Here is a 57,671-nt window from a genome sequence, read left to right as displayed (position 1 = left end):
GCCCGCGCTGGACGCCGCCCTGGCGCTGGTGCCACCCGGCGGTGGTATCCGGGCCGACCCCCGGCTCGGCGGCGACCGGCCGCCCGGCCTGGCGCCGGCCGGCAGCGGGGAACTCGGCGAGATCGGTTTCGGAACCACCGCCGTCGAGATCTTCGCCGGCCTGATGGCGGCGCTGTGCCGGCAGGTTGCCGAGGGGGTTGCCGACATCGAATCCACGCTGGATCATTCGGTGGAGGTCGTGCTCGGCGGCGGCGCGGTCGCGGCCTCCGGGTGGTGGCGGCGGTCCTTCGCGGTCGCGCTCGCGCCGCGTCAGGTCAACTACATGAGTGATCCAGAGATCGGCGCGACCGGCGCGGCGCTGCTGGCAACGGGCCAGCATAGCGACGCAGCCGGCCGCTATCGCATCGTCCGGACGGATGAGGGCGAGTCGGCGACAGCGACAGGATCTGCCCGCCCACAGTATCCTTCGTGAGTCGCGCCGCAGGCAGGGCCGTTGACAGCGACACCATGCCTGATTTGGATGGACTCCGCTCCTCGGCGCGTCCGGCATCGAGGAATCGAGGAGGCATGGTGGATGCTGCCCCGGATCCGTCGCACGGTGCCGTGTCCCGCCATCGTCGCCGCCGCCTCGACGTCCGGGTGGTACCGCACCGCCGTCGCTCGCCTCTGCGACCGCGGGACTGGCGGATCGGCACCAAGCTCGGCGCCGTGCTGGTCGTACCGTCGCTGGCCTTTCTCGTGCTCGCCGGAGCGCAGACCGCCACCCTTTTCGGCCAGGCCGACCTGCTGGGCGACTTCTCCGACCAGGTCGGCGTCGCCGGCCACGTCAGCGTGCTGGTGCACGAACTGCAGAACGAACGGGACCGTACCGCCGGTGAACTGGCGGCGTTGGGGGCCGGGGGCGGCGAGCCGAGCCAGGCGGTCACCGCGCTGCGCCCGGCGCACGACGCGGTGGACCGCGCGTTGGCCGAGTTCCGGCGGGCGGCGCAGCCGCTGGCCGACACCGACGCCTCCTGGCGGATCTCCTACTCCCGCGCCGAGGAGCTGCTGGCCGAGTTGCCCGAGGTGCGGGCGGCGCTGCCCGCGGCGGTGCTCAACGCCAACGCCGTGCTGAGCAACTACAACCGGGCCATCGAGTCGCTGCTGACGCTGCTGGCCGAGCCGTCGCCGGGCGCCGACGAGCCGGAGCTCACCGACGCGGTGCTGCGGCACGTGCAGTTCGCCCGGGTCAAGGAGACCGCCTCCCGGATTCGCGGCCAGCTCTACGCGGCCGCCCGGGCCGGCCAGTACGCCCCCGACGACCTGGTCGAGCTGACCGACCTGCGCGCCCAGCAGCTCACCGCGCTGGCCGACTTCCGGGCCTCGGCGACCGAGATCCAGGTGCGCCGCCTCGACCAGCTCTCCACGACCCCGGACTTCGTGGCCGCCACCCAGCTCGAGCAGGGCACCGTGGCCAGCGGCGAGGCCGCACCGGTGGTGCTCGACGCGGGCCCGTGGTGGGCGGCGAGCGAGCAGCGGCAGGAGCTGTTACGGCAGGTCGAGACGACGGTGCTGGCCGACGCCATCGACCAGGCGGAGAACCGCAGCACCGGCCAGTTGAACCGCACCATCCTGACCGCCGGGGCGGTGCTCGCGGTGCTGCTGATCGCCCTCGTCGGCTCGATCGTGGTGGCCCGGTCGCTGGCCCGGTCGCTGCGGGTGCTGCGGGGCCAGGCACTGCAGGTGGCGCAGATCGAGCTGCCGGAGGCGCTGGAGCGGCTGCGTACCGTCCGGACCGGGGTGGCCGAGATCGAGGTGTCGCCGGCGCTGGTCCGCTCGATGGACGAGATCGGGGAGGTGGCCGAGGCGTTCGTCGCGGTGCACCGCAGCGCGGTGAGCGTCGCCGTCGAGCAGGCCGTCATGCGCCGCAACGTCAACGCGATGTTCGTCAACCTGGCCCGCCGCAGCCAGGTCCTGGTGGAACGGCAGTTGGAGCTGCTCGACGAGCTGGAGCGGGACGAGGGGGACCCGGACCAGCTGGAGAACCTGTTCAAGCTGGACCACCTCGCCGCCCGGATGCGACGCAACGACGACAGCCTGCTGGTGCTGGCCGGCACGGAGGCCAACCGCCGGTGGAGCCGGCCGGTCTCGCTCTCCACGGTGATGCTGGCCGCGGTTGCCGAGATCGAGCAGTATCAGCGGGTCCGGCATCAGGTCGACGACCACCTGCACATCGTCGGGCATGCCGTAGCCGACCTGGTGCACCTACTCGCCGAGCTGCTGGAGAACGCCACCGCCTTCTCCCGGCCGGACACCTCGGTGCTGCTGTCGGGTCGCGCCCACAGCGCCGGTTCGGCGGTGATCGAGATCTGTGACGAAGGGCTCGGCATGAGCACGGCCGCCCTGGACGAGGCGAACGCGCTACTGGCCGAGCCGGCGGTGGCGGACGTTGCGGCCTCGGAGCGGATGGGCCTCTTCGTGGTGAGTCACCTCGCGGCCCGGCAGCAGATCCAGGTCCAGCTGCGGCCGGCCGAACGAGGTCTGGTCGCGGTGATCTGGCTGCCGACCACCGTGCTGGCCCCGCCTCCGGCTCCGGCGGAGGATCCGGCCGACCCGTCCCCGCGTCGGCTGACCGCTGCCACCGGCGCGGTCGCCGACGGCACCGGCCCGGACCTGAGCGCCGCAGCTGCCGGCCCAGGAGTCAGTGGCGGCGCGGCCGCCGGTGGCCTCAGCGGCGCGGCCGCCAGTGGCCTCAGCGGCGGAGTCGCCTGGCGCGTCAGCGGTGCGGCCGCCGGTGACTTCAGCGGTGCGGCCGCCGGGGATGTCGGTCTGGGGGTCGGCGTCGGCAACGGCGCCGTGCCGGTGGGCCTGCCGGCACTGCCGGTCGCCGGCCGGCCACCGGCACCGGCACCGGCCCAGCGCACCCCGCCTCGGCAGGTGCCCACCCGGGCCGAGGACGTGTTGGCCACCGCCACCGGGATGACCCCGACCACCACCGGCAGCACCTGGTGGTCCAGGCCGGGCCAGGGCCGGCCGACCGTGCCGGCGCCGCTGCTGCCGGCCACGCCGGCACCGCCAGCGGTGCCGGTCACCGGCGGGATCAAGCCCAGTGGCCTGCCGGCACGGGTGCCGATGGCCCAGCTTCCCGGGGCACAGGCCGCGCCGCCGAGCGCCACCCCGTTGCCACCCGAGCCGGATCCGGATGCCGTCGGCGGCATGTTGTCCCGGTTCTACGGGGGCGTGCGGCGTGCCGAGGCCGAGGAGACCATCGTTATGCCCATGGCGCCCGCCGGCGCGCGCAGCGAAGAGGAGCAACCGTGACGACACTCAGTCAAGAGGCGAAGGACCTGAACTGGCTGGTGAGCGCGTTCACCGAACGCGTACCCGGCGTGGCGCACGCCATCGTGGTCTCCGCCGACGGGCTGTTGATCGCGGTCTCCGAGCACCTGCCGCGCGACCACGCCGACAAGCTCGCGGCGGTCACCTCGGGGCTGATGAGCATCACCGTCGGCGCCGCCCAGATGTTCGACGGCGACGTGGTCAAGCAGACCGTGGTCGAAATGGGCCGTGGGTTCTTCCTGGTCATGCAGGTCCGGGACGGCTCGATCCTGGCCACCCTGGCCGCCGCCGAGGCGGACATCGGAGTGGTGGGCTACGAGATGGCGCGGCTGGCGAAGCAGGCCGGCGAGATGCTCACCCCGGCGCTGCGAGCGGAACTCCAGCAGGCGCTGCCGCGCTGAGCCGGGCCGGGGGTGCTGCCGCGCTGGGCGACGGTCAGAGCTGGCTCAGCTGGGTCGCCAGCAGGTCCCGGAGCCAGTCCTCGAACTCGGCCCGCTCGGGGCCGACGTAGCCGCGCGGGCTGCCCTCCACGATCATGATCAGGTAGAGATAGCTGGTGTAGAGCGCGAGGCGTCGCCGGACCGATCCGGTCAACTCGATCCGCTCCGGACCGGCCACCTCGGCGTATCCGGCGAGGATCGCCGGCTCGTCGGCGATGTCACGCAGCAACGCCAGTGAGACGAGCTCGGCGACCGGGTCGCCGAAGAAGGCCCGTTCGCCGTCGATCAAGCCCGTCACCCGGGCGCCGCCGGCCCCGTCCGGGGTCACGAAGACGTTGCCGTCCCAGAGGTCGAAGTGCACGAGCGCCGGCCGGGTGACGTCGTCGAGCAGGTCGGCGTGCCGGCGCAGGAGCTCGCCGATCCGGTCGGGACCGGCCGGCAGTACGGTGCCGAGCCGGGTGGCGTCGGCGAGGATGTCGTCGACCATCGCCCCGAACGCGGCCCGCCAGGTCGGCTGCCAGGTCCGGCTGTCGCGCAGCGGATAGCCGTACGCCGGTCCGGTGATCGTGTGCAGACGGGCCGCATGTCCGGCGAGTTCCGCGCGCACGGCGGCGAGGCCGGCCGGTGCCAGGTCGTCGCGGACGCTGTCGAGCCCGACCCCGGACACCCGGCTGAGGAACACGAAGTCACTGCCGACAAGGGAACGGTCGAAGCCGGCGTGCTCGACCTGGGGAACCGGCACCCCGGCCCGGCCGGCCCGCCGGTAGAAGTCGACCTCGGTGCGCATCAGGTCGACCTCGTGGGTGAGCAGCTTGAGGTCCGGCGGCGGGGCGACCTTCAACACCAGCTCGGTGCCGTCGATCAGCCGGACCCAGTAGGCGGCGTTGAAGGTGCCTCCGGTCAGTTCGTGCCAACGGGAGATCCTGGTCCCGCCGAAACCGTGCCGCACCAGGGCGCGCAGCTCGTCCTCGGTGATCCGCCGTCTGGTCAGGCTCTCCACAGATCCTCCAGGGGGAGCGGGAACGCTCAAGGTGCGCGGGTACGTGGCGGGTCGCTGCCCGCCCCGGTGCGGCCGGCGGTGTGGATGTCAGACGCAGTTCGCGGCGATCACGCGACGGTACCAGTGCGCGCTGCGCTTGAAGGTGCGCTGCTGTGTCGGGTAGTCCACGTAGATCAGGCCCCAGCGTTCCTGGTAGCCCTCGTCCCACTCGAAGTTGTCCATCAGCGACCAGACGTGGTAGCTCTCCAGCGGCACGCCGTCGGCGATGGCGCGGTGGGCGGCGGCGAAGTGGTCGCGCAGGAAGCGGATCCGGCCGGCGTCGTCCACCGTGCCGTCGGCGGCCAGCACGTCCGGGGTGGGCAGCCCGTTCTCGGTGATGGTGAGCGGGACGTCGCCGTAGTCACGGGTCACCCGGGTCAGGGTGTCGTACATGCCGGCCGGGTAGAGCTGCTGCCAGAACGCCTCCGACGTCGGCCACTTCTGCTCGGTGGTGCCCTCGCCGGTCACGTAGATCGGGGTGTAGTACTGCAGGGCGAGCACGTCCACCGGCGCCGAGATGAGCTTCATGTCGCCGTCCCGGATGCCGCGCGCGAGCCGGCTGTCCGGGCCGAGGTCGGCAAGCACGTCGGCCGGGTAGCTGCCGTAGAAGATCGAGTCGAGGTAGAGCCGGTTCTCGTAGCCGTCGTAGAGCCGGGTGGCCTCCCGGGCGGCGTCGCTGTCGTCGGCGGGGTAGCAGGGGTGCAGGTTCAGCGCCGGGCCGATCCGGCTGGCGCTGCCGGTGTCCCGCAGCGCCCGTACCGCCAGGCCATGGGCGAGCTGCAGGTGGTGGGCGACCAGGTACGCGGCCTCGGGATCGCGGTGCCCGGGGGCGTGCCGGCCACTGAGGTAGCCGTTCTGCACCACGGTCTTCGGCTCGTTGATCGTCAGCCAGGTGGGGACGTCCTCGCCCAGCGCCTGGAAGACGGCGTCGGCGTAGTCGGCGAACCGGTACGCCACGTCCCGGGACTCCCAGCCGCCGGCGTCCTGCAGCGCCTGCGGCAGGTCCCAGTGGAACAGGGTGGCCATCGGGGTGATGTCGCGTTCGCGCAGTCCGTCCACCAGCCGCCGGTAGAAGTCCAGGCCGCGCTGGTTCGGGGTGCCGGTGCCGTCGGCCTGGATCCGCGGCCAGGCGATCGAGAACCGGTAGGTGTGCAGGCCCAGCTCCTTCATCAGGTCCAGGTCGCCGGCGTACCGGTGGTAGTGGTCGGCCGCGATGTCGCCGGTGTCGCCACCGTGGGTGCGCCCCGGGGTGTGGCTGAAGGTGTCCCAGATCGACTCGCCGCGGCCGTCGTCCTTCGCGGCGCCCTCGATCTGGTACGCCGAGGTGGCCGCGCCCCACGCGAAGCCGTCGGGGAAGCGCAGCCCCAGCGACGCCTCCGGGTCGGCCTCCGGCTCGCGTCCCGGATCACCTACGCCGAGCAGTCCCGCTTCGGGGCCGTCGGCCGGTGCTGCCACGTCGGGCCGGCTGCCGGCTGCCGGCGCGGGCGTGGTGGCGGTCCCGACCGGGCCGCCGGCGGGCGTCCCGGGCGCGGCGGCGGAGGCGGAGTGCGCGGCGCGGCGCAGCAGGTGCCGCCGGGTCAGTACGGACATCTGGTAAGTCTCCTCGTGAGTGGGGCCCCTTCACATCGGTGCCCGGGAGCGCTCCCATCGAGGGTAGCGATCCACCGGGGCGTTGCGAAGGGCTTGTTCGGTGGCGATGTCGGGTCTGGGCCTCGTCCATCGCCCGTCCCCACGTGCACGGTGCTCACGGCTGCCACCCGACAACGTTCGGATGGGGCGGGCCGCCGAAGCCGCGGTGGGACCGGCAGGTCCCGGCGGGTACAGCGGCCGGTGCCGATGACGCGGTAGGTCGGCCGGTCGGGCGCGCAACGCCGGACCGGAAGACCGATTCTCCCGTTGTTGCCGGGGGGTTAGCGTGGGGACGGGGAGGGCAACCCCCGTCCCCACCATCAGTTACAAACACGTACGAGCGGAGTTGGGTCCAATCTCGTGCGTGCCGCGCGGGAGCCGGGCCACGCGAGTGGCTCTGGTTCCACCTCCTCTCGACAGTGGTGAGGTGGCTGGCGGTGGAGTCCGGGCTGGCCCACCGTCAGCCCTGTGGCTGATTCCCCGGAGCTACGCTAGGTTGCGCGTAGCACAGGGTGTTCCATCACTTGGATCACTGTCAATGGAAGCGCTCCCATCGACGTTGGTTGGACTGTAACCCGCGTCACGGGTTTGTGAAAGACCCAAAATAAGATCGAAACATCTCGCCAACCTCGGTGAAACCCCGGCGTGCTCCTCCTCGATCGACAATCTCGCAGCTCAGCGGCCCTGTGGGGTGCTCCCCAGTGGAGCCGGAAGTATCACCACTTGCCGCGGGAGCGCTCCCATGCAACACTGTCGAACTATCGCGGTAGGGAGCCACACCGCGCGACCGTGGGCCGCCGAGGGCATCCGAGCTATCGGTACGGCGCCCCAGCATCGACCTGAGCCGCCACGTCCGGCGCCTCTGCCGTCGCACGCCGACCCCGGTCCGGGACGGGTCAAGACCACCTAAGCGGGCGCCTGCCGTCCCATGCGCACCCACCAGCACATCGCGCAGGAGGCGCCCAGCCAAGGCCCGTGAGGCCGTGGCCCGGTTCCGCGAGGAGAAGTCACCAGATGAAACTGACCGTAAGGAAACGCCGGCTGGCGATGATCGCCGCCGGTGTGTTGGTGGTGGGAGGGGTGACCGTCGTCAACGGCACCGCCCACGCCGCCACCGCCTGCAACGTCACCTATGCCGCGAACAGCTGGAGCACCGGATTCACCGCCAACATCACGATCAACAACGTCGGCGATCCGCTCACCAGCTGGCGGCTGGGCTTCACCTTCCCGGGTAACCAGCGGGTCACCCAGGGCTGGTCGGCGACCTGGTCCCAATCCGGCGCGAACGTCACCGCGACCAACGCGGCCTGGAACGGCAACCTCGCCACCGGCGCCTCGACGAGTATCGGCTTCAACGGCTCCTACTCGGGCACGAACGCCAGCCCCACCAACTTCACGATCAACGGTGTCGCCTGCAACGGCCAGCAGAACACCGCGCCCACCGTGGACATCACCAGCCCGGCCAACGGCGCCACCTTCACCGCGCCGGCCAACGTGACCGTCGCCGCCACCGCCACCGACGCGGAGGGCCCGGTCGAGCGGGTCGAGTTCTACCGCAACGGCATGCTGGTCGGCACCGACACCTCGGCGCCCTACAGCTTCGCCAACACCGGGCTACCGGCCGGCTCCTACACCGCGCAGGCCCGCGCCTACGACGCCGAGGGGCTCACCGGAACCGACGAGGTGGCCTTCACCGTCACCGGCACCGCACAGCGCAGCGTCGTGACCCCCGCCACGGTCACCGTCGCCGAGGGCGCCAGCAGCGCGCTGAACGTCAAGCTGAGCGCCGCGCCCACCGGCAACGTGACCGTCTCGCTGGCCAAGACCGGCGACGCCGACGTCACCCTGGGCGCCAGCACCGCGACGCTGACCACCAGCAACTGGAACACCGGTGTCAACGTGCCGGTGAACGCCGCGCAGGACGACGACAGCACCAACGACACCGCCACCGTCACCGCAAGCGCCACCGGCCACACCGCCTCGGTCACCACCGTCACCGTCCAGGACGACGAGGGCAGCGGACCCAGCGGCGAGTACGGCGAGGAGTTCCTGGAGCTGTATCGCAAGATCAAGGCGCCGGCGAACGGCTACTTCAGCCCCGAGGGCGTGCCCTACCACTCGGTGGAGACGCTGCTGGCCGAGGCGCCCGACCACGGCCACGAGACGACCTCCGAGGCGTTCAGCTACTGGCTCTACCTGGAGGCCATGTACGGCCGCACCACCGGCGAGTGGGGGCCGTTCAACAACGCCTGGCAGGTGATGGACCGCTACATCATCCCGTCCGAGACGCAGTCGGGCTACAACGCCAACGACCCGGCCGACTACGCCCCGGAGGCGAACCGCCCCGACCTCTACCCGCAGCAGGGCGGCAAGCTGGACTCCAACGTTCCGGTCGGCCGGGACCCGCTCGCCGCGGAGCTGCAGTCGACCTACAACAGCGGCCGGGTGTACGGCATGCACTGGCTGCTCGACGTCGACAACGTCTACGGCTTCGGCAAGTGCGGCGACGGCACCACCAAGCCGGCGTACATCAACACCTTCCAGCGCGGTCCGCAGGAGTCGGTCTTCGAGACCGTGCCGCACCCGTCCTGCGACACCTTCGCGCACGGCAGCGCCAACGGCTTCATGCCGATCTTCATCGGTGACTCCTCCTACGCCCAGCAGTGGCGCTACACCAACGCGCCGGACGCCGACGCGCGCGCCGTGCAGGCCGCCTACTGGGCGCTGAAGTGGGCCAAGGAGCAGGGCAACGAGGGTCAGATCTCGGCCACCGTCGCCAACGCCGCGAAGATGGGTGACTACCTGCGCTACGCGATGTACGACAAGTACTTCAAGCGGCCCGGCTGTGCCTCGCCGAGCTGCGCGGTCGGCACCGGCAAGGACAGCGCCGCCTACCTGCTCTCCTGGTACTACGCCTGGGGTGGCTCGCAGGGTGGCAGCAGCAGCTGGGCGTGGCGGATCGGTTCCAGCCACAACCACGGCGGCTACCAGAACCCGTTCGCGGCCTGGGCGCTGTCAAACGTCACCGAGCTGATCCCGCGGTCGGCGTCGGCCCGGGCGGACTGGCAGACCAGCCTCGACCGGCAGCTCGACTTCTACACCTGGCTGCAGACCGCCGACGGCGCCATCGGCGGCGGCGCGACCAACAGCTGGAACGGCGACTACAGCGCCCGGCCGGCCGGCGTGCCGACCTTCTACGGCATGACGTACGACGAGAAGCCGGTCTACCACGACCCGCCGTCCAACCAGTGGTTCGGGTTCCAGGCCTGGAGCCTGGGCCGCGTCGCCGAGCTCTACAACGAGACCGGCAACGCCAAGGCCAAGGCCATCCTGGACAAGTGGGTCCCGTGGGCGATCGCCAACACGACCGTCAGCGGCTCCAGCTACCAGATTCCGTCGACGCTGCGCTGGTCGGGTCAGCCCGGCGGTAGCTGGTCGGCCGGCACCACCTCGGTCAACAACGCCAACTTCCGGGTCAGCGTCGTCGACTACACCCAGGACGTCGGCGTGGCCGGTGCGTTCGCGAAGGTCCTGATCCACTACGCCGCCCGGTCGGGCAACACGCAGGCCGCGGCGACGGCGAAGGCCCTGCTCGACGCCCTGCTCACGCACAAGGACGAGAAGGGCGTGGCCGTGCCGGAGACCCGGGCGGACTACGAGCGGATGGACGACGTCTACAACAGCAGCACCGGCCAGGGCCTCTACATCCCACCGGGCTTCAGCGGCACGATGCCCAACGGTGACCAGATCGCTCCCGGCAAGTCGTTCGTGGACATCCGGTCGTTCCTCCGGGACGACCCGGACTGGCCCAAGGTGGAGGCGTACCTGAACGGTGGCGAGGCGCCGACGTTCACGTACCACCGCTTCTGGGCGCAGGTCGACATCGCCATGGCACTGCACGACTACGACCAGTTGCTCGGCTGACTGGTCCACAGGCGGCCTGATTCCCACGGTCAGGCCTACAGGTGGTGAGCCGGTCGGGTCGGCCGACGCAGCGATGCCGGCCGGCTCACCACACCCCTCGGCGGTGAACTGACCGCCGGTCCGACTTCCGGGCGGGTGGCACCACGGTGTCACTCGCCCGGCTCCATGTCCGACATCGACACCCCGGCGGCGGCCCGCGATCCGGCGGGCCGCCATTGCCCTGCCACGAATATCGGCCCCGGGTACCCAGCCGCTACGGAACAGTAGTATCGTTTGAGTCGGGAGGGGCCGCTTCCCCCGTGGCGGCCTCTCCCACCTTCCTGTCCGGCCCGGCTCGCTGCCCGCGGCCGGCTTTTTCGTCGGACCCCGCGTTGGTGTCGGACCCCGGGTCCTACGTCGGACCGTGGTGCACCTCGGGACCCGGGCTCATCCCGGCGCCCGGATCCGCGGCCGGGCGTTCGGCAGCCAGCGGATGACGCAGTCCCGGATGTCCCGCCGGTAGCGACCGCCGGACCACCCACCAGCTCACCGCCAGGCAGGCGGCGACCAGCGGCCAGGTCAGCGCGGCCCGGGCGGTCACCAGCGCCAGCACCAGGTCGGCCTGGTACAGCGGCAGGAACACCGCCAACCGGAGCACGTACTGCGCCACCCAGACCCAGCTGCCCCGCTGGTAGGCGCGCAGCAGGGCCGGATCCCGGCGCCACCGGCCACGCTGGCCGAGCACGGCGCCCACCACCACCCCCAGCAGCGGCCAGCGGATCACGATGCTGGTCACCCAGGCCAACGCGCTGGCCGCGTTCGAGACCAGTTGCAGCAGGAAGAAGTCGCTGGCCCGGCCGGTACGCAGGGCGAGGAGCGCCGCCACGCAGACGGCGAACAGCCCGATCAGCACCGACCGGGGCCGGTCCCCACGACGCAGCCGCCACCCGGCCACGGCCGCCCCGGCGGCCACCGCGGCGATCACCCCGCCCCAGACCGACGGACCGGTGGCGAGCCACCCCACCCCGAAAGCCACCGGCGGGACGGTCGCGTCCACCGCCCCCCGTCGCCCGCCGAGCAGGTCACCGAGGGTCTCCTGGCCGTCGCCGGACCTCGCCATCCCCACCTCCCACGTTGGCTTAGGCGAGCCTAACCTAGGGGTACGGTGGCGCGGCCCGGGTACGTCGGTGGACAACGCGGACACCGCCCTCGGGTCGCTCAATGTCTGCCGCTACGGTGTGCGCATGCGCGGGCGGAGCAAGGCACTCACAGTCGGCTGGTTGTTGCTGCTGGCGGCCCTGCAATGCCTGGCTTTCGTCGCGCTGTGGCAGTTCGCCGTCGGCACCGAGCGTGGTCAGTTGCTCGACACCGTCGCCCTCACCGGCAACACCATCGGGCAGGACCGGGTTGACGAGCCGGTCGGCACGGTGCTCAACGCCGTGTCGGCGGTGTCCCTGCTGGCGGCGACCGTTTTCATCGGCTTCATCGCGCTGATCCGCGGCCGGATCCTGCTGGCCGTCGTCACCACCGGCCTGATCGCCGGCGCCAACGTCACCACCCAGGTGCTCAAGTACGTGATCGAACGGCCCGACTTCGGCGCCGACCCGGAGCGGGACGGCGCCGGTAACAGCCTGCCCAGCGGGCACACCACCGTGGCCGCCGCGGTCGCCGTGGCGCTGGTGCTCGCCCTGCCGCGGCGGCTGCGGGCCTGGGGCGCGATGCTGGCGGCCAGCTATGCCGCGATCACCGGTGCGGCCACCCTCTCGGCGGGCTGGCACCGGCCCAGCGACGCGATGGCCTCGATGCTCGTGGTCGGCGCCTGGGCCGCGGTCGCCGGCATCGTGCTGCTGCTCAACCACCGTGAGGACGCCGAGGTGAACTCGGAGGACGCGCACCAGCTGGCCACCACGCTGCTGCTGCTCACCGGCGTCGCGCTGCTCGGCGTCGCCGCGCTGGCCGTGGACTGGACCGGTGAGGTGCTCTCCATCCCGGCCGACGAGCTGAGCCGGCGCCGGCTCTTCGTCGCGTACGCCGGTGGCGGCGCCGGCATCGCGGGCGTCGCGTTCCTGATGGTGGGGCTGGTGCTGGCGACCGTCCACCGGGTGGTGCCCAGACACGTCGGCTGAGCCACGGCCGGGTGCCGATCTTGCCGATCGGCCGGCGACCCGGCACGATCGAGCCGTGACCAGACGCTGGGGAATGACGGTCCCGCTCGGCGGCATTCCGCTCGCCGAGCACGCCGGGGTCTACTCGGCGCTGGCCCGGGCCGGCTTCACCGACGTCTGGACCTCGGAGGTCGCCGGGACGGACGCGTTCACCCCGCTCGCGCTGGCCGCCGCCTGGCAGCCGGAGCTGCGGCTCGGCACCGCGGTGGCGCCGGTGTTCACCCGCGGCCCCGGCCTGCTCGCGATGAGCGCGGCGGCCCTGGCCGAGGCCGCCCCCGGACGGTTCGCGCTCGGCATCGGCGCCTCCTCGCCGGTGGTGGCCACCGACTGGAACGCCGCGCCGTTCGTCGAGCCGTACCGCCGCACCCGCGACATGCTCCGCTTCCTGCGGACCGCGCTGCGCGGCGAGACCGTCGACGGCGGTTACGACACCTTCGCCGTACGCCGGTTCCGGCTGGAACGCCCGCCGGCCGTACCGCCGCCGATCCTGGTCGCGGCGCTGCGCCCCCGGATGCTGCGACTGGCCGCGGCCGAGGCCGACGGGGTGCTGCTGAACTGGCTGGCCGCCACCGACCTGCCGCGGGTGCTGGCCGCGGCCGGGCAGCCGCGAGCGGGGTTCGAGGTGGCCGCCCGGATCTTCGTCTGCCCGACCGAGGACGTCGAGCATGCCCGCCGGGTCGGGCGACGAATGATCACCAGCTATCTGACCGTGCCGGCGTACGCGGAATTTCATCGCTGGTTGGGACGCGAGACGGTGCTCGGACCGGTCTGGCGCGCCTGGGCGGCCGGTGACCGCGCCGGTGCCGTCGTGGCCGTGCCGGACGACCTGGTCGACGAGCTCATCCTGCACGGCTCACCGCAGCGGTGCCGCACCCTGCTGGGCGAGTACGTCGACGCCGGTGTACACACCCCGGTGATCGCGCTGCTGCCCACCCCGGAGCTGACGACCGGCGGCGCGGCGGCGCTGGCGGAGACGATCGGACAACTGGCGCCGGGCGCGCCGCTTCGCCCGGGGCCAACCGCCCCATTCGTCGAGGCCAGCTCAGAGTCCGCGGCGGACGCGACCGGGACGGGCTGAGGTGGAGCTGGCCGGCCGGGTCGCCGTGGTCACCGGCGGGGCGGGCGGGATCGGCGCGGCGCTGGCCCGCCGCTTCGTCGCCGAGGGCGCGACGGCGGTGGTGGTCGCCGACCTGAACGGCCCGGCGGCCGAGACGCTGGCCGCCGAGCTCGGTCCATCGGCCGCCGCCGTACCGGTGGACGTTACCGTCGAGGCGCAGGTCCAGGACCTGGTCGACCAGGTGCAGCGCCGGTTCGGCCGGATCGACCTGTTCTGCGCCAACGCCGGGATCACCACCGGCGCCGGGTTGGCCGCGACGGCCGATGACTGGTCGCGCAGCTGGCAGGTCAACGTCCTGGCCCACGTGTACGCGGCCCGGGCGGTGCTGCCCGGGATGCTGGCCCGGGGCGAGGGCTACCTGCTGCAGACCTGCTCCGCCGCCGGCCTGCTGACCGCGGTCGGCGACGCGCCGTACGCGGTGACCAAGCACGCCGCCGTCGGGTTCGCCGAGTGGCTCGCGGTCAGCTACGGCGACCGCGGCATCCGGGTCAGCGCGCTCTGCCCGCAGGGGGTCCGGACCCCGTTGCTCGACCACGGACTGGCCAGTGGGCACGCCGGAGCCCTGATCACCGCGGCGTCCGGCGCGGTGCTCACCCCCGAGCAGGTCGCCGACGCGGTGGTGGCCGGCCTCGCCGACGAGCGTTTCCTGATCCTGCCGCACCCGGAGGTGGCCGGCTACGCCCGGCGCAAGGTCGCCGACCCGGACGCCTGGCTGGCCGCCATGCGCTCGCTGCGGGACCGCCACGGCTGACCCGCTGTGCTGGCTGTCTGGCTCGGCGGCTCGGACGGACGGCTGGCTGGTCAGTCGCGGGGCAGGTGGCTGCCTGGTTCCGTTCCGCCGACGGCGGTCCGGCCTCGGTCGCCTGCGGTGACGAGGAGATGGACGCCTCCTCGCTCTGGATCGGCCTGTCCGGGCGGCCGCGGTGGCGGGTGCGGGACCGTCAGCGGCGCCAGCGCAGCGGGCCGGGGTGCAGGGACCAGAGCAGCCGGCGCCACCAGGGACGCCCGGCCCGCAGCCCGTCCGCGTACGCCACCGCGAGCGCGCCGGCCCGGTTGGCCTGCTCGGGGCTGGCCTGGCCGGGCGCGAAGGCGGCCAGGTTGACCAGCCCGGCCAGGTCGTCGATGGCGTGCGCGGTGGCCGCGGCGGCGCGGGCGTGGTCGGCCACCTCGGTCGCCGCCAGGTGGCCCGGGACCGGGTGCCCGGCCAGCCGCAGCGCGTCGGTGACCTCCCGCCAGGCCCCGGCGATCCGCTGGTCCGGCGGGCCGCCGGACAGCCGCCGGTGCCGCAGCCCGCGGCGCAGCCAGAGCACGGTCAGCGCCAGCCCCGCGAGTAGGAGCAGCAACCCACCGGACCCGCCGCCGATCAGCACCGGCGTCGACACCGCGTTTCGACCGGGCGGCGCGGCGACGGGCGCGGCGGTGGCCGCCGGCGTCGGGCTGGCGCTCGGGGTGGATTCCTCCGGTGGCGGTGGCGGATCCTCCGGCTGGGGTCGGAAATCCTCCTCGACGGGTCGGGGCACGGTGTCGGGGCGGGGGAGCGGGTCGAACGGCACCCAGCCGAGACCTTCGAAGAGCACCTCCGGCCAGGCGAGGGCGTCGGCGGCCCGGACCGGGCCGGAACCCTCGGTCCGGAAGCCGACCACCACCCGGGTCGGCAGTCCGGTCAACCGGCCCAGCACGGCGAACGCCGCGGCGAACTGTTCGGAGGTGCCGCGCTGGCCGCCGCCGTTGCGGGGCCCGAAGAGGAAGAACCCGAGATTCGGGTACGCGTGTCCGCTCGGCGCGTCGGCGACCACCCGGTAGTGCTCGGCGAGGAACTGCTCGATCGCGGCGGCCCGGGCGTACGGCGCGCCGTTCTCGGCGGCCAGTTGGTCGGCCAGCCGGCGCATCGGATCCGGTACGCCCTCCTCGATCCGCAGCACCCGGGCGACCTGGTCACCGGCCGGCACGTTCGCGGCGGAGAGCAGGTTGAGGTCGGGCAGTTCCTGGCGGGAGGTGACCGAGTAGCGCAGTCCCGGCGCGAGCCCTTCGGGTCGGATGATGGTCCCGCTGTCCAGGTCGTAGGCGACCCGGGAGCCGGTGATCTCCGACGGGGTGGGAATCGCCGGCAGCAGCCGGCCGGTCAGGTCGGCGATCGTGATGTCCTGCCGGACGGTCCTGGTGGTGGCTCCGGGCAGCGGCTCCGGCTCCGGCAGAATCCGGCCGGCGTTGCGGTAGGTCGCGCCGACCCGCCAGGTCACCCCGTCGTAGTCGGGCAGTACGGCCAGCCGGATCCGCCCGCCGACGGCCGCTCCGTCGGCCTCGGCCCCGTCGGCCTCAGGTCCGGCATTCCCGGGTCCGGCGGCCCCGGTCTGGTCGGCCTCGGTCTGGTCGGGCGCCGGTGCTTCGGTGGCCGGTTCGCGGGTGGCCGGGGCGCTGGTCTCGACGGTGAGCAGGACCTGATCCGGATTGAGTGCCCAACCGGAGATCCGGATGAGCGGGTTCTCGTCGAGGCTGTCGAGTTCCGGCGGGCGGACGTACCGGCGCGGGTCGACCGGGGCCTGGTCCACCCGGGCGGCCACGGTCGGGGCGATCGCGGCGGAGAGCCCGATCACCACGGCGAGTCCGGCGGCCGTGCCGGCGACGGAGCGCAACCGGAGGGCGGCGCGGACCGGATCGCGACGGCTGCCGGGTTCCCCGGCGTCCGGTGGCGGCTGACCGACCGGCGCGGTGCCGTCGCCCGTCGCGACCGCCGACAGGCCCCCGGCCGGGCCGGCGGGTGCGGTCCGTGCGGTGGCCGCCAGTCCGACCGCGAGCGCCGCGGCCACCGCGACGCTCGGCCAGATCGCCGGGTCGGCGTTCGGGCCGACCACGTAGACGGCGCCGGCGTAGAGCAGCACGGGCGGCAGGAAGCCGAGCAGGGTACGACCCGCGCGCAGCGCCACCTCCGCGCCGGCCAGCCCGGCCAGCCAGGTGGCCACCAGCGGGACCAGCACGGTGTCCGGCACGGGCTCGACCGGGATCAGCGCGGTGAGCAGCCGGGGGATGCCGTTGCGGGCGGCCTCGGCCAGCACGTCGGCCAGGTCACCGGTCAGCGCGGCGCGCCGGGCGGCCAGCAGCAGCGCCAGCGTGGTGTAGCCGGCCAGCGCGCCGATCGACACCGGCGCCACCAGCCAGGACGGTGCCCGGCGGGCGGCGGCGCTCACCCCGACCGAGCCCATCGCCGCCCCGAGCACCAGCTGGGTCAGCAACGGGTCGGCGTAGATGCGGCCGAGTACCAGGCCGGCCAGGCCGAGTACGGCGATCAGCGCGAGCGGCACCGGCAGCGCCCGCAGCACCCTCACCATCGGCGGACACCGTCCCACTCGGCGGCGAAGGCGGCGCCGTCCGGCACGTCGAGCAGCACCATGCCGGCCGCCGCGGCCGGCGCCACGCCGGCGGCTCCGAACATCCCGACCACCACCGACGGGTACGCGCCGCGCAGCCCGCCGAGGTAGCCGAGATCCGGCGCGGCGCCGGGACCGGTGAGGAAGACCAGGGTGTCCCCGAGCCGCTCCTGGCGGAGGCGGTTGGTGGTGGCCCGCAACGGATCGTCCGCCCCCTGACCGGCCGGGCGCAGCTCGACCGCGGCGAGCCGGTCCAGAAAGTTGGCGTCGGCCGGGGTGGTGCCGGTGTCCGTCGGGGCGGGCTCGGGGGCGACCAGGGCCAGGGTGACCGGCAGGTCGTCGCGGCGGGCCGCCACGACCACCGACGCCGCGGCCTCGCAGGCCGACTCGAACGTCTCGGCCACCCCGGCCACCCGGTCGGGATGGGCGGCGGCGCGGTTGTCGAGCAGCACCACGATCCGCGGCAGGCTGGTGTCCACGTGCTCGCGGACCATCAGTTCACCGATGCGCGCGCTGGTGCGCCAGTGCACCCGCCGCAGCTCGTCGCCGACCACGTACTCCCGCAGTGAGTCGAAGGTGATCGAGCCGTGCGGCACCCGGTCGATCCGTCCGTCGAGGCTGCGGGCCACGCCGGACGGTACCGCGGCGAGGTGGTGGACGCGGGGGTGCACCCAGATCTCGACCGACCCGCCGTGCGAGCGGGCCACCCGCACCAGACCGAGTGCGTCCTCGCCGGTGACCAGCAGCGGCCCGACGGTGATGACCCCCCGCCGGTGGGTCGGGACCGGGTAGCGCACGACGGTGTCCCGGCCAGGGCGCAGCTTCAGCAGCGGTACCGCCACCCGGCGGCTGCCGCACCGGTCCTCGGCCACCAGGCTGGCCGCGCGCAGCCGGTCGCGGTTGCGGACGGTGAGCGTCATGGCGGCCGGTTCGCCCCGGCCGACCCGGTCCGGGTCGGCCGTCCGGTGGACGGCCAGCCGGGGCCGCCAGGCCGCGTATCCGATCGCGCAGGCGGCCGCGACGGTGGCGGCGGCCCCGAGCAGGGTCAACTCGACATAGCCGAAGCCGAAACCGGTGCCGAGCAGGACAGCGGCGGCGACCAGCAGACCGATGCCGCGGGCGGTGATCCTCATCGAGGTGCTCTGGCCATCCGGTCAGTACGGTTCCGAGGTGCCGGCGGCGGCGAGCGGACCGCTAGTCACCTGACCCAGCGGACGGCTGGCGACCGGATTACTGGCGACGGTACGGCCGGCACCCGCGTGTCCGGCGCTCACATGACTGGCGCCCGCGTGTCCGGCGCTCACGTGACTGGCGCCCGCGTGACTGGCGCCCGCGTGACTGGCGCCCGCGTGACTGGCGCCCGCGTGACTGGCGCCCGCGTGTCCGGCGCTCGGGGGGCCGGTGGGTGGCGGCTGGGCGGCGGCGGGCTGGCCGGCGGCGACCTGGCCGGTGGGTAGCGGCACCGGCACCGAGTCGACCGCCTCGCGGAGCACCTCGCTGGCGGTGAGTCCGCGTACCTGGGCATCCGGGGTGAGCAGGATGCGGTGCGCGAAGACCGGTTCGGCGAGCGTCTTGAGATCCTCCGGCAGGATCCAGCCCCGGCCGTCGGTGAGCGCGTACGCGCAGGCGGCCCGGGTCAGCGCGATCACCCCCCGGGGGCTGACGCCCACCCGCACCTGCGGGTGGCTCCGGGTCGCCGCCGCCAGCCGCACCGCGTACGCGTAGAGCGGGTCGGCGATGTGTACCCGCTGCGCCATCCGGACCATCTCGCCGACGGTCGCGGTGTCGGTGATCGCGGGCAGCGCCTCCGGCGAGCGGACCGGGGCGCCGCGCAGCACCTCGATCTCGATCGCCTCGTCCGGGTAGCCGATCGAGAGCTTCATCAGGAACCGGTCGAGCTGCGCCTCCGGCAACCGGTAGGTGCCGTCCATCTCGACCGGGTTCTGGGTGGCCACCACCAGAAACGGCTGGGGTACGCCGTGCCGCACCCCGTCCACGGTGACGGTGCGCTCCTCCATCACCTCCAGCAGCGCCGACTGCGTCTTCGGGGAGGCGCGGTTGATCTCGTCGGCGATGACGATGTTTGCGAAGACCGGCCCCGGGTGGAACTCGAAGCCGCGGGTGGACTGGTTGAAGATGGTCACCCCGGAGACGTCGGAGGGGAGCAGGTCCGGGGTGAACTGGATCCGTCGCCACTGGCCGTGCACGGTGGCCGCCACCGCCCGCGCCAGGGTGGTCTTGCCCACGCCCGGCACGTCCTCCAGCAGCACGTGACCCTGCGCGAAGAGCGCGGTGAGCGCGAGCCGGACCACCTGTGGCTTGCCCAGCACCACCGCGTTGACGTTCTCGGCGAGCCGGGCGGCCAGGTGGGCGAAACCCTGCACCTCGTGCTGGGTCAGCGGCTCGTGGCTGTTCCCCATGGACGCTCCTTCGTGGCGGTGCGGTCAGCAGGTCGGCAGGACGTTGATGTCGTCGCCACCCTCCAGGTTGAGCCAGGCCCACGGGATGTAGTTGCGGCCCTCGTACTCGACCCGGACCCACCAGGTGCTGCGTTTGTCGTTGTTGTAGATGTAGGCGTAGACCTCCTCACCGCGCGCCTTGCAGAACGCCTTGAGTCGGGTGCCGGGGCGGGCCCAGCCGACCTGCCGGTCGTTGTCCTGCCGGGTGACCGAGAAGATCTCGTTGCCGTTGCGGCCGGCGACGTCGCGGTCACAGTAGGTCGCGGTCTCGCCGGACTGGCCGTTGCGGCAGGTGGCGACCCCGAAGACCGACGCGGTGGTCTGCGACCGGGTGGCGGTGGCGCTGCCAGCCGCGTTGGTGGCGGTGACGGTGAGGTTGTACGCCGTACTCGGGGTCAGTCCGGTGGCCCGGATGCTGGAGCAGTTGCCCGCCACCGCCGGCCGCCCGGCCGGGGTGAGCGTGCAGGTGGCCTGGCCGCCGCCGGCGTCCACCGTGAAGCTGACGGTGACCGAGGTCGGGTCGGCGGAGCTGCCGGTCACCGTCACCCTCGGCGGGGCCACCGTGCGGGCCGTGGTGGTCCCCACCGTCCCGGCGCCGGCCTCGTTCACCGCCTGCACCCGTACGGTGACGTTCTGACCGTCGCCCAGCCCTCCCACGGTCGTCTGGGTGCCGGTCACCTCGGTGCGGTTGTCGCCGACCTGGACCAGGTAGCCGGTGATCGGGCGGCCGTTGTCGGCCGGCGGCGTCCAGGCGACCGAGATGGTGCCGCGTGACCCGGCCACCGTGGCGGCCCGCAGCCCGGTCGGTGCGGCCGGGGTGGTGAACGGTACGACGCTGTTGCTCACCGGCGACGCCTCCGAGCCACCGCCCTTCTCGTTTATCGCGATGACGGTGAAGGCGTACTGGTTGCCGTACTCCAGGGCGCCGGCCGGGACCACGAACTCGGTCCTGGTCGACTCGCCGGCCGGCGCGCTGCTGCCGGCGGAGACCGCCGTCACCGCGTACCGGGTGATCTTGTAGCCCTGGCCGTTGGCGGCCGGCCAGCTCACCAGTACCGTGCCGTCCGGGCGTTCCTGGGCGGTGACGCTCTCGGGTGCGTCCGGCACCTCGGAGGTCGGCACCACCGGGTTGCTCATCCTGGTCGGGCCGGCGCCCTTGCCGTTCACGGCGTGTACCGAGAACCGGTACGTCTCGCCGTTGGTGAGCCCGGTGATCTCGATCGACCGCTGGTCGGCCCCGACGTCGAAACTGCGGCCGTCGCCGGTCACCACGTACCGGGTGATCGCCGAACCGTTGGCGGCCGCCGGCTGCCAGCTCACCCGCGCCTCCCCGTTCCCGGCGGACGCCTTCACGCTGCGCGGCGCACTCGGCTTGCTGACCGTGGGCTTGCGCGGCGGTGGCGGCGGTGGCGGGGCCGGTGGCGGGTCTCCGCCGAGCACGTCGTTGGCGAACTTGTCGACCTCGCGGATCACGTGCTTGTCGTCGATGACCCGGGCGGTGGCCGCGTTGGGCGCGTTGACGAAGAGGTGGTTCTCCCGGATCTCCAGCTCCAGCGGACCGTTGGCGCCGGGCAGCGTCACCGGCGCAACCGGCCGGCCCTCGCCGTCGAAGGCGTGCACGGTCCCGGTGGCCCCGTCCGCGCAGTAGAACCGGCCGGCCCAGGGCACCGCCGGGTCGATCCCGGTGCCGTCGCCGGGCACCTCGAACCGGAACCGTTCGCCGTCGGCGCCGATCACATGGACCCGGCGCTGCTCGGGGACCGTGACCAGCACCAGATCACCGCTGGTGTGCGGCGGCAGATCACCCAGTGCGCCCAGTTCGAGCTGGAGCTGCCGGGGATCGTCGTCGCCGCGGGCCAGGGTCAGCACGTTCGTGGTGCGGTCCAGCACCGCGACACCGTCGTCCAGGGTGGTGATCCGCAGGTCGTGGCTGGGATCGGCGACCGTGATCGTGCGTACCCGCTCGGGGTTCGCCCCCGCCCCCGCCCCGCCGGCCGGGCTGGTCGGCACGGCCGGTGTGATCGCGGTGACGGTGCCCTCGCCGGGCACCGCGACCCAGAGCCGGCCGGCGCCGTCGAAGGAGCCGGCGGTGGTACCGGGTGGGAAGCGCACCGGCTCGCCGACCGGCACCAGCGACCGGGGATCGAGCTGCCGGACGATGCCCTGCACCGAGTCCACGACGAACGCGGACTCCTCGTGCAGCACCACGTTGACGCCGAGCCCGGCGGTGGTCTTCGTGGTGGCGGTGATCTGCAGGGTGGCGAGGTCGAGCGAGCTGACCTGCCCGGTCCGCAGGTCGCGCAGGACCAGCAGCCGGTCGGTCTGGGTGATCTGCACCGGGTGGCTGCGGGCCTGCGGCACCTCGGTGCGGGTGTCCACCCGGCCGGTGATCCCGTTGACCCGGGCCAGCTCGCCGCGGGCCGTGCTCCACAGCCAGGAGCTGGCGTCGTAGCTGGCCACGGCGTTGTCCGCCGCGCCGAGCCCGAGCACCGTCAGGCCCATCGCGGCGACCAGCGCCGCGACGGTGGCGACGGTGACCAGCCCACCCCGACGCAGGCCCCGGCGGGCCGCCGGGCCGACCGGTGTCGGGTTGCCGTCACCCGCTCCGGACCCGCCGGCGAAGGCGTCGCCCGCGGCCTTGCCGTCGCTGTCCATGCTGCCGTTGCCCGTGGTGACCACAGCCGGCCGCCCCTCCCACCGCTCGCGATCGGGCCGGATGGGCCGCCGTTGACAGCGGACCTCCCCCCGAGACCGGGTGCCATCCTATGACCTGGGTGGAACGGGGGGGAACCCGCGCGTCGGGGCTGTGGATACAGATGGTGCGTGCTGTGGATAACTTTCACACTCCACAGTCGGTGTCCCAGGTCAGCGGGGTAGTGGTGCGGCCCGCCACTGTGGATCATCCTGGGCCGTCAGCGCGGGCTGGGTGAGCCGGTCCGGGAGGTGCAGACCTGTTCGGAGGTCGAGAACTCGTCGGTGCCGTAGACCGCCAGCACCGTGAAGCAGTAGTCCAACCGGGAGTTGAGCCCGTTCACCGTGAAGCTGGTCTCGCCCGGATCGACCGTCGCCAGCGCGCCGAGCGACTGACCGGCCCGGCCGCCGGCCACCACGAACGGCACCGTCCCGCCGGTCGGATCGACCCAGCTGATGGTGATCGTCGCCGAATCGTCCCGTAGCCGCAGCCTGGTCGGCGGTTCCCCGACCGGGCTGGATCCGCCATCCGGCCCGGCGGTCTGGCCGGCGTCCGGACCCGGCGTCGGCGGGGAGTTGCCGATCACGGCCACGACCACCACCACCGCGGCGGCGAACACGGCGGCCGCGGCGGCCACCGAGGCGGCGATCGCCGCGCCCCGGCCCCGGGACCCGGCCGGCGCGGGCGGGCCGGCGGACAGTGGGGCGTCCGGCATGACCATCGGGTACGGCGACAGCGGCTGGACCGGCCGCGCCGGCTCCTGCCACGGCACCGGACCGGCCTGCGGCGGCGGCTGCTGCTGCCACGGTGTCGGCTCGGTCGGTGGCGGCTGCTGCCACGGTGCGGGGTCGGTCTGCGGCGTCGGTTCCTGCCAAGGTGCCGGATCGGCCTGCGGTGGCGGCTGCTGCCAAGGTGCCGGATCGGCCTGCGGTGGCAGGTCCTGCCAGGGCGGCGGGTCCGCCTGGACCGGGGCGGGGGTGTCGGTGTACGCCGTCGGCCCGGCCTGGGCCTGCGTCGGCCCGGCGTGGACCTGCGGCGGCCCGAGGTGCTGGTCGGGCGGGGCGGTGGCGGGCTGGGGGGCGGCGTCGCCGAGGTAGTCGCGGGCGGCGATGACCGTCCAGTGATCGGCGCCGAGCACGGCCGGGCCGACGCTGGCGACCCGGGCGAAGTTCTTGCGCGCCTCGTGCCGGTTTCCCAGCTCCTCCGCGACGGTCGCCAGGTCGAACGAGATCCCCAGCAGCAGGGCGTCGGAGTCGCCCCACCGTCGTTCGCCGGCCGCCAGCGCCTCCTCCAGCACCCGCCGGGCGGCGGCCGGATCGTCGGCCTCCCGGTGCAGCCGGGCGAGCAGGTGCGCGGTGGCGAGCAGTTCCGGGTGGTCCTCGCCGTACGCCGGCCGCGCCGCGTCGATCGCGTCGGCGAGCAACCGGCGGGCACCGGCCGGGTCGCCCGCGTCGTAGAGCTGCTTGGCCTCCGACGAGGCGCTGGCGAGGAAGGAGGGTTGAGACACGCAGCCATGCTGCCGGTACCCGGCCGGACACGCCAGTCGCCCCGCCCGATGTCCCGGGCGGAGCCGGATTCACGGCGCGGCCGACCGGCGGCGGTCAGCCCAGCCGGGCCAGCCGGGCGCGGACCTTCTCGGCGGCGGGATGGCCGAGCTGGTCCAGGATCTCCTGCGCCCGCCGCCAGACCTGCCGGGCCGCCCCGGGCTGGCCGGCGACGAGATGGGTCTCGCCGAGTCGGGTGAGGGTGTCCGCCTCGTCGTACTGCTCGCCGATCTCCCGGTACATCGCCAGCGACCGCTGATAGCAGCGCACCGCCTCGGGGTAGTCGCCGAGCTGGTGGTGGGCGTACCCGAGGCTGTCCCAGGTGTTCGCCTCGCCGTGCCGGTCGCCGGTGCGCCGCAGCAGCGGCAGGGCCCGCTGGCAGTAGGCCAGCGCCTGCCGGTTGTCGCCGAGCATGGCGTGCGCCCAGCCGACCGCGTTCAGCGTGCTGGCCTGCCCGACCAGGTCGCCGGCGGCGCGGTAGAGGTCGAGGGCCTGCCGGGCGTGGTGCAGCGCGTCGTGATGCCGGCCCTGCACGTCCAACATGGAGCCCAGCGCCCGGTGGGTCCGGGCCTTGCCGGGCAGGTCGGACAACTCCTCGAACAGGTCCAGGGCGTACCGGAAGTGGGTATCCGCCTCGGCGTACCGGTGCAGCCGGGCGTAGGCGCGGGCCAGGTCCCGGTGCGTGTTGGCCTGGCCGGCCCGGTCGCCGGCCAGTCGGGCCGCGGCCAGTCCGGCCCGCTGGGTGGTGGCCTGGTCGTGCCAGTGACCGCGACGCTGGAAGAAGTCCACCATCGTCCAGGCGAGCTGCCAGGCGTACGCGTGGTGTCCGGTCTCGGCCGCGTAGCCGGCGGCGGCCAGCAGGGTGCGGTGTTCGGCGGTGAACCAGGCGAATGCCTCGCGGTAGTCGGCGGGGCGCTCCGGCCGACAGCCGGGCTGCGCGGCGGCGATGACGATCGGGTCCCGTCCCGGCTGCAGGAGCAGGGCCGCGGCGTGTGCGGTGTGCAGCAGGTGGTCCAGGAATCGGCGGGCCGCGTCGCGACGGTCGTCGGCCGGATCGGTGCTCCCGGCCAGTTCCGCGGCGTAGGCGCGTAGCAGGTCGTGGAAGGTGAACCGACCGGGAGAGTGCTCGGCCACCAGGTGGGCCCGGCCCAGCTCGGTGAGGAGCCGGCGGCCGCGGTCGAGCGGGATGCCGGCGAGGCTGGCGGCCGCGGCGGTGCTGATGTCGGGTCCCGGTGCCAGCCCCAGCAGCCGGAACAGCCGCCCGGCCTCGGGCGACAACTGCCGGTACGACCAGGAGAACACCGCCCGGACGTCGGTGCTGGGGTCGCCGCCCTCGAACGGGGTCAGGCCGTGGCTCGACTCGGTGAGCTCCCGGGCCAGGACTGCGAGCGGGAACCGCGGATGGGCCGCGGCCCGGGCGGCCACCACGGCCAGCGCCAGCGGCAGCCGGGCACACCGCTCGACGATCTGGCTGGTGGCCGGTGCCGCACCGGTCATCCGCTCCGGGCCGAGTCGGTTGGTCAGCAGTTCGCCCGCCTCGGCGGGGGTGAGCAGGTCCACCTCGATCGGCCGGGCGCACTCGGCGGCGACCAGGCCCGAGAGCTGGCTTCGGCTGGTCACCACCACCAGGCAGGTGTCGGTGCCGGGCAGCAGCGGCCGGACCTGATCGGCGTCGTGCGCGTTGTCGAGGACGATCAGCACCCGACGGTCGGCCAGCAGGCTCCGGTAGCGGCCGACCTGCGCCGCCAGGTTGACCGGTAGCCGCTCCGGCCGGACGCCGAGCGCCTCCAGGAAGCTGCGTACCGCCTCGTCGGCCGCCATCGCCGGACCGCTGGGGGCGAAGCCGCGCAGATCGAGATAGAGCTGACCGGCGGGGAAGCGGTCGCGGACCCGGTGCGCCCAGTGCACCGCGAGGGTGGTCTTGCCGGCGCCGGCGGTCCCGGAGAGGACGGCGACCGGGGCGGCCGGCCCGCGTCGGTCCGGATCCAGCAGGGCGTCGAGTTGGGCGAGCTGGGCCTGGCGGCCGACGAAACCGGACGGGGCCGGCGGCAGTTGCCGGGGAATGCCCGGTTCGTCGGGCCCGGCGGTGGCGCGGGCCGGCCGGCGGCGTTCCTCCTCGATCCGGTCCCGTGCCGTGGCCAGTGCCCGCTGCTCGGCCGGGGTCGCCCCGAGCACCCGGATCAGTACGTCGAAGCGGTCGGTGGGGGCGAGGACCTGGCCCCGGAAGTACTCGCCGAGGATGCCCCGCGACCAGCCGGTCTTCGCGGCCAGCGCGCGGTAGGTAAGCGGCGCTGCGCCCTCCTGCCGGGCTTCCCGCCGGCGCAGTTCACGCAGCAGCCGGGCCAGGTCCTGCGTGGTACGGACCTCGGCCGCGGCCGGTACGAACCCGCTCGACTCCGCCTCCGCCCGCCGATCGGCCATGCATCACCTCCCCAGGCAGGAGGTTACGCAGGCGGGTCCACTTTCGACGGGGGTGAGGATGATGTCCGACACTCCACATGAACCAGTGGTGAGTCAGGCATTTCCGGGCTCGCCGGACGGCCGGACCGCATCAACAAGCAATCGTTTGCACAAGCACCTGTTTGTGTTAAGGTCGCGTCATGACCACGCTCGACCTGGCCTTCGCCGCGCTCGGCGACCCCGTCCGCCGGGCACTCGTGGCGCGCCTGGCGCTCAGCGACGCCACCGTCGGCGAACTCGCCGAACCGTTCGACCTGACCCAACAGGCGATCTCCCACCATGTCGGCGTCCTGCGCCGGTGCGGCCTGGTCGAGCAGCGGCGCGAAGGCACCCGGCGGCCCTGCCGACTGCGCGCCGAGCAGCTGTCGCTGCTCGGCGCCTGGATCGACGAGCAACGCCGCACCTGGGACGACCGGCTGGACGCCCTGACCAGACACCTGACCGACGAGGAGCGCGCCCGGTGACCGCCGAGCTGCGCGGCGACGAGCTGATCGCCGAGCGCCAGCTCCCGGTGCCGCCGGAACGGGTCTGGGCCGCCTTCGTCTCACCGGCGAGCATCGCCGCGTTCTGGGGTGGTTCGCATGCCACCGTGGACCCGGAGTCGGTCACCGTCGACCTGCGTCCCGGTGGTGAGTTCGCGCTCGACACCCAGGCGCCGGACGGCGCGACCCGCCGGCTCCGGTTCGTCTACGTGACCATCGCCCCGCCGCGCGAGCTCGTCTTCGACGAACCGGTCACCGGCCTGCGGACGACCGTGCAGATCCGCCCCGTCGCGGACGGCACGGTGCTCACCGTGCACCAGCGCCGGCTCCCGCCCGAGCTGCGGACCGCCCAGGCGGCCAACGGGCTCGCCTCGATCCTCGACGCCCTCGCCGCGCACCTGCGCCGACCACCGAGCCACACCGAGACGGAGAATCCGATGACCCAGCCATCCCAGCGCGACCTCGTCGCGGAATACTTCGCCGGCTTCCGCGCCAGCGACCACCCGCGGATCCTCGCCACCCTCACCGACGACGTCGAATGGGTGATCCACGGCCACCGGACCACCCGCGGCAAGGTGGCGTTCGACAGCGAGATCGAGAACCCGGCGTTCACCGGCAGCCCCGAACTCGACGTGCACCGGGTCCTCGTGGACGGGCCGGTCGTCGTGACCACCGGCGAGGGGCGCGGGGTCAGCGTCGACCACGGGCCGTTCCGGTTCGCCTTCAACGACCTCTTCACGTTCCGCAACGGGCTGATCGCCCGCGTCGACTCCTACGTCGTCCCGCTGACCTGAGGGCCGGTCGGCTTCACGATCCGATCAGGGGCGCTCGCCCACCCCGGTGCCGGCCTCGGCGAGCCGGCCGCCGGTCAGCTGCGGCGTCAACGGCGCCGTCGGCATTCCGTCGGTGGTCCGCAGTCCCTGCAGGAACTCCCCGAGCGCCTCCCGGGCGGTGTGCCGTGGGGTCCAGCCGAGCTCGGTGCTGGCCCGGGTGGTGTCCATGATCGGCACCCGGAGCACCGCGTCGAACAGGTGCGGCGACGCCGGCACCAGGTGCAGGTGCCAGGCGAGCGCGAGCGCCGCGCGAATCGGACCGGACGGCAGGCGTACCGATCGGGCCCGCAGCAGGTCGGCGAGGAGAGCGCCGTCGACGACCGGCCCGGCGGCCAGGTTGAACGCGCCGCGCACGTCGCGGTGCACCGCCAACCGGTACGCCTCGGCGGCATCCGCCGAATGCAGCGCCTGGAACCGCAGCCCCGGCAGGTCGGGAAGGATCGGCACCAGCCCCGCCCGGGCCAGCCCGCCCGGCAGCAGCGGGCCCATGAAGAGCCGGCGCTGCTGGCTGGCCGCCTCCCGCTTGAAGATGAACCCGGGCCGCATCCGCACCACCCGGGTCTGCGGATACTGCCGCTCGAAGGCATCCAGAACCCGCTCCAGGTACGCCTTCTCCCGGGTGTACCCGGCGATCGGCCAGCCGTCGGTCGGCCAGCTCTCGTCCACCGGCCGGTCCTTCGGCCCCGGCGAGTACGCGCCGACCGACGAGGCGTAAACCAGCGCCGGCACGCCGGCCCGGGCGGCCGCTGCGAAGACCCGGCGTCCGCCGACGACGTTGACCCGCCAGGTGGTCAGCGGCCGGTGGGTGGGCTGGAAGAGCCAGGCGAGATGCACCACGACGTCGGCCCCGGCGAAGATCTCAGCCAGGTCGGCGGTGACGATGTCGGCGCTGGTCCACTCGGTCTTCGGCGCTTGCCACCCGGGCGGTCGCCGGGCGACCCCGATGATCGTGCCCACCGCCGGGTCACTGCCGAGCCGCTCGACGAGACTCGTCCCGACGTTTCCGGTCGCGCCGACCACCACCACCCGCAAGCTCATCGGTTGGCCGTTCCCGCCGATCGGGTCGGTAAACGCAGATGGCGCACGTGTCTCCGCAAGCGGCACTACGCCCGACCGCCGACCGCCCGGTCACGCCCGGTGCGGTGCGGTGTCTGGCCGGGTGCGGCTCAAGGGTCCGTCACCCGTCGTCCGACCCCGAGGTCTGCGACGGCGCCGGGTTGGGGGGGATCGGGCCAGCCGAGGAGCTCGACGACCGCGCGGCCGCGTGGTGAAAGCCGGTAGCCCACGTCCAGACTCTCGGTCAGCCCGAGCTCCTTGAGCTTTCGTACGTCCCGTTTGAAGACCTCGGTGGCCGGATACCCGGCCAGCTCGGTCAACTCGACCGCGCGTCGACCCGGGTGTGCGGCGATCGCGGCCAGCACACGGCGGGTCCATCGGCCGCGGGCGGTGGAGCCGTCCAGCCGGGCCAGCCGGGTGGCGATCAACGCGAACTCGTCCGGGCTGAGCTGGTCCTGATCGCGCAGGATCACCCGGGGATCGGATCCGGCGTACCCGATGCCGATGCGGAACAGCAGCAGGTCATCTCGGTCAGGCAGGTCGGCGCGGAGCGCGTCGGTGGACGGATAACCGGCCTGGCGTGCCTCGTCTTCGGAGATCGCGTCCAGGCTCGCCTCGTGCACGGACCGAACCTCGACGATGCCGACCGCGGTGCGGATTCGGCTGCCCGGCCGTACCCGGGCCTGCCGCCACCGGCGGAACGCCACGGAGATTCGGCCCGCTCGGATGCCGTCGAGGATCTCGGATCGGAACAGCACCGGTTCGTCGGCCTATCCGGTACCGACGCGGGTGGTCCCGACGTCGGACGGCAGCTTGGAATCCGTGCGAGCCTGCGCCAGGACGGTGGGATGGGACAAGCGGGCTCCCCGGTGCGAAGCGGTCTCGGCAGGCCATCACGATCGTAGCTGGTCCAGCCTCTTCCGGGACGAGGTACGCCGCCTGGGTACCGGGTCACGAGCCTGGTGACGGTAATCGAAGCATTTCCCTCTGTCTCTAGGCGTGCCTATCCGAAATGTGTAAAGTGAGCGCACCGCCGGCCGGGCCGACGTCCCTGGCCGGAGGGCGTGTGTGACTCGGGGCAAGACGGGGAGGGCCCGCCGCGCACCGGGACAACTTTCCGATGACTGCGCGGCCGAGGCGGCCTGTGACCACCGATCGTCCTAGTGTGCGGTTCGCAGGTGTCTACAAGGGAGGCGGCAGGCTTCCCCCTTCGGCGCGTGGCGGCGAGACGAAGGAGGCAGGGCCATGAAGGACAACCTGGTGCGGTCCCGGCGCGAATTTCTGGGGCTGGGGGTGGGGTTGGTCGGTGCGGCCGGACTGGCCGCGTGCGGAGCCGGTTCCGAGTCGACCCCGCCGCCGGCGGCGGACGTTCCCCAGGAGCTGATCGACGCCGCCGGGTCGCTGAAGGGCTCCTCGATGGGGATGCTGTCGCAGCGGCTCTACTCGGAGGCGGCCAACGCGGCGCTCGACAGTTCGGTCAAGAAGTTCGCCGACAGCACCGGCACCACGATCGAGAACAGTCTGGTGCAGGCGGACGCCGGTGACATCGTCGCCAAGATCGACGCCGAGGTGAAGGGCGGCGTGGCGCGGGACCTGGCGTTCATGACCAACTCGCGGTTCGTCGCCCAGTTCCACGCGCTCGGCGACCTGGAGGATGTGACGGACGTCGTCGAGGCGCTGACCGCGAAGTACGGTGAGCCCACCGCCGAGTCCAAGAACTTCTGCGTCTTCGACGGCCGGTGGTTCGCCATCCCCTACCACTTCATCGGGATCGGGTCGTTCCTGCGCAAGGACTGGATGCAGGAGAAGGGCATCACGCCGAAGGAGATCTACAGCTGGGAGGAGCTGCGGGACCTCTGCCTGGAGATCTCCGATCCGGGCAAGCGTCGGTTCGGCTGGGGCATGACGGTGAACCGGTCCGGCGACGCCAACGGCATGATCGAGGCACTGATCAACTCCTACGGCGGAGCGATCGCGTCCAACGACGGTACGAAGGTCATGTTCAACTCTCCCGAGACCGTGCAGGCGGTGACCTTCCTCGGCGACCTCTACACCAACGCCAAGTACCAGCCGATGCTGCCGCCGGGGGTGGCGGCCTGGACCGACTCCAGCAACAACGAGAACTGGCTCGCCGGCATCCTCGGCTACACCCGCAACCAGTTCAGCGTCTACGCGGACTCCAAGACGAAGAAGAACCCCGTCTACGACAACACCCACGTCTTCGCGGACTGCATCGGGCCGGCCACCGACAACCCGCTGCTCCTCGGCCAGTCCCAGGCGTTCGTCATCTTCAAGGGTGCCAAGAACCCCGACCTGGCCAAGCTTCTGGCGCAGTACCTGATCACCGCGCCCGCGCTGGCCGGGGTGGCGAAGGAGGCGCCCGGTCTGGCGTTGCCGGCCTGGCAGAAGGTCTGGGACGCCGATCCCTTCTTCACCAGCGGCGACCCGGCGTTCCCCATCATGCGCAAGATCACCGAGCTGTCGCTGCCGCTCACCACGAAGAACGGCCTGCAGTTCCCGCAGAAGGCCAGCGCCGGTCAGCAGGCCGCGGTCGGTGCCTACGTCCTCACCGACATGATGCAGGAGGTCATCCAGGGCACGTCGCCTGCCCAGGCCGTGCGGACCGCCCACGACAAGATGGTGCAGATCTTCACCCAGCAGGGGCAGCCGCAGTGACGTCGGTCCGTCCGGCACCGGCCCCGGCGGCGGGTTCGCGTACGCCGCCGGGGGCCGGCTCCCTCACTGCGACCCAGCGCCGGCTGGGTCGCGACTGGCGACTGGCGGCCCTGTTCCTGGCCCCCACGGCAGTGCTGGTCGGTGTGCTCGTGCTGCTGCCGATCGCCTGGTCGGTGGTGACCAGCACGACCGAACGGCACGGCCAGGAGAGCGTCTTCGTCGGGCTGGCCAACTACCTCGCCCTGATCGACGACAGGCAGTTCCACACCGGCGTGGTGAACTCGTTCGTCTTCACCGCGTACGCGGAGATCTTCAAGGTGGTGTTGGGGCTGGGTGCGGCCCTGCTGCTGCACCACCGGCGTCGGGGCCGGGCCGTGCTGGCCGGGCTGCTCCTGCTGCCGTGGGTGGTGCCGACCGTGGTCACCGCGTTCAGCTGGCGCTCGCTGCTCGACCCGATCTTCGGCAGCGTCAACCTGCTGCTCACCGAGTCCGGGATCGGGCCGCTGCTGGTCACCCTGCACCTGGTCGACAGCTGGCCCGCCGGCTGGCTCTCCGACGCCTCGCTGGCCATGCCGTCGGTGATCGGCGTCAACGTGTGGAAGGGGGTGCCGTTCTTCACCGTCGCGTTCCTCGCCGGGCTGAAGGCCATCCCGGCGGACCTGTACGAGGCGGCGACCGTCGACGGCGCCTCGCCCTGGCAGCGGTTCGTCAACGTGACCCTGCCCGGGCTGCGCCACGTGATCACCGTGACGGTGACGCTGTCGTCGATCTGGACGTTCAACAACTTCGACCTCATCTGGCTGCTGACCCAGGGCGGCCCGGGCAACGCCACCGCTCCGTACGTGCTGGTCGCCTACTCCAAGGCCATCCTGCAACTGCAGTACGGCGCCGGGGCGGCGGTCACCCTGGTGATGCTGCCGGTCATCGGCGGGCTGGTGTTCCTCCTGGTCCGGCTGCTGCGCCGGGATGCCGGCAACGACCTGCCCCGGCTCCGGGCCCGGCGGGCGCGCCCGGCCCGGCCACGACGGGTCTGGACGGCGCGGCGGGTCACGGCGGCGCGCCGGGCCCTGCCGTGGGTCATCACCGCGGTGGTCACCGCCCTGCTGGCCTGGGCGTCACCGGACATCTTCTGGAAGTCGGCGGTGGTCCTCGGGGTGCTGGCGCTGGTCCTGGCGGTGGTCGGCCGGGTGGTCTCGGCGCTGGCCGCCTGGGGACGCAGCCGGGCATCATCGGTGGTCTCGGGGCTGGGGAGGGGCCTCGCGCTGGCCCTGCTGCTCCTCTTCGTGCTGGCCCCGCTGTACTGGATCGCGGTCACGGCCTTCAAGTCCGAGGGCCAGATCGTCATGCGCGCCAACGACCTGTGGCCGACGCCGTGGACGACGCAGCAGTTCACCGACCTCTTCGCCACCAAGCCGTTCGGCCGCTGGTACGTGAACACGCTGCTGGTCTCCGCGGCCTCCACCGCGGCGGCCCTGGTCTGCGCCGCCCTGGCCGGCTACGCGCTGGCCCGGTTGCGGTTCCGCGGCGCGCAGAACTTCACCGTCACGGTGCTGATCACCTACGTCATGCCGGGCGCGCTGCTGTTCATCCCGCTCTACCAACTGCTCATCGGGGTCCGGCTGACCGACTCGCTGTGGTCGCTGGTGGTGACCTACCCGACCTTCACCCTGCCGTTCGCCACCTGGCTGCTGACCGGGTACTTCGCCTCGATCCCCGTCGAACTGGAGGAGGCCGCGCTGGTCGACGGCTGCACCCGGCTGCAGGCCTTCGGTCGGGTGATGCTGCCGCTGGCCAAGCCGGGGCTGCTCGCGGTCGCGCTGTTCACCCTGACCAACGCCTGGAACGAGTTCCTCTTCGCCTTCGTGTTCATCACCAAGGACGAGTACAAGACGCTTCCGGTCGGAATGCAGTCGATGATCGTCGGGGACGTCGTACCGCAGGGACAGCTCGCCGCCGCGTCGCTGCTCGTCAGCATCCCGGTGGTGGTCATGTACGCCTTCGGCCAGCGCTTCCTGACCGAGGGGCTCACCGCGGGCGCGGTCAAGGGCTGAGCCGCGGGGAGGGTGGCTACCCGGAACGGCCGGGCAGCGGTATCTCGAAGTGGACGGTCTGGTAGGTGTCGTCACGTCCGTCGCGCGGGTCGTGGATCGGCGTCGCCATGCTCCGCCAGAACGGTTCGGCGCCGTCGATGCGGGTGTCTGTGTGCAGATAGAGCGCCCGGTAGCGGGGTTGCCGGGTGACGAACTCGATGGCGAGGCCGACGAGTGCCCGGGCGAGGCCGCAGCGCCGGTGTTCGGGCCGGACGTAGACCCGGAACAGTTGCGCGGTGGTCTCCTCGGGGTAGCGCTGGGCGAGGAAGCGCGGGTGGGGTGGGCTCTTCGGTGCGGCGGCGCGTACCGCGGTGGTGCCGACGACCTCGTCGCCCTTGGTGGCGACGAACAGGGCGTGGTGTTGCGGGGCAAGGTAGGTGCCTTCGAGATCGATGACGTCGGCGTGCCAGTCGGGCCGGTAGCCGTAGCCGAAGTCGCGGTAGAAGGTGTCGAGCATGACGCTGCGCGCTCCGGTGACGTGCCCGCGGCCGGCCATCTGAACCTCGTACGGGCCGACGCTGTGTCGGTGGTGCTGCATGGTTCCTCCGGTCATGGGTTCGACGGTGCCGCGGCGGTCGCCGGGTCGGTGTGCAGTAGCGCGCGGGTCAGCGGGTGGTGCGGGTGGGTGAGCAGGGCGTCGGCCGGGCCGCGGTCGACGACGGCTCCGTTGTCGAGAACGACGATCTGGTCGGCGAGGTGTGCCACCACGTCGCGGTCGTGGCTGATCACGACGACGGTCAGCCGGAGGCTGCGTCGCAGGTCGTCGAGGAGTGTGAGGATGCCGTGCTGCGTGACCCGGTCGAGCCCGGCGGTGGTCTCGTCGCAGATGAGGACGCGGGGCTCGCAGGCGAGAGCGCGGGCCATCGCCGCGCGGTGCAGCTCGCCGCCGGAGAGCCGGTCGGGCCGTTGGGTCACGGTGGGTTCGGTGAGGCCCACCAGTTCGAGCAGCTCCAGGGCGGCGCGGCGGGCCCGCTCCGGTGCGGCGTCGCGCAGCCGTCGCGCCGGACCGGCCGTCTGGTCCAGGACGGGCCGGTGCGGGTCGAAGCTGGCGCGGGCGTCCTGGAACACGTACTGGATGGCGGCGAGCTCGTGCGGCTGCCGCCGGTCGAGGTGCGCGGCGAGGCGCTGCCCGGCCAGTGACACCTGCCCGGTGCGGGCGGCGTGCAGGCCGGCGAGGCAGCGGGCGAGGGTGGTCTTGCCGCTACCGGACCGGCCGACCACGGCCAGGCACTGTCCGGCGGCGACTGCCAGGTCGACGTCGCGGACCACATCGCGCTGCCGACCGCCGTCGCGGTGGGCGGCGCTCAGGCCGGTGACCAGCAGCAGCGGCCCGTCGTCGCGGACCGCTGCCGGTGGCCGGGGCGGTGGCGCGGCCAGCAGTTCCCGGGTCTGCCCGTGCCGCGGGGTGGCCAGCACCTCGGCGGCCGGACCGTACTCGACGGCGGTGCCCCGGTCCAGTACCAGGATCTGGTCGGCGACGGCCCGTACCAGGTGCAGGTCGTGGCTGAGCAGGACCACGGCGATGCCGTCACGGGTGAGCTTCGTCAGCTCCCGGGCGACGTCGTCGCGGGTGAGTGCGTCCTGCCCGGTGGTCGGTTCGTCGGCGATGAGCAGGACGGCGCGGGCCAGCAGGGCGTGCGCGATGACCAGCCGTTGCTGCTGGCCGCCGGAGAGCTGGTGGGGGAAGCGGCGCAGGAACCGGCGGTCGGCGGGCAGGCTGACGCGTTCGAGGACGGCCGTCACCGCCCGCCGGCGCGCGCTGCGGCCATCGGCGGGAAGCCGGCGCCGGGCGATCTCGTGAAGCACGCTCCCGATCCGGCGTACGGGGTTGAGGGCGGCGGCGGGTTGCTGGGGTACGTAGCCGACGGTGCCGGGTTTCGGCGGAGTGGCGGCGGTGACGGACCGACCGGCCACGGTGATGGTGCCGGTGCGGGTGACGCCGGGGGTGACCTCGCCGAGCAGGGCCCGCCCGGTGGTCGTCTTGCCGCTGCCGGACGCGCCGATGACGGCCAGGATCTCCCCGGCCGTCAGGTCGAAGGAGACGCCGTCGACGAGCGTCCGGTCGACGGTGGCGGCCGTCAGGTCCCGCACCCGCAGGAGCGGCCCGCCCGGTGCGGGGGCGTCTCCGGCCGCGGCTGGTGTCGGCCGTGGTGCCGGCCCGAGGGTGGTGCCACCGGTGGCAAGCATCCGGTCGGTGACCAGGTTGAGACCGACGGCCAACGAGATGATGAGCGCGGCCGGCACGGCCACCGCCCAGGGCTGCAGGAACAACCCGGCGCGGTTGCGGTCCACCATGACGGCCCAGTCCGCGGCGTCGGGTGCCACGCCGATGCCGAGGAAGCTCGCGGTGGCCACCAGGTAGATGGCGCCGATGAACCGGACCCCGGCGTCGGCCAGCAGGACCCGGCGGATGCCGGTGCCGACGTAGCCGGGGCCGCGCCGCCACCAACTCTCGCGGTAGAGGCGCATCGCCTCCATCGCCGGCCCGTGCGCCAGCGGCAGTGCGGCGGCCCGGGTGATCCGGGCGATCTCCGGCAGCCCGATCAGCGCGACGATCCCGACCAGGGTTGCGGGTCCGGGCGGCGCGGTGGCGGCCAGCAGGATCAGCAGCAACAGCGACGGCACGGCCAGCGCCAGGTCGAACGGGCGCATCAGAAGCTCGTCGACCCACCGGCGGCGGGTGGCCGCGGCGAGCAGACCAACCGGCACCCCGACGAGGTACGCCAACAGCGTCGCGCAGACCGCGACCACGACCACGGATCGACCGCCGAGCAGGACCTGCTGCCCGACGTCGCGGCCGACGAAGTCGGTGCCGAGCGGGCCGTCGCCGGCGAACGGGAAGGTGCGGGCGCCCGGCTCGCCCGCCAGCACCGGACCGAGCACCGCCAGCGCGAGCGGCACCGTGAGTAACGCCGCCCCGATCAGGGTGCGCAGCCGCCTCATCGCCCGGTCCCGATCCGCGGCGCGAGGCGGAACGCGACCAGGTCGGCGGCGAGGTTCACCACCACCGTGGTGACGGCCACCAGGACGCACAGCGCCTGCACGGTGGGGATGTCGCGGGCGGCGACGGCATCGACGAGGGCGGTGCCGAGGCCGGGGATGACGAACACCGCCTCGACCACGATGACGCCGCCGAGCAGCCAGTCGGTGGTGCGGGCGAGCTGCTGCACGACCGGCGCCAGCGCGCCGGGCAGGGCGTGGCGCAGCCAGAGCCGGCTGCCGGTGATGCCGAGCCGCCGGGCGTGGCGTACGTGCTCGCCGCGCAGCGCGTCGAGCAGGCCGGCGCGGGTGAGCCGGCTGATGGTACAGATCGGTCGGGCGAGGAGCACCAGCAGCGGCAGCACCAGCACGGCCGGTTCGGCGAGCAGGTCGGCGCCGAACGCGGTCGGCGGTAGCCAGCCGAGCTGGACGCCGAAGACCGCGATGAGCAGGATCGCCAGGGCGAACTCGGGCACCGCGTACAGCGCGACCGACAGCGCGGAGATCACCCGGTCCAGTCGCCCCCCTTCCCGGCGGGCCGCCAGCATGCCCAGCGCGACGGCGAGCGGTACCAGCACCAGGAGGGTCACCGCCGCCAGCAGCAGGGTGGCGCCCGCGCTGCCGGCGAGCCGGTCCACGATCGGCTGCTGCGAGATCAGCGAGACGCCGAGGTCGCCGCGGAGCAGATCGGTCAGCCAGTCCAGGTAGCGCTGCCAGACCGGCCGGTCGAGGTCGAGCTCCGCCCGGATCGCGGCGATCCGGGCCGGGTCGGGCTGGTCGCCGGCGATCACCACGGCGGCGTCCCCGGGCAGCGCCTCGGTGAGCACGAAGACGATCGTGGTGATCCCGGCGACCTGCCCGAGGCCGAGCAGCAACCGCCCGGCCGCGTAGCGGAGCAGATTCACCCCAGCCAGACCTTGTCGAAGCGGGCCCAGTCGAGGGTGTTGGCCGGGGCGTTGGCGGACACCCCGCCGACGCCGGGCGCGGTGGCGACGAGGAAGTCGGCGAAGCCCCAGATCAGGAAGCCGCCCTCGGCGTGCAGGGTGCGCTGCATGTCGCCGTACGCCTGCCGGCGGGTCGCTTCGTCGGCGCTGGAGATCGCCTCGGCGTAGCGGGCGTCGAACTCGGGCCGCGCCCACCGGGTGGCGTTGGTGGTGGAGTTGGTGAGCAGCCGCTGTGAGATGTGTGTCTCGATGGGCATCGCACCGGAGCGGTACGAGGCCAGCACCCCGGAGGTGAGGATGTCCTTCCAGTAGGTGTCCTTGTTGCCCATCGCGGGTTCGATGACCAGGCCGGCCTGCCTGGCCTGTTCGGCGAAGACACTGGCGGCCTCGACGAAGCCGCTGGCCACCGAGGCGGTGTCGAGGGTGATGCGCAGCCCCTTGGCGCCGGCCTTGTCGATGAGGAACCGTGCCCGGTCGAGGTCGCGGGTGCGCTGGGCGATGTCGTCGGCGTAGTACTGGTAGCCCTTGCCGAACAGGTCGTTGCCGATCTGCCCGGAACCGGCGAGGACGGTGTCGACAAGTTGCTGTCGGTCGGTGAGCAGGAACATGGCTTCGCGCAGGTCGCGGTTGTCGAACGGCGGCCGGTCGACCTTCATGGCGAACGACTGCATGGTGCTGTTCGGCATCCGGGTGACGTTGAGCCGCCCGTTGCCGGCGTGGGTACGCGCGGTGGTGGGGGTGATGTCGTGCGCGTAGTCCACCTGGCCGGCGAGGAGGGCGTTGACCCGGGCCGATTCCTCGTTGCTGATCAGGTACTCCAGTTCGTCCAGGTGGGCGGCGCCCTCCCAGTAGCCGTCGTACCGCTTGAGCAGCAGCGACCGGCCGGGCTGCCAGGAGTCGAAGGTGAACGGCCCGGAGCCGACGGGCCGCTCGAAGCTGTCGGCGCCCTCCGGGACGATGTACGCGCCGAACGCGGCCAGGGCGTTGGGAAACTCGGCGAAGGGCCGCTTGAGGACCAGCTCCAGGGTGCGGTCGTCGACGGCCCGGCTGTTCGGCAGGTCGAGCAGGTCGAGGCTGGCCTTGGCGCGGAACGCCTTCTTCGGGTCGGTGATCCTGGCATAGCTGTAGAGCACGTCGGCGGCGCGGACCGGTCGGCCGTTGTGGAAGGTGGCCGTGCGCAGGGTGATCCGCCAGCGGGTCAGGTCGCTGCTGGGCTCCCAGCGTTCGGCGAGGCGGGGCTGGATGGAGACGTCCGGTCCGTAGTCGGCGAGCTTGTCGAACATGGCCTTCGCGCGGGATGCCTCGTTGAACAGGTTCGCCAGGTGCGGGTCCAGCGTCTCGTTGACACCGCCGCCGGCGAACGCCGCCCGCAGCCGGCCGCCGCGCCGGGGTTGCCCGGTTGCGGTGGCAGCCGGGTCGTTGCCCGAGCCACAGCCGGTCAGCAGGGCGGCGGAGACGGCGGCGGCACCGCCGAGCAGGCTGCGGCGGGACAGTCCCGGCGCGGCGAGGGGCCGGTGGATCATGATGAATTTCCTTCCGGTGCAGGGTGAGTTACGCCGCGTCGTCGCGGCGGCGGGCGACCAGGTGCAGCCGGTCGCCGGTCAGGGCGCTCGACAAGGTGGCTCCCGGCTGCCAGGGCGGGTCGGTGCGTGGGCCGGGGGTGTCGAACAGGGCCACCACGTCGAACCCGGCGGTGTCGAGCAGGTGCCGCAGCTCGGCGGGGAAGAGCAGCCGCCAGGCCGAGGTCTGCACCAGCGGTTCCGGGCAGGCTGGCCAGGTCCAGACGCGTTCTCGGCGCAGCAGCTGCTCGCGGTGGTCGATCCAGAGTCTCGTCTCGGAGGTGTACCTGACGTCGCGCCAGAGCACGGTGCGGGTGCGGGGGCCGTCGAGCAGTTCGGTGTTGCCGAGGAAGAACGCGCCGTTGCGCATCTCGGCCAGCAGTAGCCCGCCGGGGCGCAGCTGCCGGTGGCAGCAGCTCAGGAACGAGGTGAGGTCCGCGTTGCGGTGGCAGTACAGCAGCGCGCTGTCCAGGCAGGTGATGACGTCGAAGCGGTCGGCCAGGTCGAAGTTGCGCAGGTCGGCGCGGAGGAACCGGACCGACGGGTGGCGGCGTCGCGCGTAGGTGAGCATCGGCATCGAGGTGTCCAGGCCGGTGGCGGTGTAGCCGAGGGTGGCGAGGTGCCCGGCGTCGCGGCCGGTGCCGCAACCGACGTCGAGCAGCCGGGGTGCGGTGCCGACGCGGTGGGCGAATCGGCGTACGAGGTCGTCGACGAACCGGGCGGCGGTCCGGCCCGGGTCGGGGAACTGTTGTTCGTACAGCTCCGGGTTGTCGGTGAGGAAGTTCTCGCCGGTCATGACACTCCTGCCGAAACCGACGCCGGGCCGGGTGCCGGCAGGCCGCCGCGGCGCAGCAGCCACACTCCGCCCGCCGACGCCATCCCGACTCCGGCGGTGAGCAGCCACGCGACGGCCGGCACGCCGGCCCCCGTCGAGCCGCCCACCGCCGCGCCGACGGCCGCGGTGCAGCCGGCGGCGAGGACCCCGGAGACCAGGTAGAACAGGCCGAAGTAGGTGCCGGTCAGGCGATGGCCGGCGAAGGCGGGGATCAGCTCCAGCACGAATGGCTGGGCGATCATCACCCCGAGGGCGAGCAGGACGGCGGCGGCCAGCACGGGCATCAGCCGCAGCGCCGGCGAAGCCGATTCCACCCGCAGCAGCGGCAGTAGGAAACCGGCCCCCATGACCGCCATGCCGACGGTGATGCTGGCGCCGCGGCTCCACCGGCCGTGCAGCCAACCGGTCAGCGGCAGTTGCAGGGCGAGCGTGACGACGGTGGAGACGACGAACAGCACGGCGACCGCCACCGGCGCCCCGGTGACATGCTCCGCCTGCACCGGCAGGATCAGGTACAGCTGGGTCTGCAGCGCGAACATCCCGGCGAGCGCCACACTGAAGGCCAGGAACCGGCGGTCGGCGAGGCCGGTCCGCCAGTCCTGCCAGACGGTTGCCTCGCTGACGGTGACCGGTTGGGCGGGCAGCCAGATCGCCTGCGCCACGGTGAGCGCGGCGAACACCGCCGCGCCGGCCAGCGCGGCGACCCGGAAGTCGACGAGCAGCAGGGCGGAACCGAGCAGCGGTCCGAGCAGCGCGCCGGCGCTGGCGAACACGTTGAACAACGCGAACGCCTCGGCCCGCCGGTCGGCGGCGGCCCGTGCCACGTACGTGCGCACCGCCGGGTTGAACAGCGCCCCGGCCAGTCCGGACAGGATCGACGCGGCCAGCAGCGCCGGCAACGCCGGGCTGAGTGCGAACAGCCCGAAGCCGACGGCGCGCAGGGCGCAGCCGGCGATGATGACGCCGCGGGCGCCGAGCCGGTCGGCGGCCGATCCGCCCAGCAGGAACAGGCCCTGCTGGCTGAGGTTGCGCACGCCGAGCACGATGCCGATCACGGCGGCGGAGAGCCCCACGTCGCCGGCGAGGTAGCCGGCGAGGTAGGGCAGCAGCAGGTAGAAGCCGAGGTTGACGCCGAGCTGGTTGACCACCAGCAGCCGGATCGGCACCGGGAAGCCGCGCAGGCTGGCCCAGGTGTTCACCGGACCGCCCGTACGCCGAGACCCGGTTCGTCGGGCAGCCGCAGGACGCCGTCGTGGCCGCCGATGCCGGTCCACGGGTCGTCGGTGAGCAGCAGGTGCCCGTCCAGGTCGATCCAGCGGGCGGTGCCGGTGAGGTGCACCGCCGGTGCGATGCCGAGCGAGCTTGCCACCAGGCAGCCCAGCATGAGGTCCAGGCCGAGGGCGCTCGCCGCGGCGGTGATCTGCCGCGCGGCGTGGATACCGCCGCACTTCGGGAGCTTGACGTTGATGCCGGCGACCGTGCCCGCGAGGGCGTCCAGGTGCGCCAGCGTGGCCGCGTCCTCGTCGGCGATGACCGGTACGTCGGTGCGGGCGCTGATCCAGGCGAGGAGCCGCGGTGTCCCCGGCGCGATGGGTTGCTCGACGGCGTCGATGCCGTGTGGGCGCAACGCGTCGAGCAGCCGCACGGTCTGCTCGGCTGTCCAGGCGCCGTTGGGGTCGATCACCAGCCGGGCGGCCGGCATGGCGGCGCGTACCGCCGCGACCCTGGCCAGGTCCGCGGCGTCCCCGCACTTGACCTTGACCAGCTGGAAGCCGCGCCGGGTCAGCGCCCGGGCGGTGGTGGCGGCGTGGTCGGGCCCGACCAGCCCGATGGTGTGGGCCGTCGCCACCGCCGGGGGGGCCGGCCGGCCGAGCCACCGGTGCAGCGGAGTTCCGGCCCGGCGGGCGAGCAGGTCGTGAACGGCGGCGTCCAGGGCGGCCAGTACCCCGGCGGGCAGCTCCGCGGCGAGCGCCGGCAGGTTCGCCAGCAGCGCCTCGGGTTCGCCGTAGTCGCGGACCCGGTGCCGGAGCCCGGCCAGCAGCTCGACGATGGTGGCCAGGTCGAGGCCGTAGTAGACGCTCGTGACGACCTCGCCGTGTCCGGTGACGCCGTCGTGGGTCAGGTCGACCTGGGCGGCGTCGCGGCCCGGCATCGTCGAGCGGGAGATCCGCAGCGGCTCGCGTAGCCGCAGCGGGTAGGTGCGCCAGCCGAGCCTCATCCCGGCACCGCCAGGCTGCGTAGCGGGTCGAGGACGGTCCGGCAGCGGCTCCACCGGGTCACCTCGACGGCGTTCGGGTAGGGGATCTCGATCGGGTGGTCCGGAGCCGGGGCGAACAACCCGTGGGCGGCGCAGAACGCGTCGTCGAAGATCGAGCCGAGGTAGCGGTGCGGACCGTCCGGGAAGACGGTGACCACCCGGGCGCCGGGCTGCATGCGGCTGATCCACGCCGCGACCCGGGCGACGGCACCGGTGCTCCAGCCGCCCGTGACGAACGCCGAGCGCGCCAGTCGCCGGCAGGTGTCGACCGCCTCCACCGGGCCGACCCAGTGCACCTCGTCGAAGGCTCCGTAGTCGACGTTGCGGGGGAAGATGCTGCTGCCCAGCCCGCGCATCAGCCGCGGCCGCGCGGGCTGTCCGAAGATCGTCGACCCGACGGTGTCGACGCCGACGAGCCGCATCCGGGGCCAGTGCCGCCGCAGTGCCCGGGCCAGGCCGGCGCTGTGTCCGCCGGTGCCGACGCTGCATACGAGCACGTCCACGGCCTCGACCTGTCCGGTCAGCTCCTCGGCGAGGGTGCGGTAGCCGGCGGCGTTGTCCGGGTTCCGGTACTGGTCGGGCCAGTAGGCGCCCGGAATACCCGCCAGCACCTCGCGCAGCCGGTCCACGCGGGCCTGCTGCCACCCGCCGACCGGATGCGGCTGTTGCACCGCCTCGACCGTCGCGCCGTACGCGGTCAGCAGCGCCCGCATCGGTCGTTCGATCTCGCGGTCCACCACCAGGACGACCGGATGGCCGAGGGCCTGCCCCGCGAAGGCCAGGCCGATCCCGAGCGTGCCGCTGGTGGACTCCACCACGGTGGCTCCCGGCCGGAGGTCACCGCGTCGCCGGGCGGCCTGCAGCATCGCCACGGCGGCGCGTGCCTTCATGCCGCCCGGACTCAGGTACTCCACCTTGGCGTGGAAGCCGGGGTGGGGGTGCGGCAGCGGGGTGTCCACGAACGCCACCGGGGAGCGGCCCAGCAGACCCAGCAGGTGCGGCGTGCGGGTGGCCGGGGCGGGGACGGTCAGCACGGCGACCCGGCCGTGACGCGGTAGCGGTAGACCGTCGTCGGTCCGCCGTCGAGCCAGAAGAACGGGTACGGCTCGGCGGAGACCGCGCTCAGCCCGGCGCCGAGAAAGCACGGCAGGACGGCGCTGCCGGTCTGCGCGAAGGTCACCATCGGCTTTCCGGTCAGGCGGGCGTGCCGCAGCAGCGGCTCGAAGGTGCCGTTGCCCAGGGTCATGCCGGACACCAGCAGCGCGTCGCAGCGTTCCAGCAGGACGGTGGCGTCCGGCAGGCACGGCTCGTCCCACTCGGTGCGGCCACCCGCCAGGTCGCAGGGCAGGTAGCTGGCGCCGCGGCGGCGCAACTGCTCCAGCAGGGAGTTCACCACCCCGACGACCAGTACGGTCTGCCCGGGCGTGACGGGTATCAGCTCCACCACCGCGGCGGCTCTGGCGGTCGACTTGGCCAGCGAGGTGCCGGCGGGGATGACGACCGTTTCGTCGGCGGCGTGGGGGTGCGGCCGGACGGCGGCGAGATAGGCGTCGAGGGCCGCGACCCGGACCGCGGTCAGCGGGTGGGCGAGCAGTTCCGCGACACTGCGGCCGACGCAGTCGTAGGCGACGTCGTCGGTCAGCTCGCCGGGCTCCGCCGCGCAGGAACCGACCGCGGTGCCCACCCGAAGGCTCAGCACCTGGTTGCGGTAGCCCTGGACGCGTCCGGCGTGCCGGGCACCCTGCCGGGTGGTGAAGGCGACGCTCACCTGCTCGGTGGCCGGGTCGGGACCGAACCGGGCCGCGCCGACGGCCTCGATCAGGGCGGCCACCGATGTGTACGGCGTACCGGTCCTGGTCGGCGTCGGCGCCGTCACGCCAGGGCCTCGGCCAGCTCGTCGGCGTACCGGACGCCGAGCCCGGCGACCAGTTCCTCGGCCCGGGCGCGGGCGCCGGCGCCGACGGTGTCCACCGTCATGACATGGCCGAGGTAGGTGTTGTTGCTGACCGCGTCACCGGCGCGGTGTCCGTCCGGCTTCACCGCCCAGTCGACGACATCGGGAGCCGCCGCCAGGGCGGCCGCGCCGTCGATCCCGGCGACGGTCCCGGCGCGGGGCGGCAGCAGGAACGAGATGGCCGCACTGCGTACCCCCGTGTCGGCCACCGTCAGGTCCGGCTGTTCGCCCAGCGCGAGCTGGGTGAAGACCATCGGCAGATCCACTCCGGTCGCCCGCCGTACCAGTTCGGTGATCTGGTTTCCCGCCGGGCGGGGGTTGATCTCCACCACCCGCGGCCCGGCCGCGGTCAGCCGGAGCTCGGTGTGTGCCACCCCGCGGTCGAAGCCGACCGCGGCGAGGGCGGCGACCGCCATGTCTGCCACCGCGGTCGCCGTCGGGGCATCGAGCGCGGCGGGGAACATGTGCCCGGTCTCCACGAACCACGGCTCACCGGCCAGGCTCTTGTCCGTCACGCCGAGCACCGTCGTCGTCCCGTCGACGGTGACCGTCTCGACGCTCACCTCCGGGCCGACCAGCACCTCCTCCAGCAGTACCAGCGGTGAACGCTGCTGGCCACGGGCATTGACCGGGAAGTCGTCGAGGGCGTCGAACGCCTCGCGCAGTTGGGTCCGGTCGGCCACCAGCCGGACGAACATCCCGGCGCACAGGTCGACCGGCTTGATGACCAGCGGGAAGCCGAGCCTCCGCGCGGCGGCCTCCGTGCCCGGCCAGTCCTCGGCGATCGCGAACGCCGGGCCGGGCAGGCCGGCCGCCCGCATCCGCTGCCGGGCCAGGTCCTTGCGGTAGGCGTACTCGACGGCTTCCGGCCGGGCGCCCGGCAGGCCCAGGTGCGCGGCGAGCCGGGCCACCGTGCCGAGGTAGTAGTCGCACGAGGTGATGACCGCGTCGAACCGCAGCACCTCGTGCAGCCGCCGCACCCGGGGCAGCAGCGTCTCCAGGTGGTTGGTCTCGGCGGTGAGCACGTTCTCGGCGGTGAGCAGCGGATGCACCCGGTCGCCGCCGTCCTGGCGCAGGTAGTGGTGCAGGTTCCTGGTCAGGAACGTGAACTGATGCCCGGCTTCCCGGATCGCCCGGGGCAGCAGGGTGCTCATCGCCCCGACCCAGCTCTCGACCAGCAACACATGCCCCACCGCGCACTCCCGCCGTTCAGAGGATCTCCGGACGCCTAGACGATAACGGTTGTCATTTGCGATGGCTAGCCCGATCCCGGCCCGGGGTCGGTTAGGGTCGCCGCAGAGCTCCCACGTCGAGCACTACACGCGACGGCGCGCGCGGTTCGCCGAGGTGTACGACGCGCTCGTGCCCGGCTGAGGGACCGCGGATTCTCGGCCCGGACCCGGAGCGGCGTCCCGTCGGGCGCGCCACCGCAGCCGTGGCCCGGGGCCGCGCGGACCGGCTGGCCGGGCGGCGGCCCGTCCGCCGGATCGGCGATGGTGTCCCGCCTCACCACCGTCTCCCTCGCCGGTTCACCACAGCGGCCCGGTACCCTTGACTAGGACAGAATGTGACTTTATGTCCGCTAGTTGAGGGGTTCCCATGCCCGATCACGCATCCGACCACATCGAGCTCGCCCGCCTGCGGAAGGTGCTCGACGGACCGTGGGCCGCCGTGCGCGACGCGCACCGGGATCACCTGGACACCAACTTCCTCCCGGTTTACGGCGAGACCGGCGACCAGGCACGGGAGCGGATCTCCCGGCTGCTCACCGAACTCCCCGCCGAGCTGGGCATGTCATCCGCGTTCCCCACCGAGTACGGCGGCAGATCCGACGTGGGGGGCTCGATCGTCGCCAGCGAGATGCTGGCGCAGATCGACCTGTCACTGATGGTCAAGGCGGGCGTGCAGTGGGGCCTGTTCGGCGGCGCGGTCGCGGCCCTGGGCACCCGGCGGCACCACGACGCCTATCTACGGGACATCATCTCGGGCCGACTCTTCGGTTGCTTCGCGATGACCGAGACCGGCCACGGCTCCGACGTCCAGCAACTGCGCACCACCTGCGCGTACGACCCGCAGACGCGGACTTTCGAGCTGCACACCCCGCACGAGGCGGCACGCAAGGACTACATCGGCAACGCGGCCCGGGACGGGCGGATGGCGGTGGTCTTCGCGCAGTTGATCACCAAGGGGCGACGGCACGGCGTGCACGCGTGGCTGGTCCCGATCCGTGACGCGCAGGGCAACCCGCTGCCCGGCGTGACGATCGGCGACGCCGGGCCCAAGGCCGGCCTGCTCGGCGTGGACAACGGACGGCTCACCTTCGACCGGGTGACGGTGCCGCGTGACATGCTGCTGGACCGGTACGGACAGGTCGCGGAGGACGGGACGTATGCCAGCCCGATCGAGAACGACTCACGGCGCTTCTTCACCATGCTCGGCACCCTGGTCCGCGGCCGGGTGAGCGTGGGTGGCGCCGCGTCGGCGGCCACCAAGTCGGCGCTGACCATCGCGGTGCGCTACGGCGACATCCGCCGCCAGTTCGACACGCCGGGCGCGGACCGGGAGGTGCTACTCAACGACTACCTGGCGCACCAGCGCAAACTGCTCCCCGCCCTGGCCACCACGTACGCGTTGCACTTCGCCCAGGCCGAACTGGTCGCCGCGCTGCACGAGGTGCACGGTGGCGGTGGCCCGGTCGACGAGCACCGGCAACGGGAGCTGGAATCCCGGGCCGCCGGTCTGAAGGCCGCGCAGACCTGGCACGCGACCCGCACCATCCAGATGTGCCGGGAGGCGTGCGGCGGCGCCGGCTACCTGGCCGAGAACCGGCTACCCAGCCTGAAGGCCGACACCGACGTCTTCACCACGTTCGAGGGCGACAACACCGTGCTGCTGCAACTGGTGGCCAAGGGGCTGCTCACGGGCTACCGGGACGAGTTCGGCTCACTGGACGGCTGGGGGCGCGCCTCCTTCGTCGCCGAGCAGGTCCGCGAGATGGTGATCGAGCGCACCGCCGCGCGGTCGGTCATCGAACGGCTGATCAGCGCCGTCCCGGGTCACGACGAGGAGGTTGCCGTCACCCACCGTGGCTGGCAGCTGACGATGTTCGAGGGCCGTGAGGGCCACCTCCTCGACGGCGCGGTCCGTCGCCTCCGCAACGGCGCGGCAGCGAAGAAGGACCGTCCCTTCGACATCTTCAACGACGTTCAGGACCACGTCCTGGCCGTTGCCACCGCGCACATCGACCGGGTCACCCTTGAGGCGTTCGTCGCCGGCATCGCGGACACCGCCGACCCGGCGGTCCGGGCGCTGCTCTCCCGGGTCTGCGACCTGTACGCGCTCAGCGTCATCGAGGCCAACAAGGGGTGGTTCCTGGAGCACGACCGGCTCACCCCAGCCCGATCGAAGGCGATCACGGGGGTGGTGAACGGACTGCTCAAAGAGCTGCGCCCGCACCTGCGGACGCTCGTGGACGGGTTCGCCATCCCGGAGGTGTGGCTGCACTGCGCCATCCTGCGCGAGGAACCCGACCGGCAGGAGACGATGGCCGCTCATGACGCTGCCGCCAGCTCGCAGGCGGTCCCGGTGTAGCCGGGAGGACCCGGGTACGGCGGGCGGTGGGTCGTCAGCTGATCCACGCGGTCACGGTGTCCGTCACCGCGCTGTCCGCACAGCGGCGACGTCGGAGTCCGTAGCGAGGGCCTGCGGGTCACCGGCCCCGTCGTACGACTCGATCGCGGCAAGGTGCCCTTGATGTACGACGAGGAACATCGCGGCGCCATCGGCAACGACCGGGCTGTTGTTGAACCGCAGGCCGGAGATCCGGACACCGTCGACGGCGATCGGAAATGGTTCGTGGTCCCGGTTCGCCAGGATCCGCTCGGCCTCACCGGCCAGTTGCGCGCCACTGAGAGTCCGAGGACGTGCACCCCCGCCGGTGTGGGCGCCGGCCAGCAGGTCCGTGAGGAGTTCACCCAGTTGATCGCGGACGGGTCCGTCGGCTGCCAGGCAGGTCGCCAGGTCGAGATCCTCGACCGGTGACGCCTGGGTACGACATTGCCACCATCCCGTACCGTCCCCGGGCAGGCGCGTCGTCGTCAGTGCGCCGGTCACCGCACCGGAACCGTCGAAGTCACCACCCGTGAGGCGGGTCGTGCCGGACGGTCGGGAAACCCGGTACACCCGTTGCAGCGGAGCGTTCACCGTGTACTCCTTCTCCCCGGGTGACGTTGTCAGGGCCGCCTGCCGGACTCAGCCCCGCTGGTCGCCGAGCGTCACCCGGAGGATTCTCTCGTTGCTGTTGTTCGGGACGCTGTCCTTGTCCCCGCCGGTGCTCGTGGTCAACCATAGATTCCCGTCCAGGGTCGGCTCCACCGTGCGCAGCCGCAGGTACCTGCCGACGAAGTACTGCTGGACGTCGGTGAGCGTGTCACCGCTGATCACCGCCCGGTACATCCGGTTGCCACGCAGACAGGCGGTGTACAGCACGTCCCGTACGATCGCGATGCCGCTGCACGACGCGTCGGCGACCGGGTAGGTGTGGATCGGGGCGACGAAGTTCGGGTTCGCGCAGTCGCCGACCGTGCCCTCGCAGGCGGGCCAGCCGTAGTTGCCGCCCCGCACGATGATGTTCGTCTCGTCCAGGACGTTGTTGCCGAACTCCTGCTCGAAGAGCCGGCCCTGGGAGTCGAACGCCAGCCCCTGCGGGTTGCGGTGGCCGTAGCTCCACACGTGGTTGCCGAAGGGGTTGTCCGGCGGTACGGCGCCGTCCGGGCTGAGTCGCAGCACCTTGCCGGCCAGGTCGTCGACGTCCTGCGCCCGGTCCGGAGTCTGACCGTCCCCGGTGGCGGCGTAGAGCATGCCGTCGGGCCCGAAGCGCAGCCGGCCGCCGTTGTGGTACTTGTTGCGCGGGATGCCGGTGACCAGCACCTGCGCCGTTTCGGTGCGCAGGGTGGTGTCGTAGCGGATGCGGACGATCCGGTTGTCGGTCGTGGTGGTGTGGTAGATGTACAGCCACCGGTCGCTGGCGAAGTCCGACGACACGGCCAGACCGAGCACGCCCCCCTCGCCGTCGGTGCCCGCGGTGTCCGGCACCGCGCCGATGCTGCGCTTGCCGGTGCCGTCCGGATTCATCGCGACGATGTCGAACAGGTCGCGCCGCCCGTAGAGCACGCTGCCGTCCGGCAGCTGCACCAGCCCCCAGGGCAGGTCCCGCTCGGTGCTGACCACGCTGGTGCCGCAGACCGCGCTCGTGCAGGCCGGCCCGGTGCGCGCGCTGGCCGGGTCGCTCGCCGCCGAACTGTTGCCCTGGGCGTCGCGGGCGACGACGGTGTACTCGAAGTCCGTGTCGACGGCCAGCCCGGTGTCGGTGAAGCTGGTGCTGGGCGGGCTGGCGGCCGTGCCCGCCGTGGAACCGACCGCCGCGCCGTCGCGCATGACGGTGTAGCCGGTGACCGCGACGTTGTCGGTCGATGCCGACCAGGTGAGGGTCACGTCCGTGCCGTTGACGCTGGCGGCGAGGTTGGTCGGCGGGCTCGGTCGCTGGGTGTCGCGCTGGCAGAACGGGGGCGTGACGGTGAGCGTGGCGCTGGCCTGCGACACGTTGCCGGCGGCGTCGCGGGCGTTGACGTACCAGCCCCAGGTGCGGCCCTCCACGGCGGTGAGGGTGGCGGTCCGGGTGCTGCCGCTGACCGAGGTGACGTGCTGACCGTCGTGGTAGACGTCGTAGAACGCGACACCGACGTCGTCCCGGGACGCGGACCAGGTCAGCGTGACGGACTGGCAGGTCGTCCGCGTGCTGCGCAGGTTGCTCGGCGGGGTGGGTGGCGTGGTGTCGGCGGCGGCGTGCACGGGCGTCCCGGCCAGGACGGTTCCGACGCAGGTCAGCAGGGCGAGCGGAGCGAGATTTCCGGGACGGCAGGGCCTGGTCCGCACGGGGGCATCCTTTGGTCAGTACGGGTATCCGGGGATGTTAAGCCGTACGCTGTACAGGCCGGAGTCGTTCCTCGGGCCCGAGGTGATGTAGAGGGTCTGCCGGTCGGGGCCGCCGAACGCCACGTTCGTCGTACCGGAGGTGCCGGCCCGGATCGTGCCGAGCTGGGCGCCGGTGGGGGAGTAGACGTGGACCAGGGCGTCCGAACCTGACGCCCAGTACACGTTGCCGGCGCAGTCGATCGTGCCGCCGTCCGGACCGCCGAGGTAGTTCACGAAGACGCTGCGCGCGCCGGTGCTGCCGTCGGGGTTGACGGCGTACCGGTAGATTCTGTTCTCGGAGTAGGCGCCCACGTAGAGGGTGCTTCCGTCCGGCGAGAGCGCGATGCCGTTGGGCTGACGCAGCCGGTCGTCCACAAGCGACACCTGACCCTCGGCGACGCGGAAGACGCTGGTCCGCCCGCTCATCTGGTCCGGTCGGTTGCCGCGCTGGAAGTTGGGGTCGGTGAAGTAGCCAACGCCGTCCGAACGGACCGCGACGTCGTTCGGCGAGTTGAACGCCCGGCCCTGGTGGTTCGCCGCGACGGTGCTGCGGGTCAGGTCGTCCAGCCGGTACGCGGAGACGTTGCGCTGGTCGTGGGTGGCCGCGATGATCTGCTGGCCGTCGGCGCTGAGCGCCAGACCGTTGCTGCCGGCGTCGGCGATGAAGGTGTCGAAGGTCGCCGGTGGGGTGAACCGGTGGATCGTGGACGGCTGGACGTTGTCCGGTCCGGTCCCCGCGGCCATGTCCGACATCAGCAGGTAGCCGCCGTCGGCGACCCAGAGCGGCCCTTCGAGAAAGGAGAACCCGCTCTGGATCCTGGCGGCGGTCAGGGAACTGGCCGGCAGCGGTGAGCCGTACTCGGTCCCGGTCGGGCAGACCCCGGGCGGTGCGCCGGGTGGACCGGCGAGCGCGCCAGGAGTGACGCCGGCGGTTGCGTCAGCGCCAACCTGGACAGCGTTCACCGCCACCGGCGGTATGGCGGCGGCACTGGTGGGAAGTGCGGCGGTGCCGAGCGCGACGGTCAGGCCGGCCAGCGTGGCAATGGTCGGACGCCAGGTCATCGGATACTCCAATCGGCGTCGGTGGTTGCGAGGACCGGCGGTCGACCGGCGTGCGTGGTCGGTGGAGCCGGCCGGCCCGGCATTGATGCAAGGCCATCGATGTGACCATGAGGCAGCATATGTGAGGAACTAGATGTATGCATCTGTTTGATGACGGTCATCCAATCTGAGACCCGGGAGAACATAGAGGCGACCTCGTGTGCGGAACCGACCCCGTGACCGGGTGGCCGAGGACCGCCTGGCGGGCGGCGGACGACGTGACGAATGGATGACGGTTCCTGCCCAGCACTGTGACGATCCGCGCGCGACGGTGGTCCGAGGGTTTGTGGCAGGGGGGTTCGGGTAGCGGACCAGCCAGGGCGCGGGATCGCGCCGCCGCTCAACCGCCGGGGAGGACATGACCGTGATCTGCCGATCGCGCTGGGTGGCGCTGCTGGGCAGCGGGGCGATGTTGGTCGCCACCGCTGGTTGCACGGCCGACGACGGGGGCGCGGCACCGGCCGCCACGTCGCCGGCCGTGCCGGCGCCGGTCGCGGCCGAGCTGCCGCAGATCGTCGCCCGCCTGCAACCGTCGGTCGTCACCGTTCGGGTCGGGCAGGGTTTCGGCTCCGGGGTGGTGTTCCGTGACGGTGGGCTGATCCTGACCAACGAGCACGTCGTGAGTGACCAGGAGAACGTGGAGGTCGCGCTCGCCGACGGGACCCGGACGCCGGCCCGGGTGGTCGCCGCTGACGCCGTCACCGACCTGGCCGTGCTCCGCGCCGAGCGCGCGGACCTGCCGCCCGCCCCGTTCCGCACCGACCTGCCTCCGCCCGGCGAGCCGGTCCTCGCGCTCGGCAGCCCGCTGGGCTTCCTCAACAGTGTCACCGCCGGCATCGTCTCCGGCGTCGGTCGGGAGATCCCCGGGTCGGCGAGCCAGGGCAACGCCCTGGTCGATCTGATCCAGACCGACGCGGCGATCTCGCCGGGCAACTCGGGCGGGGCGCTCGTCGACTACTCCGGGCGCGTGATCGGCATCAACGACGCCTACCTGCCGCCGCAGACCGGGGCGGTGTCCATCGGGTTCGCGATTCCCGCCGCCACCGCTCTGGACATCGCTGACGACCTGCTCGACGACGGCCGGGTCACCCAGCCGTACCTCGGGGTGGCAGTGGCCCGGCTGACGCCGCAGATCGCCCGGTCGCTGAATGCCGGCACCGACCGGGGGGTCCTGGTTCGAGACGTCGACCCGGACGGTCCAGCGGCCGCCGCCGGCCTGCGCCCGGCAGACATCGTCACGCAGGTGGCGGACGAGCGCATCGACACGCTCGAGGCGTTCCTCGGCGCGCTGCGGTCGGTCGAGCCCGGCCAACGCGTGTCGGTTACCTACCTGCGCGACGGCGACACCCGGCAGGCCACTGTCGTACCGACCGCCGCCACCCGCTGAGAGCAGCGCGTCGACGCACGCACCGCCGAGTGCCCGGAGACAGGACGAGGGGCAGCTGACCGCCCGCCGGGGGACCGTCCGGTAACGGGAAGCTCGTGCCCGGTGGCAGTGGGTGAGTGACGGGTGTGACAGTACCGCGACAGTTCGCCGTCAGACGTCGGGAGGTGCGTTCGTCGGCGGGCGGTTCGGGCAAGATACGGGTATGCCGGCCGTACTGCTGATCGAGGATGACGACCGGATCCGGCTGTCCCTGGTCCTGGCACTCGAGGACGAGGGATACGCGGTGCAGGGCGTTGCGACGGCTGAGGAGGGCCTGTTGCGGCAGCGGCGCGACCCGGCCGACACGGTCCTGGTCGATCTGATGCTGCCGCAGATGGATGGATTCGAATGCATCCGGCAGTTGCGCCACGGTGACGACGTGCCCATCGTCGTGGTGAGTGCTCGTGACGACACGCATGACATCGTCGCCGCGCTCGAGGCCGGCGCAGATGATTACGTCGTCAAGCCGGTCGCGGTCAAGGAGTTGGCGGCCCGGCTGCGTGCCCTCCGGCGGCGGGCGCGGGCTGCCCCTTCGGACGCCGTGCCGAGCCTGACCTTTGGCGATCTGGAGATCCGGCCGGCGGCCGGTGAGGTGAGTGTGCGGGGAAATCCGGTGGGGGTGACCCGGACCGAGTTCCGGCTGTTGTGTGAGTTGGCCGAGCATGCCGGCCGGGTGCTGTCGCGCCAGCAGTTGCTGCAACGAGTCTGGGACTACCAGACAGGCGACGAACGCATCGTCGATGTTCACGTCGGCCGCCTGCGCAACAAGATCGAGGACGACTCTGGCAGTCCGCGTCACCTGGTGACCGTGCGCGGGCTGGGGTACAAGCTGCAGCGATAAGGCCGCGGGTACCCGTCCGCCAAGCCGCGACCGATGCCAGGGGCCAGCCATCCCGTTCCGGCAGCGACGGTGGCACGAGGCGGGACCGGCCGTCGACCCTCCTGGCCGGGTGACCGTGATGTCACACGTTTGTCACTGGCCGGCGGAGCCCCCGTCACACCGGCGCAGCACGATGACTATTGGCACCCGACGGCACCGAGGACGGGAGAACGAAGTGGAGTGGAGCGGCACGGCACCGTCTGTTGAACGCGACGCCGTCATCAGGTCCACGCCATCGGGTCGCGGCGCCGTGACTGTGGTCGAACTGCGCGGCGAGATAGACCTCGGCGTGCGAGAATCCCTGCGCCGCTCACTGGTCCGCGGCGTCGAGCGGGGCACCGACATCGTCATAGACCTGACCGACGCCAAACTCATCGACTGTGCCTCGCTCGGTGTGTTCGTCGAGGCTCGCCTGCTGGCCGATCACCGGGGGCACCTGGTCTGCCTGGTCGCACCGTCACCGGCGGTACGGCGTACCCTGGCCGTCACGGGACTCGACACCGTCTTTTCGCTTTTCGCCGACCGGGATCAGGCCCATAACCGGCTCACGAGGAGTCGGTCTGTCCCCGCCTGACCCCGATCCGATTCCCGCGGCCCGACCCCCCGACTCCGCCGCCTGCGCAGGGGCTGGGCCAGCGTCGAGGCTCACCGCACGGAACGCGGATTCCTTATCGGGATGAGTGGGGAAGATCGCGTCCAGACGCATGGTGTGCAGTACGGTGAGAATGAACCGGGACGGCGCCACCAGGTGGAGTAACCCGCCGTTGTGCTTGGCCTCCTGACGGGCGCGGACGAGCAGGCCGAGTCCCGCGGAATCGATCAGGTGGACGGCGTGCAGATCGAGCACGATGTGCCGACAGGTGTCGGCGGCCGTTTGGAGCCCGTCGCGGAAGGTCTCGGCTACGCCGGCGTCGATGTCCACCAGTGGCGTGACAACGACGGCGTCGATGTCGTGGTGGACCTGAAGGTCGTATGACGCTCCGTGGGCGGGAGCCGGCAGCTCGTGGACGGGCGTGACCGGTTCGCTCACCACATCTGCGCACCGCGGACAGCTATGCGGTCCGGTCGCGAAAGGGGAGCCGGTCCAGCCGACGCTGGCCACCAGCGGCCACACCAACTCGCTGTCGTCGATGACCCCGGCGGCCTGGTCCTGCGTGCCACACCGGTCGCAGATCAGGACCGAGGTGTCCGCGGTGGCGGGTACGACGGTCATCGGGGCCGGCCAGCCTTGCCGTACCGGTCAGCCCTGCCGCGTCGGTTCTTCGGAGGCTGCCGGTCGGCGGTCACGGTGACGGCGGCGATGCCCAGCCCGGCCAGGACGACCTGGAGGATCAGTTCGACCCGACTCACCTGGGCAGTGTTGACCCCGGCGAGGCGCGCGGAGACGGTTCCCAGCATGGCCGCCCCCAGCCCGACCGCCGGGGTCAGCCAGAACGGCACACCGCGGCTCGCGGGCACGAGCCAACGGGCGAGTACGCCCAGGACGAGTCCGACCGTCACCGCCGTGACCAGGCTGGTTTCCGTCACCGCGACGGATCCTTCCCGGCCCGGCGGCGGGAAAGGCTCTGGTGTCGGTCCGGGTGCCGCCGGGCCGCGTCCCCAGGGGAGATGAGGCCAGTCATGCCGAGAAGGCTGCCTGGTGTATTCGGCAGAGTTTCCGCAGGCTCATGACAGTTGGATGACAAAGGGCGAGCCAGCGGCGTGCCGCGACCGGCTCATCGGGGCATCATGCGGATATGACGCGCGTGCGGCTGACCGGGATGCCCGGCCTCATCCCGGTGCTGCCGCGATGAGCCGGATGGGACTACGTACGCGGGTGAGTGCCGCCTTCGCGGTCGGCGCGTTGCTGCTGTCCGCGTGTGTGGCCCTGATCTCGTACGAGCTCGTCCGGAGCACGCTGTTGAGCGAGCGGGAGCGGACAGCGGTCCGGGCGACCTACTTCGACGCCGCAGTGGTCGACGCGGGGTTGGCCGGGAGCGATTCAGAGGTGATCAAGCTCCTGCAGACGCTTGACACCGGCGCCGACCGGTACGTGCTGCTCGAACTCGACGGCCGGTGGTACTCGCGCGCCGCCGACACGGACGCTGGCTCTGCCGTCCCCGCCCGGCTGCAGGCGATGGCAGAGCGCGGTGAGGCCGGGGCCCAGCGTGTGCGTAGAGACGGGCAGCCGGCGCTGGTCGTCGCAGTGCCGCTGTCATCAACGGCGGTCTTCTACGAGGTGGTGTCCCTGCGCGAGTTGGAGCGCACACTGCAGGTCCTCGCGCTGGTCCTGACCGCTGTCGCGATCATGGTGGCCGGCGCAGGCGCGGCCCTCGGCTGGTACGTCACCCGGCACGCCCTGCACCCGCTGACAGCGGTCGCCGGCGCGGCCCGGACGATCGCCGACGGTGATCTGGACGCCCGACTCGACCCGCACGCCGAGCCTGATCTAGCCGAACTGTCCATGTCCTTCAACCACATGGCCGACGAGCTGAATCGGCGGATCGAACGCGATCGCCGTTTCGCGGCCGATGTGAGCCACGAACTGCGTTCACCGCTGCAGACCCTGGCCGCGGCGGCCAGCGTGATAGACCGGCGTCGTGCCGGTCTGGATCCCAATGCGGCTGCGGCGGTCGGTCTGCTCACCGGCGAGATCACCCGTTTCCAGGCGCTGGTGGAGGATTTGCTCGAGCTGGCTGGCGGTGACCGGCCAGCCCACCGCGAGTCCGTCGACGTCGCGCAGCTCATCGGGCGGGTCTGCCGGTCGCGGGGAATCGGCGAGGAGGTGCTGCAGGTGCGGGCCGGCACGGCAACCAGCTGGCAGGTGGACCCGCGTCGGCTCGAGCAGGCGCTCGGCAACCTCCTCGACAACGCGGTGCGCCACGGAGACAAGGTCATCGCGGTACGCATCGGATGCGCCGGGGCCGAACGGTGTTTCATCGAGGTGGACGACGCCGGACCCGGCGTCGCCGAGGAGGACCGAGAGCTGATCTTTGGCCGGTTCGTCCGCGGCCGGGCGGCGCATTCGCGCGGCGACACCGACGGCACCGGGCTCGGGTTGTCCATCGTCGAGCAACACGCCGCAGCGCATCAGGGCTCGGTGACCGTGCACGACCGTCCCGGCGGTGGCGCTCGCTTCCGGATCGAGCTCGCCGGATGCCTGCCATGACGAGCCGACCGGTCCGCCTCGCGGCACTGGCCATCGCCGGCCTTCTGTTGGGTGCCTGTGGCGTGCCGCCCGAGGACGAGCCGCGCGCCGTCGACCTGCCCAGGCGATCGTTGACGTCGGCCTCTCCGAGCGCCGGTGACCAGGGCCGCCCGGGTCAGGTCACCGAGGTGCACTGCCTGGTCCGCGACGGCCGGTTGGTGCGGGCCGTCCGACGCATCGAGTCGATACGGAGCCCGCAGCACCAGGTGGAGGCCCTGATCGCCGGTCCGACCAACGCCGAGCGGGAGACAGGATTGACGAGCGCACTCGCCGGTCTTTCCCTGGCCGTCCAGGTCTCGAGCGACACTCTTGTGGCGCAGGTGGAGATCACCGAGGCCGACGAGGGCAACGCCCGCATCGACGAGATGATCGCGTACGCGCAGATCGTGTGCACCCTGACCGCGCGTTCAGACGTCGACTCGGTCGTCTTCACCCGAGGTGACGAGCGGCTGGACGTGCCGCGTGCCGACGGCTCACTGTCCCGCGGGCCGTTGTACGGCAGCGACTATTCGTCGCTGCTCGAACCGGGGTGAGCGCACGTCCAGGTTCCACGGCGGTCAGGGCCGCTGCGGTGCGCCCGGGGCTGACGCTCGGCGAGAGAGCGACCAGCCGGTTCCTCGGCCGCATCGCGTCCGCCCCGGCCGTGGTCGTCACACCCCTCGTCGAGCTGTCTGTGGCACTTCCCCGACCGGTCCGGGTTACTCACCTTCTGCCTCCGATCAGGTGCCGGGGAGGTGTCGTTCACGCGCACTGGTGGGAATGCCGCGACGCCCGGTGCGGCGAACGCATCGGATCGATGCCGGTGGTTGAGCCCGCGCAATGGCGGAAATGCGAAAGACTGATGGAACGCGTCCCTGCCTGCTGCTATGCCTGGCTCATCGAAGGTCTGTGCTGGTGGCGGTTGTCGTGACCCGGTCGACGAGGTGGTGGGCCAGAGCCATGCCGGCCGCGGCGGGACCGGCCGGACCCAGATGCGCGGCGCTGGTGTAGGCGCCGTCGACGAGGGTGGCGAGCTGGCCGGCGAGGGCCGCCGCCTCGTCGCGTTGTTCCGGCATGATCCGGACCGCCAGGCGATGAAGACGGTCGTGCAGCGCGAGGCGGTAGTCGCGCGCCGCGACCCGGGCCGGGTGCTGCGGGTCCGCGTACTCGATGCTGGCGTTGTTGAAGGCGCACCCTCGGAAGTCCGGCCGGGCGAGATCGGCCTGGACCGACGAGAGGACGGCGTGCAGGGCGGTCGCCGGGTCCGGTGCGCGCTCGGTCCCGGCGTCGATCTGGTCGAGGATGTCGCCCGCGGCCCGCCGTAGGTAC

The 57,671-nt window shown here is 72.5% G+C and carries 41 protein-coding genes and 2 pseudogenes (2 of these 43 only partly in view); 16 read left to right on the top strand and 27 right to left on the bottom strand.

Annotation, left to right across the window (positions count from 1 at the left end; genetic code table 11):
* The 3 genes from O7627_RS21025 to O7627_RS21015 all read left to right on the top strand — a co-directional run.
* Positions 1–472, top strand: partial view of an FGGY family carbohydrate kinase gene (locus O7627_RS21025; RefSeq protein WP_278095212.1) — the end only. Its footprint begins 941 nt before the window's first position; the window shows 472 of its 1,413 coding nt (coding positions 942–1,413); its start codon lies off the left edge, out of view; the stop codon is at positions 470–472.
* Between the two features lie 98 nt (positions 473–570).
* Positions 571–3,300, top strand: a complete 2,730-nt coding sequence (locus O7627_RS21020; protein WP_278095211.1) for a nitrate- and nitrite sensing domain-containing protein — start codon at positions 571–573, stop codon at positions 3,298–3,300.
* Positions 3,297–3,719, top strand: a complete 423-nt coding sequence (locus O7627_RS21015; protein WP_278095210.1) for a roadblock/LC7 domain-containing protein — start codon at positions 3,297–3,299, stop codon at positions 3,717–3,719. The genes O7627_RS21020 and O7627_RS21015 overlap by 4 nt, the downstream gene beginning before the upstream one ends.
* A gap of 34 nt (positions 3,720–3,753) precedes the next feature.
* On the opposite strand, the gene O7627_RS21010 is transcribed toward O7627_RS21015, so the two are convergent.
* Together O7627_RS21010 and O7627_RS21005 are read right to left on the bottom strand one after the other, a co-directional pair.
* Entirely contained in the window at positions 3,754–4,758 is a 1,005-nt protein-coding gene (locus O7627_RS21010) for a phosphotransferase (protein WP_278095209.1), read from the bottom strand.
* Between the two features lie 87 nt (positions 4,759–4,845).
* The gene (locus tag O7627_RS21005) at positions 4,846–6,387 is read right to left on the bottom strand and encodes a GH1 family beta-glucosidase (RefSeq protein WP_278095208.1); all 1,542 of its coding nucleotides are present in this window, start codon (positions 6,385–6,387) and stop codon (positions 4,846–4,848) included.
* 1,059 nt (positions 6,388–7,446) lie between these two features.
* Here O7627_RS21005 and O7627_RS21000 point away from each other — a divergent pair.
* Positions 7,447–10,350, top strand: a complete 2,904-nt coding sequence (locus O7627_RS21000) for a glycoside hydrolase family 48 protein (RefSeq protein ID WP_278098358.1) — start codon at positions 7,447–7,449, stop codon at positions 10,348–10,350.
* Positions 10,351–10,741: 391 nt separating this feature from the next.
* Here O7627_RS21000 and O7627_RS20995 read toward each other — a convergent pair whose 3' ends face one another.
* Complete coding sequence (locus tag O7627_RS20995) at positions 10,742–11,449, bottom strand: DUF3159 domain-containing protein (protein WP_278095207.1); 708 nt, start codon at positions 11,447–11,449, stop codon at positions 10,742–10,744.
* 118 nt (positions 11,450–11,567) lie between these two features.
* Here O7627_RS20995 and O7627_RS20990 point away from each other — a divergent pair, with 118 nt between their 5' ends.
* From O7627_RS20990 to O7627_RS20980, 3 genes and pseudogenes are all read left to right on the top strand, one after another.
* Positions 11,568–12,455, top strand: coding sequence for a phosphatase PAP2 family protein (locus O7627_RS20990; RefSeq protein ID WP_278098357.1), 888 nt, complete (start codon positions 11,568–11,570; stop codon positions 12,453–12,455).
* A 73-nt stretch (positions 12,456–12,528) separates the two neighbouring features.
* Positions 12,529–13,473: pseudogene (locus tag O7627_RS20985) on the top strand (LLM class F420-dependent oxidoreductase); the annotation flags it as partial.
* A 100-nt stretch (positions 13,474–13,573) separates the two neighbouring features.
* Positions 13,574–14,362: an SDR family oxidoreductase gene (locus O7627_RS20980; protein ID WP_278095206.1), complete on the top strand. Its 789-nt coding sequence runs from the start codon at positions 13,574–13,576 to the stop codon at positions 14,360–14,362.
* A 190-nt stretch (positions 14,363–14,552) separates the two neighbouring features.
* Here O7627_RS20980 and O7627_RS20975 read toward each other — a convergent pair whose 3' ends face one another.
* The 6 genes and pseudogenes from O7627_RS20975 to O7627_RS20950 form a co-directional block, all read right to left on the bottom strand.
* Positions 14,553–16,937 (bottom strand): transglutaminase domain-containing protein, encoded by a 2,385-nt coding sequence (locus O7627_RS20975; protein WP_278095205.1) that lies wholly within the window; start codon positions 16,935–16,937, stop codon positions 14,553–14,555.
* Positions 16,931–18,109, bottom strand: coding sequence for a DUF58 domain-containing protein (locus tag O7627_RS20970; RefSeq protein WP_278095204.1), 1,179 nt, complete (start codon positions 18,107–18,109; stop codon positions 16,931–16,933). Before O7627_RS20970 ends, O7627_RS20975 begins: the two co-directional genes overlap by 7 nt.
* Positions 18,110–18,409: 300 nt before the next feature.
* Positions 18,410–19,396 (bottom strand): annotated as a pseudogene (locus tag O7627_RS20965) (MoxR family ATPase); the annotation flags it as partial.
* A 24-nt stretch (positions 19,397–19,420) separates the two neighbouring features.
* A complete protein-coding gene (locus O7627_RS20960; protein ID WP_278095203.1) occupies positions 19,421–22,114 on the bottom strand; it encodes a fibronectin type III domain-containing protein in 2,694 nt (897 codons plus the stop codon).
* 233 nt (positions 22,115–22,347) lie between these two features.
* Positions 22,348–23,634: a tetratricopeptide repeat protein gene (locus tag O7627_RS20955; RefSeq protein WP_278095202.1), complete on the bottom strand. Its 1,287-nt coding sequence runs from the start codon at positions 23,632–23,634 to the stop codon at positions 22,348–22,350.
* Positions 23,635–23,728: 94 nt separating this feature from the next.
* Positions 23,729–26,092 (bottom strand): tetratricopeptide repeat protein, encoded by a 2,364-nt coding sequence (locus O7627_RS20950; protein ID WP_278095201.1) that lies wholly within the window; start codon positions 26,090–26,092, stop codon positions 23,729–23,731.
* Between the two features lie 179 nt (positions 26,093–26,271).
* Between O7627_RS20950 and O7627_RS20945 the strand changes: the two genes are divergently transcribed.
* Both O7627_RS20945 and O7627_RS20940 read left to right on the top strand, forming a co-directional pair.
* Positions 26,272–26,595, top strand: a complete 324-nt coding sequence (locus O7627_RS20945) for a metalloregulator ArsR/SmtB family transcription factor (RefSeq protein ID WP_278095200.1) — start codon at positions 26,272–26,274, stop codon at positions 26,593–26,595.
* The gene (locus tag O7627_RS20940) at positions 26,592–27,407 is read left to right on the top strand and encodes an SRPBCC domain-containing protein (protein WP_278095199.1); all 816 of its coding nucleotides are present in this window, start codon (positions 26,592–26,594) and stop codon (positions 27,405–27,407) included. Before O7627_RS20945 ends, O7627_RS20940 begins: the two co-directional genes overlap by 4 nt.
* A gap of 24 nt (positions 27,408–27,431) precedes the next feature.
* Here O7627_RS20940 and O7627_RS20935 read toward each other — a convergent pair whose 3' ends face one another.
* Positions 27,432–28,484 (bottom strand): NAD-dependent epimerase/dehydratase family protein, encoded by a 1,053-nt coding sequence (locus O7627_RS20935; protein ID WP_278095198.1) that lies wholly within the window; start codon positions 28,482–28,484, stop codon positions 27,432–27,434.
* Between the two features lie 128 nt (positions 28,485–28,612).
* Positions 28,613–29,260, bottom strand: coding sequence for a hypothetical protein (locus tag O7627_RS20930; protein WP_278095197.1), 648 nt, complete (start codon positions 29,258–29,260; stop codon positions 28,613–28,615).
* Positions 29,261–29,747: 487 nt separating this feature from the next.
* On the opposite strand from O7627_RS20930, the gene O7627_RS20925 reads away from it, so the two are divergent.
* Together O7627_RS20925 and O7627_RS20920 are read left to right on the top strand one after the other, a co-directional pair.
* Positions 29,748–31,178, top strand: a complete 1,431-nt coding sequence (locus O7627_RS20925) for an extracellular solute-binding protein (protein ID WP_278095196.1) — start codon at positions 29,748–29,750, stop codon at positions 31,176–31,178.
* A complete protein-coding gene (locus O7627_RS20920) occupies positions 31,175–33,229 on the top strand; it encodes an ABC transporter permease subunit (protein ID WP_278095195.1) in 2,055 nt (684 codons plus the stop codon). The genes O7627_RS20925 and O7627_RS20920 overlap by 4 nt, the downstream gene beginning before the upstream one ends.
* Positions 33,230–33,245: 16 nt before the next feature.
* Here the strand turns inward: O7627_RS20920 and O7627_RS20915 are convergent, their stop codons facing one another.
* Genes O7627_RS20915 through O7627_RS20870 form a run of 10 tightly spaced genes read right to left on the bottom strand, consistent with a single transcriptional unit; the run spans position 33,246 to position 44,989 of the window.
* A complete protein-coding gene (locus tag O7627_RS20915; protein WP_278095194.1) occupies positions 33,246–33,821 on the bottom strand; it encodes a GNAT family N-acetyltransferase in 576 nt (191 codons plus the stop codon).
* Entirely contained in the window at positions 33,818–36,211 is a 2,394-nt protein-coding gene (locus tag O7627_RS20910) for an ATP-binding cassette domain-containing protein (protein ID WP_278095193.1), read from the bottom strand. Before O7627_RS20910 ends, O7627_RS20915 begins: the two co-directional genes overlap by 4 nt.
* The gene (locus tag O7627_RS20905; protein ID WP_278095192.1) at positions 36,208–37,152 is read right to left on the bottom strand and encodes an ABC transporter permease; all 945 of its coding nucleotides are present in this window, start codon (positions 37,150–37,152) and stop codon (positions 36,208–36,210) included. The genes O7627_RS20910 and O7627_RS20905 overlap by 4 nt, the downstream gene beginning before the upstream one ends.
* Positions 37,149–38,714, bottom strand: coding sequence for an ABC transporter substrate-binding protein (locus tag O7627_RS20900; RefSeq protein WP_278095191.1), 1,566 nt, complete (start codon positions 38,712–38,714; stop codon positions 37,149–37,151). The genes O7627_RS20905 and O7627_RS20900 overlap by 4 nt, the downstream gene beginning before the upstream one ends.
* A 28-nt stretch (positions 38,715–38,742) precedes the next feature.
* Positions 38,743–39,546, bottom strand: coding sequence for a class I SAM-dependent methyltransferase (locus O7627_RS20895; protein WP_278095190.1), 804 nt, complete (start codon positions 39,544–39,546; stop codon positions 38,743–38,745).
* Positions 39,543–40,784 carry an MFS transporter gene (locus O7627_RS20890; protein ID WP_278095189.1) on the bottom strand — a complete coding sequence of 414 codons (1,242 nt, stop codon included), beginning with the start codon at positions 40,782–40,784 and terminating at the stop codon, positions 39,543–39,545. The genes O7627_RS20895 and O7627_RS20890 overlap by 4 nt, the downstream gene beginning before the upstream one ends.
* On the bottom strand, positions 40,781–41,803 hold the full coding sequence (locus O7627_RS20885; RefSeq protein ID WP_278095188.1) for an enolase C-terminal domain-like protein: 1,023 nt from the start codon (positions 41,801–41,803) through the stop codon (positions 40,781–40,783). Before O7627_RS20885 ends, O7627_RS20890 begins: the two co-directional genes overlap by 4 nt.
* Positions 41,800–42,876, bottom strand: coding sequence for a PLP-dependent cysteine synthase family protein (locus tag O7627_RS20880; RefSeq protein WP_278095187.1), 1,077 nt, complete (start codon positions 42,874–42,876; stop codon positions 41,800–41,802). Before O7627_RS20880 ends, O7627_RS20885 begins: the two co-directional genes overlap by 4 nt.
* Positions 42,870–43,718: a DUF364 domain-containing protein gene (locus O7627_RS20875; protein WP_278095186.1), complete on the bottom strand. Its 849-nt coding sequence runs from the start codon at positions 43,716–43,718 to the stop codon at positions 42,870–42,872. Before O7627_RS20875 ends, O7627_RS20880 begins: the two co-directional genes overlap by 7 nt.
* A complete protein-coding gene (locus O7627_RS20870) occupies positions 43,715–44,989 on the bottom strand; it encodes an ATP-grasp domain-containing protein (RefSeq protein WP_278095185.1) in 1,275 nt (424 codons plus the stop codon). Before O7627_RS20870 ends, O7627_RS20875 begins: the two co-directional genes overlap by 4 nt.
* 406 nt (positions 44,990–45,395) lie before the next feature.
* Between O7627_RS20870 and O7627_RS20865 the strand changes: the two genes are divergently transcribed.
* Positions 45,396–47,387, top strand: a complete 1,992-nt coding sequence (locus O7627_RS20865; protein WP_278095184.1) for an acyl-CoA dehydrogenase — start codon at positions 45,396–45,398, stop codon at positions 47,385–47,387.
* A 63-nt stretch (positions 47,388–47,450) separates the two neighbouring features.
* Here the strand turns inward: O7627_RS20865 and O7627_RS20860 are convergent, their stop codons facing one another.
* From O7627_RS20860 to O7627_RS20850, 3 genes are read right to left on the bottom strand one after another with little or no spacing between them, the layout of a single operon-like run.
* Positions 47,451–47,999: a hypothetical protein gene (locus O7627_RS20860; protein WP_278095183.1), complete on the bottom strand. Its 549-nt coding sequence runs from the start codon at positions 47,997–47,999 to the stop codon at positions 47,451–47,453.
* A 48-nt stretch (positions 48,000–48,047) separates the two neighbouring features.
* Positions 48,048–49,730: a PQQ-dependent sugar dehydrogenase gene (locus O7627_RS20855; RefSeq protein ID WP_278095182.1), complete on the bottom strand. Its 1,683-nt coding sequence runs from the start codon at positions 49,728–49,730 to the stop codon at positions 48,048–48,050.
* Positions 49,731–49,745: 15 nt separating this feature from the next.
* The gene (locus O7627_RS20850) at positions 49,746–50,831 is read right to left on the bottom strand and encodes an SMP-30/gluconolactonase/LRE family protein (RefSeq protein ID WP_278095181.1); all 1,086 of its coding nucleotides are present in this window, start codon (positions 50,829–50,831) and stop codon (positions 49,746–49,748) included.
* A 403-nt stretch (positions 50,832–51,234) separates the two neighbouring features.
* Between O7627_RS20850 and O7627_RS20845 the strand changes: the two genes are divergently transcribed.
* Together O7627_RS20845 and O7627_RS20840 are read left to right on the top strand one after the other, a co-directional pair.
* Positions 51,235–52,257: a trypsin-like peptidase domain-containing protein gene (locus O7627_RS20845; RefSeq protein ID WP_278095180.1), complete on the top strand. Its 1,023-nt coding sequence runs from the start codon at positions 51,235–51,237 to the stop codon at positions 52,255–52,257.
* A gap of 202 nt (positions 52,258–52,459) precedes the next feature.
* Positions 52,460–53,137, top strand: a complete 678-nt coding sequence (locus tag O7627_RS20840; protein ID WP_278095179.1) for a response regulator transcription factor — start codon at positions 52,460–52,462, stop codon at positions 53,135–53,137.
* Positions 53,138–53,633: 496 nt separating this feature from the next.
* Here the strand turns inward: O7627_RS20840 and O7627_RS20835 are convergent, their stop codons facing one another.
* Positions 53,634–54,389, bottom strand: coding sequence for an anti-sigma factor antagonist (locus O7627_RS20835; protein ID WP_278095178.1), 756 nt, complete (start codon positions 54,387–54,389; stop codon positions 53,634–53,636).
* Positions 54,386–54,703, bottom strand: a complete 318-nt coding sequence (locus O7627_RS20830; protein WP_278095177.1) for a GlsB/YeaQ/YmgE family stress response membrane protein — start codon at positions 54,701–54,703, stop codon at positions 54,386–54,388. The genes O7627_RS20835 and O7627_RS20830 overlap by 4 nt, the downstream gene beginning before the upstream one ends.
* Positions 54,704–54,965: 262 nt before the next feature.
* Between O7627_RS20830 and O7627_RS20825 the strand changes: the two genes are divergently transcribed.
* Together O7627_RS20825 and O7627_RS20820 are read left to right on the top strand one after the other, a co-directional pair.
* On the top strand, positions 54,966–56,324 hold the full coding sequence (locus O7627_RS20825; RefSeq protein WP_278095176.1) for a HAMP domain-containing sensor histidine kinase: 1,359 nt from the start codon (positions 54,966–54,968) through the stop codon (positions 56,322–56,324).
* Positions 56,321–56,896, top strand: coding sequence for a GerMN domain-containing protein (locus tag O7627_RS20820; RefSeq protein WP_278095175.1), 576 nt, complete (start codon positions 56,321–56,323; stop codon positions 56,894–56,896). Before O7627_RS20825 ends, O7627_RS20820 begins: the two co-directional genes overlap by 4 nt.
* 342 nt (positions 56,897–57,238) lie before the next feature.
* Here the strand turns inward: O7627_RS20820 and O7627_RS20815 are convergent, their stop codons facing one another.
* A protein-coding gene (locus tag O7627_RS20815; protein ID WP_278095174.1) for a TetR/AcrR family transcriptional regulator crosses the window boundary here: on the bottom strand, positions 57,239–57,671 show its 3' portion. It continues 200 nt past the right edge of the window; only the last 433 of its 633 coding nucleotides appear in the window; its start codon lies beyond the right edge, outside the window; it ends in the stop codon at positions 57,239–57,241.

Origin of the sequence: Solwaraspora sp. WMMD1047 (assembly GCF_029626155.1) — a bacterium.
Classification (GTDB): domain Bacteria; phylum Actinomycetota; class Actinomycetes; order Mycobacteriales; family Micromonosporaceae; genus WMMD1047.
The sequence above is the reverse complement of the archived record's forward strand: the minus strand, read 5'-3'. Positions and strand labels throughout refer to the sequence as shown.

Coding starts and splice junctions, on each gene's coding strand:
- O7627_RS21005 (WP_278095208.1), bottom strand. CDS start 6,387: ATGTCCGTACTGACCCGGCGGCACCTGCTGCGCCGCGCCGCGCACTCC.
- O7627_RS20995 (WP_278095207.1), bottom strand. CDS start 11,449: ATGGCGAGGTCCGGCGACGGCCAGGAGACCCTCGGTGACCTGCTCGGC.
- O7627_RS20975 (WP_278095205.1), bottom strand. CDS start 16,937: ATGGTGAGGGTGCTGCGGGCGCTGCCGGTGCCGCTCGCGCTGATCGCC.
- O7627_RS20970 (WP_278095204.1), bottom strand. CDS start 18,109: ATGAGGATCACCGCCCGCGGCATCGGTCTGCTGGTCGCCGCCGCTGTC.
- O7627_RS20950 (WP_278095201.1), bottom strand. CDS start 26,092: ATGGCCGATCGGCGGGCGGAGGCGGAGTCGAGCGGGTTCGTACCGGCC.
- O7627_RS20945 (WP_278095200.1), top strand. CDS start 26,272: ATGACCACGCTCGACCTGGCCTTCGCCGCGCTCGGCGACCCCGTCCGC.
- O7627_RS20935 (WP_278095198.1), bottom strand. CDS start 28,484: ATGAGCTTGCGGGTGGTGGTGGTCGGCGCGACCGGAAACGTCGGGACG.
- O7627_RS20925 (WP_278095196.1), top strand. CDS start 29,748: ATGAAGGACAACCTGGTGCGGTCCCGGCGCGAATTTCTGGGGCTGGGG.
- O7627_RS20915 (WP_278095194.1), bottom strand. CDS start 33,821: ATGACCGGAGGAACCATGCAGCACCACCGACACAGCGTCGGCCCGTAC.
- O7627_RS20910 (WP_278095193.1), bottom strand. CDS start 36,211: ATGAGGCGGCTGCGCACCCTGATCGGGGCGGCGTTACTCACGGTGCCG.
- O7627_RS20900 (WP_278095191.1), bottom strand. CDS start 38,714: ATGATCCACCGGCCCCTCGCCGCGCCGGGACTGTCCCGCCGCAGCCTG.
- O7627_RS20895 (WP_278095190.1), bottom strand. CDS start 39,546: ATGACCGGCGAGAACTTCCTCACCGACAACCCGGAGCTGTACGAACAA.
- O7627_RS20885 (WP_278095188.1), bottom strand. CDS start 41,803: ATGAGGCTCGGCTGGCGCACCTACCCGCTGCGGCTACGCGAGCCGCTG.
- O7627_RS20865 (WP_278095184.1), top strand. CDS start 45,396: ATGCCCGATCACGCATCCGACCACATCGAGCTCGCCCGCCTGCGGAAG.
- O7627_RS20850 (WP_278095181.1), bottom strand. CDS start 50,831: ATGACCTGGCGTCCGACCATTGCCACGCTGGCCGGCCTGACCGTCGCG.
- O7627_RS20840 (WP_278095179.1), top strand. CDS start 52,460: ATGCCGGCCGTACTGCTGATCGAGGATGACGACCGGATCCGGCTGTCC.
- O7627_RS20835 (WP_278095178.1), bottom strand. CDS start 54,389: ATGACCGTCGTACCCGCCACCGCGGACACCTCGGTCCTGATCTGCGAC.
- O7627_RS20825 (WP_278095176.1), top strand. CDS start 54,966: ATGAGCCGGATGGGACTACGTACGCGGGTGAGTGCCGCCTTCGCGGTC.
- O7627_RS20820 (WP_278095175.1), top strand. CDS start 56,321: ATGACGAGCCGACCGGTCCGCCTCGCGGCACTGGCCATCGCCGGCCTT.